This is a genomic window from Mycobacterium sp. NGS51 (genome assembly GCF_059812525.1).
The window spans coordinates 1-57038 of sequence record NZ_JCALCV010000023.1; the positions used below are offsets into that span (position 1 = coordinate 1).

At 65.8% G+C, this 57038-nt stretch carries 54 protein-coding genes and 1 tRNA gene (1 of these 55 running past the window's edge); 28 read left to right on the top strand and 27 right to left on the bottom strand.

All coding sequences use genetic code 11. From position 1 onward, the window contains the following. Positions 1 to 39: 39 nt before the first annotated feature. Positions 40 to 1338 (bottom strand): esterase/beta-lactamase LipL, encoded by a 1299-nt coding sequence (lipL, locus tag AC5Y5W_RS22170; RefSeq protein WP_500014035.1) that lies wholly within the window; start codon positions 1336 to 1338, stop codon positions 40 to 42. A gap of 71 nt (positions 1339 to 1409) precedes the next feature. After that, on the bottom strand, positions 1410 to 1874 hold the full coding sequence (locus AC5Y5W_RS22175) for a peroxiredoxin (RefSeq protein ID WP_499890137.1): 465 nt from the start codon (positions 1872 to 1874) through the stop codon (positions 1410 to 1412). Between the two features lie 62 nt (positions 1875 to 1936). Between AC5Y5W_RS22175 and AC5Y5W_RS22180 the strand changes: the two genes are divergently transcribed. From AC5Y5W_RS22180 to AC5Y5W_RS22230, 11 genes are all read left to right on the top strand, one after another. Beyond that, positions 1937 to 3472 carry an anthranilate synthase component I gene (locus AC5Y5W_RS22180; protein ID WP_500014037.1) on the top strand — a complete coding sequence of 512 codons (1536 nt, stop codon included), beginning with the start codon at positions 1937 to 1939 and terminating at the stop codon, positions 3470 to 3472. Continuing rightward, positions 3465 to 4079 carry a TIGR02234 family membrane protein gene (locus AC5Y5W_RS22185; protein ID WP_500014039.1) on the top strand — a complete coding sequence of 205 codons (615 nt, stop codon included), beginning with the start codon at positions 3465 to 3467 and terminating at the stop codon, positions 4077 to 4079. The genes AC5Y5W_RS22180 and AC5Y5W_RS22185 overlap by 8 nt, the downstream gene beginning before the upstream one ends. An 80-nt stretch (positions 4080 to 4159) precedes the next feature. Then, entirely contained in the window at positions 4160 to 4978 is an 819-nt protein-coding gene (gene trpC / locus AC5Y5W_RS22190; RefSeq protein WP_499898779.1) for an indole-3-glycerol phosphate synthase TrpC, read from the top strand. A 28-nt stretch (positions 4979 to 5006) separates the two neighbouring features. Continuing rightward, entirely contained in the window at positions 5007 to 6281 is a 1275-nt protein-coding gene (trpB, locus tag AC5Y5W_RS22195) for a tryptophan synthase subunit beta (protein WP_500014041.1), read from the top strand. After that, positions 6278 to 7087 (top strand): tryptophan synthase subunit alpha, encoded by an 810-nt coding sequence (gene trpA, locus AC5Y5W_RS22200; protein ID WP_500014043.1) that lies wholly within the window; start codon positions 6278 to 6280, stop codon positions 7085 to 7087. Before trpB ends, trpA begins: the two co-directional genes overlap by 4 nt. After that, positions 7087 to 8916: a prolipoprotein diacylglyceryl transferase gene (gene lgt / locus AC5Y5W_RS22205; protein WP_500022626.1), complete on the top strand. Its 1830-nt coding sequence runs from the start codon at positions 7087 to 7089 to the stop codon at positions 8914 to 8916. The genes trpA and lgt overlap by 1 nt, the downstream gene beginning before the upstream one ends. Positions 8917 to 8943: 27 nt before the next feature. Then, a complete protein-coding gene (locus AC5Y5W_RS22210) occupies positions 8944 to 9330 on the top strand; it encodes a TM2 domain-containing protein (protein WP_500013074.1) in 387 nt (128 codons plus the stop codon). Then, positions 9320 to 9706, top strand: coding sequence for a DUF2752 domain-containing protein (locus AC5Y5W_RS22215; protein ID WP_500013076.1), 387 nt, complete (start codon positions 9320 to 9322; stop codon positions 9704 to 9706). Before AC5Y5W_RS22210 ends, AC5Y5W_RS22215 begins: the two co-directional genes overlap by 11 nt. A gap of 29 nt (positions 9707 to 9735) precedes the next feature. Next, complete coding sequence (gene pyk, locus AC5Y5W_RS22220) at positions 9736 to 11154, top strand: pyruvate kinase (protein WP_499890110.1); 1419 nt, start codon at positions 9736 to 9738, stop codon at positions 11152 to 11154. A gap of 24 nt (positions 11155 to 11178) precedes the next feature. Continuing rightward, positions 11179 to 12021, top strand: a complete 843-nt coding sequence (locus tag AC5Y5W_RS22225) for an acyl-CoA thioesterase II (protein ID WP_500013173.1) — start codon at positions 11179 to 11181, stop codon at positions 12019 to 12021. Positions 12022 to 12155: 134 nt separating this feature from the next. Beyond that, positions 12156 to 13553: a bifunctional lysylphosphatidylglycerol flippase/synthetase MprF gene (locus tag AC5Y5W_RS22230; protein ID WP_500013078.1), complete on the top strand. Its 1398-nt coding sequence runs from the start codon at positions 12156 to 12158 to the stop codon at positions 13551 to 13553. A gap of 8 nt (positions 13554 to 13561) precedes the next feature. Here the strand turns inward: AC5Y5W_RS22230 and AC5Y5W_RS22235 are convergent, their stop codons facing one another. The 6 genes from AC5Y5W_RS22235 to AC5Y5W_RS22260 form a co-directional block, all read right to left on the bottom strand. After that, the gene (locus AC5Y5W_RS22235) at positions 13562 to 14113 is read right to left on the bottom strand and encodes a DUF4190 domain-containing protein (protein ID WP_500013080.1); all 552 of its coding nucleotides are present in this window, start codon (positions 14111 to 14113) and stop codon (positions 13562 to 13564) included. A 35-nt stretch (positions 14114 to 14148) separates the two neighbouring features. Continuing rightward, a complete protein-coding gene (gene cydC, locus AC5Y5W_RS22240) occupies positions 14149 to 15813 on the bottom strand; it encodes a thiol reductant ABC exporter subunit CydC (RefSeq protein WP_500013082.1) in 1665 nt (554 codons plus the stop codon). Next, positions 15800 to 17380, bottom strand: coding sequence for a thiol reductant ABC exporter subunit CydD (gene cydD, locus AC5Y5W_RS22245; RefSeq protein ID WP_500013174.1), 1581 nt, complete (start codon positions 17378 to 17380; stop codon positions 15800 to 15802). The genes cydC and cydD overlap by 14 nt, the downstream gene beginning before the upstream one ends. A gap of 77 nt (positions 17381 to 17457) precedes the next feature. Further along, positions 17458 to 18498, bottom strand: a complete 1041-nt coding sequence (gene cydB / locus AC5Y5W_RS22250) for a cytochrome d ubiquinol oxidase subunit II (RefSeq protein ID WP_500013084.1) — start codon at positions 18496 to 18498, stop codon at positions 17458 to 17460. A gap of 14 nt (positions 18499 to 18512) precedes the next feature. Further along, positions 18513 to 19970, bottom strand: coding sequence for a cytochrome ubiquinol oxidase subunit I (locus tag AC5Y5W_RS22255; RefSeq protein ID WP_500013086.1), 1458 nt, complete (start codon positions 19968 to 19970; stop codon positions 18513 to 18515). Positions 19971 to 20083: 113 nt separating this feature from the next. Next, a complete protein-coding gene (locus AC5Y5W_RS22260; protein ID WP_500013088.1) occupies positions 20084 to 20713 on the bottom strand; it encodes an HdeD family acid-resistance protein in 630 nt (209 codons plus the stop codon). Between the two features lie 144 nt (positions 20714 to 20857). Between AC5Y5W_RS22260 and AC5Y5W_RS22265 the strand changes: the two genes are divergently transcribed. From AC5Y5W_RS22265 to AC5Y5W_RS22275, 3 genes are all read left to right on the top strand, one after another. Continuing rightward, the gene (locus AC5Y5W_RS22265) at positions 20858 to 21145 is read left to right on the top strand and encodes a hypothetical protein (RefSeq protein ID WP_500013090.1); all 288 of its coding nucleotides are present in this window, start codon (positions 20858 to 20860) and stop codon (positions 21143 to 21145) included. Between the two features lie 69 nt (positions 21146 to 21214). Next, on the top strand, positions 21215 to 22516 hold the full coding sequence (locus AC5Y5W_RS22270; protein ID WP_500013092.1) for a WXG100 family type VII secretion target: 1302 nt from the start codon (positions 21215 to 21217) through the stop codon (positions 22514 to 22516). After that, on the top strand, positions 22513 to 23280 hold the full coding sequence (locus AC5Y5W_RS22275; protein WP_500013094.1) for a hypothetical protein: 768 nt from the start codon (positions 22513 to 22515) through the stop codon (positions 23278 to 23280). The genes AC5Y5W_RS22270 and AC5Y5W_RS22275 overlap by 4 nt, the downstream gene beginning before the upstream one ends. A gap of 10 nt (positions 23281 to 23290) precedes the next feature. Here AC5Y5W_RS22275 and AC5Y5W_RS22280 read toward each other — a convergent pair whose 3' ends face one another. The 3 genes from AC5Y5W_RS22280 to AC5Y5W_RS22290 are packed head-to-tail and all read right to left on the bottom strand — an operon-like array spanning position 23291 to position 25955. Next, positions 23291 to 24622: an adenylate/guanylate cyclase domain-containing protein gene (locus AC5Y5W_RS22280; RefSeq protein ID WP_500013096.1), complete on the bottom strand. Its 1332-nt coding sequence runs from the start codon at positions 24620 to 24622 to the stop codon at positions 23291 to 23293. Positions 24623 to 24645: 23 nt separating this feature from the next. Continuing rightward, entirely contained in the window at positions 24646 to 25152 is a 507-nt protein-coding gene (locus AC5Y5W_RS22285; protein WP_500013098.1) for a DUF488 domain-containing protein, read from the bottom strand. After that, a complete protein-coding gene (locus tag AC5Y5W_RS22290) occupies positions 25152 to 25955 on the bottom strand; it encodes a TetR/AcrR family transcriptional regulator (protein WP_500013099.1) in 804 nt (267 codons plus the stop codon). The genes AC5Y5W_RS22285 and AC5Y5W_RS22290 overlap by 1 nt, the downstream gene beginning before the upstream one ends. On the opposite strand from AC5Y5W_RS22290, the gene AC5Y5W_RS22295 reads away from it, so the two are divergent. Then, complete coding sequence (locus tag AC5Y5W_RS22295) at positions 25842 to 26681, top strand: alpha/beta fold hydrolase (protein WP_500013101.1); 840 nt, start codon at positions 25842 to 25844, stop codon at positions 26679 to 26681. The genes AC5Y5W_RS22290 and AC5Y5W_RS22295 overlap by 114 nt on opposite strands. Here the strand turns inward: AC5Y5W_RS22295 and AC5Y5W_RS22300 are convergent. Continuing rightward, positions 26682 to 26758: transfer RNA gene (locus AC5Y5W_RS22300), tRNA-Leu, on the bottom strand. Positions 26759 to 26868: 110 nt separating this feature from the next. Here AC5Y5W_RS22300 and AC5Y5W_RS22305 point away from each other — a divergent pair. Beyond that, positions 26869 to 27483 (top strand): ANTAR domain-containing response regulator, encoded by a 615-nt coding sequence (locus AC5Y5W_RS22305; RefSeq protein WP_499890069.1) that lies wholly within the window; start codon positions 26869 to 26871, stop codon positions 27481 to 27483. 87 nt (positions 27484 to 27570) lie between these two features. On the opposite strand, the gene AC5Y5W_RS22310 is transcribed toward AC5Y5W_RS22305, so the two are convergent. Next, complete coding sequence (locus AC5Y5W_RS22310) at positions 27571 to 28734, bottom strand: lipid-transfer protein (protein WP_500013176.1); 1164 nt, start codon at positions 28732 to 28734, stop codon at positions 27571 to 27573. Between the two features lie 35 nt (positions 28735 to 28769). After that, positions 28770 to 29210 carry a Zn-ribbon domain-containing OB-fold protein gene (locus tag AC5Y5W_RS22315; protein ID WP_500013103.1) on the bottom strand — a complete coding sequence of 147 codons (441 nt, stop codon included), beginning with the start codon at positions 29208 to 29210 and terminating at the stop codon, positions 28770 to 28772. 164 nt (positions 29211 to 29374) lie between these two features. Between AC5Y5W_RS22315 and polA the strand changes: the two genes are divergently transcribed. The 3 genes from polA (at position 29375) to coaE (ending at position 34875) form a co-directional block, all read left to right on the top strand. Then, on the top strand, positions 29375 to 32038 hold the full coding sequence (gene polA, locus AC5Y5W_RS22320) for a DNA polymerase I (protein ID WP_500013178.1): 2664 nt from the start codon (positions 29375 to 29377) through the stop codon (positions 32036 to 32038). A gap of 177 nt (positions 32039 to 32215) precedes the next feature. Further along, positions 32216 to 33652 carry a 30S ribosomal protein S1 gene (gene rpsA, locus AC5Y5W_RS22325; protein WP_500013105.1) on the top strand — a complete coding sequence of 479 codons (1437 nt, stop codon included), beginning with the start codon at positions 32216 to 32218 and terminating at the stop codon, positions 33650 to 33652. A 5-nt stretch (positions 33653 to 33657) separates the two neighbouring features. Then, a complete protein-coding gene (coaE, locus tag AC5Y5W_RS22330; protein WP_500013107.1) occupies positions 33658 to 34875 on the top strand; it encodes a dephospho-CoA kinase in 1218 nt (405 codons plus the stop codon). Here the strand turns inward: coaE and AC5Y5W_RS22335 are convergent. Genes AC5Y5W_RS22335 through ligD form a run of 3 tightly spaced genes read right to left on the bottom strand, consistent with a single transcriptional unit; the run spans position 34868 to position 36983 of the window. Further along, entirely contained in the window at positions 34868 to 35281 is a 414-nt protein-coding gene (locus AC5Y5W_RS22335) for a hypothetical protein (protein ID WP_500013109.1), read from the bottom strand. The two genes, coaE and AC5Y5W_RS22335, sit on opposite strands and share 8 nt — an antisense overlap. A 48-nt stretch (positions 35282 to 35329) precedes the next feature. Beyond that, positions 35330 to 36109 carry an Fpg/Nei family DNA glycosylase gene (locus AC5Y5W_RS22340; protein ID WP_500013111.1) on the bottom strand — a complete coding sequence of 260 codons (780 nt, stop codon included), beginning with the start codon at positions 36107 to 36109 and terminating at the stop codon, positions 35330 to 35332. Continuing rightward, positions 36102 to 36983, bottom strand: coding sequence for a non-homologous end-joining DNA ligase (gene ligD / locus AC5Y5W_RS22345; RefSeq protein ID WP_500013180.1), 882 nt, complete (start codon positions 36981 to 36983; stop codon positions 36102 to 36104). The genes AC5Y5W_RS22340 and ligD overlap by 8 nt, the downstream gene beginning before the upstream one ends. Positions 36984 to 37120: 137 nt before the next feature. On the opposite strand from ligD, the gene AC5Y5W_RS22350 reads away from it, so the two are divergent. Together AC5Y5W_RS22350 and AC5Y5W_RS22355 are read left to right on the top strand one after the other, a co-directional pair. After that, a complete protein-coding gene (locus AC5Y5W_RS22350; protein WP_500013112.1) occupies positions 37121 to 38188 on the top strand; it encodes an NAD-dependent epimerase/dehydratase family protein in 1068 nt (355 codons plus the stop codon). Between the two features lie 63 nt (positions 38189 to 38251). Continuing rightward, positions 38252 to 39172 (top strand): TIGR03619 family F420-dependent LLM class oxidoreductase, encoded by a 921-nt coding sequence (locus AC5Y5W_RS22355; RefSeq protein ID WP_499898743.1) that lies wholly within the window; start codon positions 38252 to 38254, stop codon positions 39170 to 39172. Between the two features lie 19 nt (positions 39173 to 39191). On the opposite strand, the gene AC5Y5W_RS22360 is transcribed toward AC5Y5W_RS22355, so the two are convergent. Beyond that, a complete protein-coding gene (locus AC5Y5W_RS22360) occupies positions 39192 to 39632 on the bottom strand; it encodes a ribonuclease FAU-1 family protein (RefSeq protein ID WP_499899012.1) in 441 nt (146 codons plus the stop codon). A gap of 181 nt (positions 39633 to 39813) precedes the next feature. Here AC5Y5W_RS22360 and uvrB point away from each other — a divergent pair, with 181 nt between their 5' ends. The 3 genes from uvrB to AC5Y5W_RS22375 are packed head-to-tail and all read left to right on the top strand — an operon-like array spanning position 39814 to position 44286. After that, positions 39814 to 41985, top strand: a complete 2172-nt coding sequence (uvrB, locus tag AC5Y5W_RS22365) for an excinuclease ABC subunit UvrB (protein WP_500013114.1) — start codon at positions 39814 to 39816, stop codon at positions 41983 to 41985. After that, positions 41982 to 43406, top strand: coding sequence for an MFS transporter (locus tag AC5Y5W_RS22370; RefSeq protein ID WP_500013115.1), 1425 nt, complete (start codon positions 41982 to 41984; stop codon positions 43404 to 43406). The genes uvrB and AC5Y5W_RS22370 overlap by 4 nt, the downstream gene beginning before the upstream one ends. A gap of 10 nt (positions 43407 to 43416) precedes the next feature. After that, on the top strand, positions 43417 to 44286 hold the full coding sequence (locus tag AC5Y5W_RS22375; protein ID WP_500013117.1) for an SCO6745 family protein: 870 nt from the start codon (positions 43417 to 43419) through the stop codon (positions 44284 to 44286). On the opposite strand, the gene AC5Y5W_RS22380 is transcribed toward AC5Y5W_RS22375, so the two are convergent. Together AC5Y5W_RS22380 and AC5Y5W_RS22385 are read right to left on the bottom strand one after the other, a co-directional pair. Next, on the bottom strand, positions 44283 to 44735 hold the full coding sequence (locus AC5Y5W_RS22380) for a hypothetical protein (protein ID WP_500013119.1): 453 nt from the start codon (positions 44733 to 44735) through the stop codon (positions 44283 to 44285). The genes AC5Y5W_RS22375 and AC5Y5W_RS22380 overlap by 4 nt on opposite strands. Further along, entirely contained in the window at positions 44716 to 45180 is a 465-nt protein-coding gene (locus AC5Y5W_RS22385) for a DUF2254 family protein (RefSeq protein WP_500013121.1), read from the bottom strand. Before AC5Y5W_RS22385 ends, AC5Y5W_RS22380 begins: the two co-directional genes overlap by 20 nt. Before the next feature lie 410 nt (positions 45181 to 45590). Here AC5Y5W_RS22385 and AC5Y5W_RS22390 point away from each other — a divergent pair, with 410 nt between their 5' ends. The 3 genes from AC5Y5W_RS22390 to AC5Y5W_RS22400 are packed head-to-tail and all read left to right on the top strand — an operon-like array spanning position 45591 to position 47315. Beyond that, complete coding sequence (locus AC5Y5W_RS22390) at positions 45591 to 46037, top strand: universal stress protein (RefSeq protein ID WP_499890030.1); 447 nt, start codon at positions 45591 to 45593, stop codon at positions 46035 to 46037. 16 nt (positions 46038 to 46053) lie between these two features. Next, a complete protein-coding gene (locus tag AC5Y5W_RS22395) occupies positions 46054 to 46842 on the top strand; it encodes an SDR family NAD(P)-dependent oxidoreductase (protein WP_500013123.1) in 789 nt (262 codons plus the stop codon). Next, positions 46839 to 47315 (top strand): nuclear transport factor 2 family protein, encoded by a 477-nt coding sequence (locus AC5Y5W_RS22400; RefSeq protein ID WP_500013125.1) that lies wholly within the window; start codon positions 46839 to 46841, stop codon positions 47313 to 47315. The genes AC5Y5W_RS22395 and AC5Y5W_RS22400 overlap by 4 nt, the downstream gene beginning before the upstream one ends. A gap of 6 nt (positions 47316 to 47321) precedes the next feature. On the opposite strand, the gene lnt is transcribed toward AC5Y5W_RS22400, so the two are convergent. From lnt to AC5Y5W_RS22415, 3 genes are read right to left on the bottom strand one after another with little or no spacing between them, the layout of a single operon-like run. Next, positions 47322 to 48785: an apolipoprotein N-acyltransferase gene (lnt, locus tag AC5Y5W_RS22405; RefSeq protein WP_500013127.1), complete on the bottom strand. Its 1464-nt coding sequence runs from the start codon at positions 48783 to 48785 to the stop codon at positions 47322 to 47324. Beyond that, on the bottom strand, positions 48782 to 50293 hold the full coding sequence (locus tag AC5Y5W_RS22410) for an Hsp70 family protein (protein ID WP_500013129.1): 1512 nt from the start codon (positions 50291 to 50293) through the stop codon (positions 48782 to 48784). Before AC5Y5W_RS22410 ends, lnt begins: the two co-directional genes overlap by 4 nt. A gap of 41 nt (positions 50294 to 50334) precedes the next feature. After that, positions 50335 to 51012, bottom strand: a complete 678-nt coding sequence (locus tag AC5Y5W_RS22415) for an MBL fold metallo-hydrolase (protein ID WP_500013130.1) — start codon at positions 51010 to 51012, stop codon at positions 50335 to 50337. A gap of 91 nt (positions 51013 to 51103) precedes the next feature. Between AC5Y5W_RS22415 and uvrA the strand changes: the two genes are divergently transcribed. After that, positions 51104 to 54004 (top strand): excinuclease ABC subunit UvrA, encoded by a 2901-nt coding sequence (gene uvrA / locus AC5Y5W_RS22420; RefSeq protein ID WP_500013132.1) that lies wholly within the window; start codon positions 51104 to 51106, stop codon positions 54002 to 54004. Here the strand turns inward: uvrA and AC5Y5W_RS22425 are convergent. The 4 genes in view from AC5Y5W_RS22425 to AC5Y5W_RS22440 are tightly spaced (at most 9 nt apart) and all read right to left on the bottom strand, a layout consistent with a single transcriptional unit that may run on beyond the window. After that, a complete protein-coding gene (locus AC5Y5W_RS22425; protein WP_500013134.1) occupies positions 54001 to 55185 on the bottom strand; it encodes a winged helix DNA-binding domain-containing protein in 1185 nt (394 codons plus the stop codon). The two genes, uvrA and AC5Y5W_RS22425, sit on opposite strands and share 4 nt — an antisense overlap. Then, positions 55186 to 55401 (bottom strand): hypothetical protein, encoded by a 216-nt coding sequence (locus tag AC5Y5W_RS22430; protein ID WP_500013136.1) that lies wholly within the window; start codon positions 55399 to 55401, stop codon positions 55186 to 55188. A gap of 9 nt (positions 55402 to 55410) precedes the next feature. Then, on the bottom strand, positions 55411 to 55827 hold the full coding sequence (locus AC5Y5W_RS22435; RefSeq protein ID WP_500013138.1) for a DUF6653 family protein: 417 nt from the start codon (positions 55825 to 55827) through the stop codon (positions 55411 to 55413). 9 nt (positions 55828 to 55836) lie between these two features. Beyond that, positions 55837 to 57038, bottom strand: the 3' portion of a protein-coding gene (locus AC5Y5W_RS22440; protein WP_500013182.1) for an alpha/beta hydrolase. Its footprint extends 172 nt past the window's final position; only the last 1202 of its 1374 coding nucleotides appear in the window; its start codon lies off the right edge, out of view — the gene reads right to left on this strand; the stop codon is at positions 55837 to 55839.

Consider the following 57038-nt stretch of genomic DNA (forward strand, 5'->3'; position numbering starts at 1 on the left):
CCCACATCGAAGAACGCAACCAGCCGCCACCCTTCTAGGTCAGCGCCGGCCCACCGCCGCCCTGCGCTTGCTGGCTCGCCGACGATCCGGTGCGGGGAAGGGCGCACCGTAGTGAGGCACCTCCATCGGTCCGGTATGGCGTGCCGCGGTGATTGCACTGCGCATCGGCCGCGCCAAGCCCGCGAACGAGGCCATGTCGAAGACCATCGGGGTCAGCAGTCGGTTGTGGACATAGCCGAACGCGCTGCCGGTTTCCGGATCAGCCCAGCCGAGGGTTCCGCCCAAACCGATGTGCCCGAATCCCTTGAGCAGTCCGGGGATCGGGGATTCGTGATAACCCAGATGGAATGGCATGGGCACGAACATATTCAGATCGGGCAGTACCTTGGGTCGACCGGCCAGGCCACGCGCCAACTCGCCGGAGAGGAGCTCGGCGGCGCCCTCGGCGCGTCCGTTGTTGGCAAGTGCGGCATACATCTTGGCCAGCCCACGACCGGTCACGACGCCGTTGGCTGCTGGGACTTCACCGTCGAGGAATGGGATGTCGCCTTGCACAAAGGATTTCATTCCCGGGAAATACATCGCGCCCAAAACCCCGGAAAACCGTAGCCCGGCGACTTTGGGTGCGACGAAGTTGACGATCGGATTGGCTTGCCCGCTTTGCGGCACCAGGATCTGTGCCACCTGGGTGGGTGCGTCGGCAGGTGGGCGGCCGAGATGGACACCGTCGGTGTCGAGCGGACGCGCCACCTCGGTGCGAAAAAGTTCGCGCATTCCCAGCCCGGTCACCGATCGGGCCAGTCCCGACAGCAGCCAGCCGTAGGTCAACGCGTGGTAGGCGGGGAGCCCGTGCAGATGATCGACCGGCGCGGCGGCCAGTCGTTCCTCCATCAGGTGGTGATCCATTAACTCGGTTTTGCTGACGCCGTTGAGATGTGACAGTCCGGTGCGATGCCGCAGCACGTCGCGGACGGTGATGCCGGATTTGCCGTTGGCGCCGAATTCCGGCCAGTACTCGGCGACGGGCGCGTCGTAGGACAGCAGTCCGCGGTCGACCAGCCGGTGGATGACGGTTGCGGCGACTCCCTTGGTCGCAGAGAACACCATCGACCCGGTGTCGGCCGTCCAGCGCACCTCGCCGGCTCGGTCGGACCACCCGGTCCACACGTCGACGACCGGCCGCCCGTCGATATACACCGACAGCGCGCCACCGCCGAAGCGGCGGCCCGGGAAGAGCTGCGCGAACAACCGGACCACCGCTCCGAAACGCGGATCTGCGGCACCCTGCACGCCGCGCGGCAGGCCGTCGTTGGCGCGCAGAAGCGATTGCTGCGTCATGGCATCAACGATGCTCCCGCGCTGACCGCCCTACCGGCGGAATCGAGATATTCGTCAGGCCGGCATCCGGGCTATGCCGACGACCGTGACCGCAGCGTCGCCAGCGCCTTGTCGGCATGCGAATTGAAGTTGAACTCGCTGCCAATCACGTCGAGCACTCTGCGATCGGTGTCGATGACAAACGTCGTGCGCTTCACCGGCATCAGCTTGCCGAGCAGCCCGCGCTTGACCCCGAACTGGGCAGCAACCGCGCCATCGGCATCCGACAGCAACGGGTAGTCGAAGCTGTGCGCGTCGGCGAACTTGGCCTGCTTGTCCACCGCGTCGGTGCTGATGCCGACCCGTTGCGCGCCGACGGCGGCGAACTCACCGGCCACGTCACGGAAGTGGCACGCCTCGCGGGTACAGCCCGGTGTCATCGCTGCGGGATAGAAGAACAGCACGACGGGCCCGTCGGCAAGCAGGGCACTCAACGTGCGCGGTGCTCCGGTCTGGTCGGGAAGCTCGAAGTCGGTCACGGTGTCACCGGTTTTCATGGCCGTCACGCTACGCCGGGGGTCGACGCGGTGTCGCCGAAGATGGCTTGGAAGATGTAGGGGTGCATGCCGACCTCGCCACCACCTCACGCGAGGACTTCCGCGCGCTCGCAGCCGAGCACCGGGTAGTCCCCGTGACACGCAAGGTGTTGGCCGACGCCGAGACGCCGCTGTCGGCCTACCGCAAACTGGCCGACAACCGGCCGGGAACCTTCCTGCTGGAATCGGCCGAGAACGGCCGGTCGTGGTCACGGTGGTCGTTCATCGGCGCCGGCGCGCCGTCGGCGTTGACCGTGCGCGATGGCGAAGCGGCCTGGCTGGGCACCGTGCCCCAGGACGCGCCCACCGGTGGTGATCCGCTAGCGGCTCTGGATGCCACGCTCGAGTTGTTGGCCACCGCGGCGCTGCCCGGACTTCCGCCGCTCTCGGGCGGCATGGTGGGCTTCTTCGCCTACGACCTGGTGCGACGGCTGGAACGCCTGCCCGCATTGGCCACCGACGACCTTCAGCTGCCCGACATGCTGCTGCTGCTGGCCACCGATCTGGCCGCCGTCGACCACCACGAGGGCACCATCACGCTGATCGCCAACGCGGTCAACTGGAACGGCACCGACGAGCGGGTGGACTGGGCTTACGACGACGCGATCGCCCGGCTCGACGTGATGACCGCGGCGCTGAGTCAGCCGCTGCCCTCGACCGTCGCCACCTTCACCAGACCCGAGCCGCGACACCGGGCCCAGCGCACCGTGGCGGAGTACGGCGGGATCGTCGAGCGTCTGGTCGGGGAAATCGAGCGCGGCGAAGCGTTTCAAGTGGTGCCGTCGCAGCGCTTCGAGATGGACACCGATGTCGCACCGATGGATGTCTACCGAATGCTGCGGGTATCCAACCCCAGCCCCTATATGTACCTGCTGCATGTGCCGAATGATGCTGGCGGAACGGCATTTTCGGTCGTGGGATCCAGCCCGGAGGCGTTAGTCACCGTGCAGGACCAGTGGGCGACAACCCATCCGATCGCCGGGACCCGGTGGCGCGGGCAGACCGAGGAAGAAGACCAGCTGCTGGAGAAGGAACTGCTCCACGACGACAAGGAGCGCGCCGAGCACCTGATGCTGGTGGATCTGGGTCGCAATGATCTCGGCCGGGTCTGCGTGCCCGGCACCGTGCGCGTCGAGGACTACAGCCACATCGAGCGCTACAGCCACGTCATGCACCTGGTCTCCACGGTGACCGGGCTGCTGGCCGAGGGCCGCACCGCGCTGGACGCGGTGACCGCCTGCTTCCCGGCGGGCACGCTGTCCGGCGCGCCGAAGGTGCGCGCGATGGAGCTGATCGAAGAGGTGGAGATGACGCGGCGCGGCCTGTACGGCGGCGTGATCGGCTACCTCGACTTCGCCGGTAACGCCGATTTCGCGATCGCGATCCGCACCGCGCTGATGCGCGACGGCACCGCCTATGTGCAGGCCGGCGGCGGAGTGGTGGCCGACTCCAACGGCCCCTACGAGCACACCGAGGCGACGAATAAGGCCCGTGCGGTGCTGAACGCGATCGCCGCCGCGGAGACGCTCTCCGCCCCGGACACCGGCCGCAATGGCTGACCCTGGACGGGGGCGGCTGGCGATCCGGATCGCCCAACTGCTGCTGGTGATTGCGGCAGCGGGGTTGTGGGCGGCCTCGCGGCTGCCGTGGGTCGCGGTCGAGTCGTTCGACGGGCTCGGACAACCCAAGGCCGTTACCCTCTCCGGCGGGTCGTGGTCGACGGCTCTGCTGCCGTTGGCGGTGTTGCTACTGGTCACAGCGGTGGCCACGGTGGCCGTGCGCGGCTGGCCGCTGCGCATGCTGGCGGTATTGGTGGCAGCAGCCAGCCTGGCGATCGGTTATCTCGCTGTCAGCCAGTGGGTGGTGCGGGACGTGGCGGTGCGAGCAGCTGACCTCGCGCACGTTTCGCTACTGACGCTGGTCGGAAGCCAGCGGTATCACACCGGTGCGGCGATAACCCTGGTGGCAGCGGTATGCACGCTGGTCGCGGCGGTATTGCTGATGCGGTCGGCCGCCCCGACGGGTGCCACGAAATATGTCGCGCCAGCGGTCCGACGAGCGCAGGCAGAGCAGCACGACGGGGACATGTCGGAGCGGATGATCTGGGATGCGCTCGACGAGGGCCGTGACCCGACGCGACACGACCCGGACTCCGAGGGTCGGTGACGGACCGCGCGCTGACGGCCGCTACCCTTTCGGTGAACGTCATCGAAATCTGCGGGGCCCGCGGGGAAGGACCGACAGGTATGAGTTCGGCAACCGTGCTCGACTCCATCATCGAGGGAGTCCGCGCCGACGTTGCCGCTCGCGAAGCCGTCGTGAGCCTGCCCGAGATCAAAGCCGCCGCCGAAGCGATGCCAGCGCCGCTGGATGTGATGGCAGCGCTTCGTGAGCCGGGAATCGCAGTTATCGCCGAAGTCAAACGTGCCAGTCCGTCGGCGGGTCAACTGGCGTCGATCGCCGACCCGGCCAAGCTGGCCCGCACCTACGAGGACGGCGGCGCGCGAATTATCAGCGTGCTGACCGAGCAGCGCCGGTTCCATGGTTCGCTGGCTGATCTCGATGCGGTGCGCGCGGCCGTGTCGGTGCCGGTGTTGCGTAAAGACTTTGTGGTGGGGCCCTATCAGATTCACGAGGCGCGTGCCCATGGCGCAGACATGCTGCTGCTCATCGTTGCCGCGCTTGAACAGTCGGCGTTGGTGTCAATGTTGGAGCGCACCGAGTCGCTCGGCATGACTGCGCTGGTCGAGGTCCACACCGAGGAAGAAGCCGACCGCGCGCTCAAAGCCGGCGCCCGGGTGATCGGGGTGAACGCCCGCGATCTGATGACGCTCAAAGTCGACCGGGATTGCTTCGCCCGCATCGCTCCTGGGCTACCGACCGACGTGATCAGAATTGCCGAATCCGGCGTGCGGGGCACTGCCGATCTGCTGGCCTATGCCGGCGCCGGTGCTGACGCGGTGTTGGTCGGCGAGGGTCTGGTCACCAGCGGCGATCCCCGCGCCGCCGTCGCCGACCTGGTCACCGCGGGCAGGCATCCCTCTTGCCCGAAGCCGGCCCGCTAGATCAGCTAGTCCGCATGGACATTGAGTGATGGCAGATTTTTCCGGTCCGGAACTCCCGCGTTCCAGCGCGGCCATCGCCGAACCGACTAGCCACGACCCCGATTCGCGAGGGCATTTCGGTGCGTACGGCGGCCGATTCGTCGCCGAGGCGTTGATGGCGGTGATCGAGGAGGTCACCGCGGCCTACGACAAGGCCCGTACCGATCAGGGGTTCCTGGACGCCCTCGATAAGTTGCAGGCGCACTACACCGGTCGGCCGTCCCCGCTGTACGAAGCCGCACGCCTGTCCGAGCACGCTGGCGGTGCGCGGATATTCCTCAAGCGAGAAGACCTGAACCACACCGGTTCTCACAAAATCAATAACGTGCTTGGGCAGGCCTTGCTGGCCCGCCAAATGGGTAAGACCCGGGTGATCGCCGAGACCGGCGCCGGCCAGCACGGGGTGGCGACCGCCACGGCGTGCGCGCTTCTCGGTCTGGAGTGCGTCATCTATATGGGCGCGGTCGACACGGCGCGCCAAGCGCTCAACGTAGCCCGCATGCGGTTACTGGGCGCCGAGGTGGTGTCGGTGGAATCCGGCTCGAAAACTCTCAAAGATGCGATCAACGAGGCTTTTCGAGATTGGGTCACCAACGCCGACAACACCTACTACTGCTTCGGCACTGCCGCGGGACCGCATCCGTTTCCGACCATGGTGCGCGATTTCCAGCGGGTCATCGGACTCGAAACGCGCGTGCAGATCCAGGATCAGGCCGGGCGATTGCCCGACGCCGTGACAGCGTGTGTCGGAGGCGGATCCAACGCCATCGGGATTTTCCACGCGTTCCTCGACGACCCCGGTGTTCGGCTGATCGGGTTCGAAGCCGCCGGCGACGGCGTCGAAACCGGGCGCCATGCCGCAACGTTCACCGGCGGGTCGCCGGGCGCGTTCCAGGGGTCGTTCTCCTATCTGTTGCAGGACGAGGACGGTCAAACCATTGAGTCACACTCGATTTCAGCAGGACTGGACTATCCCGGCGTCGGCCCAGAACACGCATGGCTTAAAGAAATCGGCCGCGCCGAGTACCGGCCGATCACCGATACCGAGGCAATGGACGCGTTCAGTCTGCTCTGCCGGACCGAGGGCATCATCCCTGCCATCGAATCTGCGCACGCCGTGGCAGGCGCGCTCAAGTTGGGCGTCGAGATGGGCAGGGGAGCGGTCATCGTGGTGAATTTGTCTGGCCGCGGTGACAAAGACGTTGAAACCGCAGCGAAGTGGTTCGGCCTGCTTACCGGTTCATCGGATGAGGGCCGTTCGTGATTGTCGAGCAGAGCGAAGCAAGCCGACTCGCCGAGCTGTTCAGTTCATGCCGTCGAGACAACCGGGCAGCGCTGATCGGTTATCTGCCCACGGGATACCCCGACGTTCCCGCGTCAATCAGCGCGATGACCGCGTTGGTCGAATCAGGGTGCGACTTGGTCGAAGTCGGCGTTCCGTATTCGGATCCCGGAATGGACGGGCCGACGATCGCGACGGCTTCCGAGGTCGCGCTTCGTGGCGGTGTTCGCGTGCGAGACACCTTGGCCGCTGTTGAGGCCATCAGCGCGGCCGGTGGCCGCGCGGTCGTGATGACCTATTGGAACCCGGTGCTGCGCTATGGGGTTGACGCGTTCGCGCGGGACCTCGCGGCGGCCGGCGGCCATGGCCTGATCACGCCGGACCTCATCCCCGACGAGGCCGACGAGTGGTTGGCTGCCTCCGAGGAGCACCGGTTGGATCGCATCTTCCTCGTCGCGCCGTCGTCGACGCCGCAGCGCTTGGCGGCGACGGCCGACGCATCACGGGGCTTCGTCTACGCTGCATCGATCATGGGTGTCACCGGTGCGCGTAACGCGGTGTCGCAGGCCGCCCCCGAGTTAGTGCGCCGGGTACGAGCGGTTTCCGATATACCCGTCGGCGTCGGCCTGGGTGTGCGGTCGGCTGAGCAGGCGGCGGAAATCGCCGGATACGCTGACGGGGTCATCGTCGGGTCGGCGCTGGTGTCAGCGCTGGCCGACGGCGTCACCGCGCTCCGCGCACTGACCGAAGAGCTTGCTGTGGGTGTGCGCCAAAGGATTTCCACATAATGACGACAACCGTTCTTGCCTATTTTCCCAGTCCGCCACGAGGAGTGTGGTATCTGGGACCCGTCCCGATCCGGGCCTACGCGGTGTTCATCATCATCGGCATCGTGGCCGCGCTGGTGATCGGTGATCGCCGGTGGGTTGCTCGGGGCGGGGAGCGCGGGGTCATCTACGACATCGCGCTGTGGGCCGTGCCTTTCGGGCTGATCGGCGGCCGGCTCTATCATGTGGCCACCGATTGGCGGACGTATTTCGGTGAGTTCGGCTTAGGTCCGCTCGCGACGTTGCGCATTTGGGATGGCGGGTTGGGCATTTGGGGCGCGGTGGCCCTGGGCGGGGTCGGTGCGTGGATAGGCTGCCGACATCGCGGTATCCCACTTCCCGCCTTTGCTGATGCGGTCGCGCCCGGAATTGTGTTGGCGCAGGCGATCGGTCGGCTCGGAAATTACTTCAACCAGGAGCTCTACGGCCGGGAAACCACGTTGCCGTGGGGCTTAGAGATCTTCAGCCGCGGCCCGTACGGATGTAGCGGCCAACAACCACTTGACGGCGTATCGACCGGCGAATTGTGCGTCGTCGTGCACCCGACGTTTCTCTACGAATTACTCTGGAACGTCCTGGTATTCGTCGCGCTGATTTATCTCGATCGACGATTCAGAATCGGGCATGGCCGACTGTTTGCGCTATACGTCGCCGGGTATTGCTTCGGAAGATTCTGTGTCGAGCTGCTACGCGACGACGCTGCGACCCACATCGCCGGGATCCGAGTCAACTCCTTCACAGCGACGTTCGTCTTCATCGGTGCCGTGGTCTATCTCATTCTGGCTCCCAAGGGCCGCGAGGATCTGGGGGCGCCCGCCGCGACGGCTGGCGAGAAACCGGAGTCGGGGCGGGCTGCGGAGCTTGCACCTGTGGCATCCGCCGCCGCGGGCGCGGGTACTGCGGAGTCGGTTGATTCCGGAGAACCGGCGACAGCGGCGGAAGCCGAAGCGGTCGAGCCCGAGGAGCTCGATACGGCGGCGACGCAGGCTGCCGATGACGAATCGGAGGCGGTCGCGGCAGCGGCCGAAGAAGCTGAAGCCGATGCGGCCGTGGCCGAGGTAGGGGCGGACGCCGAGCCTGAGGCTGACGCTGAGCCGCCAGAGGCAGAAGACGTAGCCGAGGAGCCCGAGCCCGAGGGTGAAGCGGAGGAGGCCGAGGAAGCGGAACCGGAGGCTGAGGCCGAAGCCGAGCCTGAGGCTGAAGGTGAGGAAGCTGACGCTGAAGCTGAGCCGCCAGAGGCAGAAGACGTAGCCGAGGAGCCCGAGCCCGAGGGTGAAGCGGAGGAAGCCGAGGAAGCGGAACCGGAGGCTGAGGCCGAAGCCGAGCCTGAGGCTGAAGGTGAGGAAGCTGACGCTGAAGCTGAGCCGCCAGAGGCAGAAGACGTAGCCGAGGAGCCCGAGCCCGAGGGTGAAGCGGAGGAAGCCGAGGAAGCGGAACCGGAGGCTGAGGCCGAAGCCGAGCCTGAGGCTGAAGGTGAGAAAGCTGACGCTGAAGCTGAGCCGCCAGAGGCAGAAGACGTAGCCGAGGAGCCCGAGCCCGAGGGTGAAGCGGAGGAGGCCGAGGAATCAGAAGCGGAGGTCGAGGCGCCCGAGTCTGAGGTTGAGGAAGTCGAGCCCGAAGAGGCTGAGGAAGAGCCCGAACCAGCCGACGTCATCGCCGGCGAAAGCGAACCACCCGCCGCCGAAGACGACGCCGAAGAATCGGCGCCGGATGTGGCTGCACCGATCAGTCCCGCCTCAACGGGGTGGAGGTCACGGCTGAGCAGGCTAAGGCGCAGGTCGACAAGGTAACGACCCGCGATCGCCAGCGGAACTGGCATGCTGAAGGACGTGACCGACTCTTCTGGTGAATCGCGTCCGCAGCAACCGGGCTATCCGCCGTATTCGCCGCCGCCACCGCAGCCGTATCCGCCGGGCAACGTTGCCGACCCGGCGGCGCCCTACGGTCGGCACCCCGTGACCGGCGAGCCGCTGTCGGACAAATCGAAGGTCGTGGCCGGCCTTCTGCAACTGCTCGGACTGGTCGGCATCGTTGGTGTCGGCCGCATCTACCTGGGTCAGACCGGGCTGGGCATCGCGCAGATGATTGTGGGCCTGGTGACCTTCACGGTTGGCGCCGTCATCTGGGGCATCGTCGACGCCGTGTTGATACTCACCGACAAGGTGCGCGACCCGCAGGGCCGGCCACTGCGCGATGGACCCTAGCCGAGGTGTAATCGGTTCTGGGGCGCTGCTGATTGGCGCCGTCGCATACGTCGGCCTGGTGGACCCCCATCAGCAGAATTCGATCTACCCCGCCTGCCCGTTCCGGCTGCTCACCGGCTGGAACTGCCCGTTGTGCGGGGGGCTTCGCGTGACGCACGACGTACTGCACGGCGATCTCGTCGCCGCAGTCGCCGACAACATGTTTGTGCTCATCGGCCTTCCGCTGCTGGCGGCGTGGATCCTGCTGCGCCGCCACCGCCACAAAGCGGTCCTGCCGTTGCCTGCGATCGTCACTGTTGCGATCGCCACAATCGCGTGGTCCGTGCTGCGCAACCTGCCTGGTTTCCCGCTGGTTCCGATGCTCGTTACCGGGTAGGTCGGCCACCGCGACTATGCTGTGTCGTCGTGACGCGGCGCGGCAAGATTGTCTGTACTCTCGGCCCGGCCAGCAACACCGACGAGTCGGTCAGAGCGCTGGTCGAGGCTGGAATGGACGTCGCCCGAATGAACTTCAGCCACGGCGACTACAGCGATCACAAGGCCGCTTACGAACGCGTTCGCGCGGCTTCGGACGCCACCGGTCGCGCTGTCGGGCTGCTGGCTGACCTACAGGGCCCGAAGATCCGATTGGGCCGGTTCGCAGACGGCCCGACTTACTGGGCGAACGGCGAAACGGTGCGGATCACCGTCGCTGATTGCCCGGGCAGCCACGATCGAGTGTCAACGGCCTACAAACAGTTGGCCCAAGATGCACTCCCCGGTGACCGGGTTCTGATCGACGACGGCAAGGTCGGCTTGGTGGTCGAAGACATCGACGGCGACGACGTGGTCTGCACCGTCACCGAAGGTGGGCCGGTCAGTAACAACAAGGGAATGTCGCTGCCCGGGATGAACGTGTCGGCTCCTGCCTTGTCGGAGAAGGACATTGAGGATCTGGAGTTCGCACTGGACCTGGGTGTCGACATGGTGGCGCTGTCGTTCGTGCGGTCGCCGTCCGATGTCGAGTTGGTGCATGAGGTGATGGACCGCGTCGGGCGCCGGGTACCGGTGATCGCCAAACTCGAGAAGCCAGAAGCCATCGACAATCTGGAAGCGGTGGTACTGGCCTTCGATGCCGTGATGGTGGCCCGAGGTGACTTAGGCGTAGAGCTGCCACTCGAAGAAGTCCCGCTGGTGCAGAAGCGGGCCATCCAAATGGCCCGGGAGAACGCGAAACCCGTCATCGTCGCCACCCAGATGCTCGACTCGATGATCGAGAACTCCCGCCCGACTCGCGCCGAGGCGTCCGACGTCGCCAACGCAGTGCTGGACGGCGCGGACGCGCTGATGCTGTCCGGAGAAACCGCCGTCGGCAAGCACCCGCTCGCCGCAGTGCAGACGATGGCACGGATTGTCTGCGCCGTCGAAGAGAATTCGACAGCCGCACCGCCGCTGACGCACGTGCCCCGCACCAAACGCGGCGTGATCTCCTACGCCGCGCGCGACATCGGCGAGCGGCTCGACGCCAAAGCCCTTGTCGCATTCACCCAGTCCGGGGATACTGTGCGGCGGCTGGCCCGATTGCACACCCCACTGCCGCTGCTGGCCTTCACGCCACTGCCCGAGGTGCGCAGCCAACTTGCGATGACATGGGGCACCGAGACTTTCATCGTTCCGACGATGCAGTCCACCGACGCGATGATCCGTTTAGTCGACAAAGCGTTGCTCGATCTTGGCCGCTACAAACGCGGTGATCTCGTCGTCATCGTCGCGGGCGCCCCGCCCGGCACCGTCGGCTCCACCAACTTGATCCACGTGCACCGCATCGGCGAGGACGACGTCTAGAACGTGTCCGACTTCGACGAGTTGATGGCGATACTGGATCTTCACTGCGTGGCCGACGACGTCTTCATCGGATCGCACGCGAGCAAGAATCCGCCTCGAACCTTCGGCGGCCAGCTCATGGCGCAATCGTTCGTGGCGGCCAGTCGCACACTGACCCGCGACCTGCCGGCCAACGCGTTCTCCGTTCACTTCGTCAACGGCGGCGACATCGACAAGGACATCGAATTCCGGGTGTTGCGGTTGCGCGACGAACGCCGCTTCGCCAACCGCCGCATCGATGTGACGCAGAACGGCACATTGCTGGCGACCGGAATGATCTCGTACCTGTCCGGCGGACGCGGCCTCGAGCACAACATCGAACCGCCCGATGTCGCCCAACCGGATGCTTTGACACCGGTCAAAGAGCAGCTGCGCGGCTACGAGGACAAAGTTCCGTTGTTCGTCAACGCACTGCAGCCGATCGAGTGGCGCTACACCAACGACCCATCCTGGGTGATGCGCGACAAGGGAGAGCGGCTCGACTACAACCGTGTCTGGGTGAAAGCCGACGGGAAGCTGCCCGACGACCCCACGCTGCACACCGCGACGATGCTGTACTGCTCGGACACCACGGTGCTGGACTCGATCATCACCACCCATGGGCTGTCGTGGGGATTCGACCGCATTTTTGCCGCCACCGTCAATCACTCGGTGTGGTTTCACCGCCAGGTCAATTTCGACGACTGGGTGCTGTACTCCACGTCGTCGCCGGTGGCGACGGATTCGCGTGGGTTGGGCACCGGCTATTTCTTCGATCGTTCCGGACAGCCAGTAGCCACGGTGGTGCAGGAAGGCGTCGTCAAATATTTTCCCAGTTCACGGGGATAACGACCGAGCGGCGGCATACGGCAACGATCTGATTGCGACGCGCGCCACACCAGTACAGCAATCAGGGTCGAGGCGTAGCGTTCTGGGTATTACACCTAGACCGGAATGGCCACGTAGAGCAACCGGAGGAGCGTGTGAACCAGTCGTCGGTCGGCGTCGCGCCCAGCGTCCGCGCAGGCGAGCGGGTCGTCGTTCACGTCGATTCGCCCGCGGCGCGCTGGATTGGCGCATTTGCCCTGCTCGGCGCGACGTGCTGGCTGATCGCGATCGTTGTCCGCGAACACTTGCAGGCCGACTGGGAGCCCGCGGGCCGGTTGGCATGGTCGCTGACGGTGCTGGCCGCGGTCGCGCTGATCGCCCGTGGCATCTTCCTGGGTCGTCCGGTGACGGCCAAGCACGCGGCGGTTGCGGTCTTCATGTTGTTCGCCGGCATCGCCGCGCACGTGCTGTCCTTCGATCTGCTGGGCCATCTACTGGTCGCCGGGACGGGGCTGGCGCTGATGTGGCCAACAGCGGCGCGCCCGCAACCGGCGGATCTGCCCAAGGTGTGGGCGTTGATCCAAGCAACCGCCGGGGATCCGCTGGCACCGTTCGCCATGCAGGTGGGCAAGTGTTACCACTTCAGTTCCGACGGTAGGGCGGCCCTGGCATACTGCACCCGCATCGGGTATGCCGTCGTCAGCGGTGACCCGATCGGCGACGAAGCGCAATTTCCGCAACTGGTCGCCGATTTCGCGGGTATGTGCCACACCCGCGGTTGGCGGATTGTGGTGTTGTGTTGCAGCGAGCGAAAACTCGAGCTGTGGAGCGACGCAGCCGCGCTGGGACAGCCGTTGCGGGCGGTGCCGATCGGTCGAGATGTCGTTATCGACGTGCGCGACTTCGAAATGGTCGGCCGTAAGTTCCGCAATCTACGTCAGGCCGTCAAGCGCACCCACAATTGCGGTATCACCACCGAGATCCTGTGCGAACAGAACCTCGACCCGCAGCAACTTGCCGAACTGACCGAAGTGCTGAAAGCGTCGCCCAGCGGCGCCCACACCGAACGCGGATTTTCGATGGCGCTCGACGGCGCGTTGGAAGGCCGCTACCCAGGGGTGCAATTGATCGTGGCCAGGGACGCCGCGGGACGAGTACAGGGCTTCCACCGCTACGCGGTTGCCGGCGGTGGAAGCGATCTGTCTCTCGACGTGCCGTGGCGCCGACGCGGGTCGCCCAACGGAATCGACGAGCGGCTCAGTGTCGACATGGTTAACGCTGCTAAAGAGGCTGGGGCACAACGGCTATCGTTGGCATTCGCTGCGTTCCCGGAGATCTTCGACGAAAAGCAGCGCTCACGGACGCAGAGCATTTTCTACCGGCTGATTCACCTTGGCGACCCGCTGATCGCGCTCGAATCGCTGTACCGCTATCTGCGCAAGTTCCGTTCGCTGGGTGACCGGCGGTATGCGCTGGTGAGATTGACCCAGGTGGTTCCGCTGCTCTACGTGCTGATGTCGCTGGAGTTCATCCCGCGACGACGGCGGCTTTGAACTGGCGCCTACGGCGTGGGCGGGGGAGTTGTCAGCGTGCCGCTGATGCGGTTCTGGACCTTTTCCCGGAACTGATCCGCGCACTGCTGTTGGCGGGTTCGGTTCGAGCCGGCGTTCTCCAGGCAGTCAAAGTAGGTGTCACCGCCGACGTCTTTCCAAAGCGCAAACCAGATCGGAATGAAGGCCAAGCCGACGACGATCGCCACGATGCCCAGTGCGATACCGGCGATGGCGACTCCGCCATTGTTGGCGCGGCCGCGTTTGGCCCGCGACCATCCGAAAAATCCGACCGCCACGGCAGCGATTCCGAGGATGACGCCGCCGAAGACCGACCACACCATCGCCAGTCCAACAATGGCCACCACCAGCGCGACAACGCCGAGTCCGTTCCGTGGCGCAACAGGGGGCGTCGGATAACCGAAATACGTTTGGCGTGGCGTCAGATAGTCGCCGGGCGGATATGGATATTGGTACGGATACTGCTGGTACGGCGTTCCGGTTTCCGTACTCTTCTCAGGCGTTCCGGGCTTCTCCGACGGTCCGTCGGGGAATTCGGTCATGGCTCGCTCTCCGGATCGGGCGGCGTGGACGACTGTCAGCCAGGGTACCTGCCATCACCTATGGCTAGTTCGGCACAGTGGATGGAATGGGGCAACTGGTGGGTGGCCACCACGACGGATCGTTGTTCGTCGATGACCCCACTGGCCGGGTCGAGGAGAGCACGCAGAAGCGGTTCGGCGTCAGCGGCATCGAGATGTTCGGTCGGTTCATCGAGCAGTACGATTCGCGCCGGCGAGATCATCGCCCGGGCCAGCAACAGTCGCCTGCGTTGGCCCGCCGACAGCGCCTGCGCTCCGCCCTCCAACACCGTCCCCAAACCATCGGGGAGGCCGGTCGCCCACCCGTCGAGGCCGACCCGCCGCAGGATCGCGGCCAGCTCGTCATCTCGGCAGTCGCCTCGTGCTACCAACAAGTTGTCCCGCACAGTGGTCGCGAAGATATGCGCATCTTCGGCGAAAAAGCCGATAGCAGAGCGTAATTCAGGCTCAGCAATGCTGTCGAGGCACACGCCGTCGAGAGTGACGTCCCCGTGCAACGGGGGGAGCAACCCGGCAAGCGTCATCAGCAGTGTGGTTTTGCCCGAGCCGCTGGCACCGGTGACGGCCAGCCTGGCGCCTGGGGCCAGATCAATGGTCCAGGGGTGCAGCGCGCGCGACCCGGGATGACCACTACGCACATCCACCGCACGGAGTCGGCCCGCTGTCCAAGCCGGTGGCGTGACCCGGGTGGTCCGGTTAGGCGGCGGCGCTGCGGGAAGCAGGTCGAGCAGGCGTCGCGCGGCCAGCCGTGACCGCGTCAATTGGACGGCGGCGGCCGGTAGCGCCAGCGTGGCCTCGAAGGCCGACAGTGGCAACAACATCAAAATCGCCAGTGTCGTCGGAGCGACGGTACCGGCCATGGCGATGCCCGCCACCGCGGCGCCCAGCACGCTGACTCCGATCGCGGCGGTCGGCATCGCCTCGGCGACCGCGGCCGGTTTTGCAACGGAGTCGATGGCGGCGCCCCAATTACACTGGCGCTGCTGAGACTCAGTGATAACGCCGGGCAGAGTGCCGCCGACGCGTAGCTCAGACCCGTGGTCCAGCGCCAGCATCGCCGAGACGTTTCGGTCCGAGTGATGCTGCTGCGCCAGGACTTCCTGGGCAGTTGCCGCGCGCGCGGCCAGCCAGGGCGCGACGACACCAACAGCTAGCAGGCAGAGCGCCATGATCACTGCGGCCGGTACGGAGATGACCGCGACGACGGCCGTCGCCGCCACGGCCAGTACCGCCGCAACGCTGATGGGCAACACGGCGCGGACCAGCGCGTCGGCCAACTGGTCGACATCAGTGCCAACCCGGGCAACTAGTTCGCCGCTGTGCAGCCGGGCCGCGATTTCGGCCGGTCCGTGCGCCAGGCGATGATAGATCTCGGTGCGGGCGGCTCCCGCAGCGCACAGTGCGGTGTCATGGCTGGCCAGCCGCTCGCAATAGTGCAGTACCCCACGGGAAATCGCGAATGTCCGTACCGCCACCACGGCGACCGATAGATCCAGCACCGGCGGCATCTGCCACGCACGGGTAATCAGCCAGGCCGATACTCCGGCCAGCGCCAACCCGCTGGTCAACGAGAGCGCGCCGAGTGTGATGGCCAGCAGCAGTCGCGGCAGGCGCGGGCGTAGTAACCGCAGCGCGGTCGGCAAAGGATCAGACGTGGGCATGATCCTCCGCACAGACCTCGACGACTTGATCGCCGATCCCGACGACTTGCTGACGATGTCCGACAACCACCACGGTCGCACCGGCGCGGGCTCGTTCGATGATCGCCTGTAACACCCCGGCTTCGGTTTCCGCGTCGAGGTGGGCGGTGGGCTCGTCGAGCAGCAGCACCGGCGCCGCCGAACCGAGCGCGCGAGCCAGGCCGAGGCGCTGCCGCTGACCCACCGACAGGCCGACACCGCCACGGCCGATCACGGTGCGCGGTCCGTCCGGCAGGTCCGCCAGCACCGCATCAAATCCAGATGCGGCGCAGGCGCTTTCACCATCGGGCAGTTGGCCGAACAGAACCAGGTTGTCGGCGATGGTGCCAGGCACTATTACCGGCCGCTGTGCCAGCCAGGACACTTCACGCCACCACGCCGACGGGTCCAAGTCGGTGACGTCGATACCGACCACGGTGACCCGGCCCGACGTGGGCATGGTGATACCCGCGATCACCTGCAAGGTGGTACTTTTGCCGACCCCGTTGGCCCCGGTGAGCACGGTCACCTGACCGGGCTCGAGCACGGCGCTGAGTTCACGCGGTGACCAGCCGTCACGGCCCGCAACACTGAGCTCCTCGATCCTGATCGTCGCGCCGCGGGCGGTCACCGTGCGCGATCCGCGCACCGCGCCCGCTGAGCCCTCGATCAACGCGAACGCCTTGTCCGCCGCGGTGCGACCGTCCTGGGCGGCGTGGAACTCCACGCCAATGCGCCGCAGCGGCCAGTACGCGTCGGGAACCAGTAGCAAGACCGTCAACGCTGCGGTGAGGCTGATTTCACCGAACACCAGCCGTAGACCGATGCTGACCGCGACGACGGCGACACCCAGCATGGCCAGCAGCTCAAGCACCAACGCGGAGAGGAAGGCGATCCGCAGCGTCGCCATTGCCGAACGCCGGTGAGCTGCGCCGAGTTCGGCGATGCGATGCTCGGGGCCGCTGGCACGCCCGAGAGCACGCAGGGTGGGAATCCCGGCGATCAAATCCAGCAGCCGGGCCTGCAGCGTGGTCATCGCGGCGAGTGCCGCTGCCGAGCGGTCGGCGGTCGCCATGCCGATCAACACCATGAAGACCGGAATGAGCGGCAGGGTGATCAGCACTATCACCGCCGATTTGAGATCGTAGGCACCCAGCACGATCACGCTGGCGGGGGTCAGGATCGCCGCCAGCAGCAACGCGGGCAGGTATGCGGTGAGGTACGGGCGCAACCCGTCCAGTCCGCGCGTGACCACTACCGCGGCGGCGTCATGCTGTTCTGCTTGTCGCCGGGGTTCTCGCATCGTCACCGCCGTGAGTACCTGACCGCTGAGATCGGCGATCACCGCGCTGGCCCCGCGTTGGCCTAATCGTGCCTGAAACCATTGCGTCACAGTCCGAACCGCCCACAACGCCGACAGGGTCGACAGCACCGGCGCCCACTGCAGGAGATTGCGTCCGGCGGGATCGGTGATTACCCGAGCGACAATGTGCGCCAGCATGATCGCCGAGCCGATCGCGCAGGCGGAGATCACTACACCGCAGCACACGGTCGCCGCCAAGAAGCTACGCAGTGGGGCAGACCTCCGCCACAATCGCGGGTCCAGCGGTGCCCGACTGCTCGCGTTCAGGATGCTCGCCTCACCAGACCGATCGCCGGCGGTATCCGATCAGCCGAAATACGCTGACGGAAAACCCAATACGTCCACCCTTGGTACACCATGGCCAACGGTGCGAAGATCGCCGCCGCCCACGTCATGATCTTCAATGTGTACGGGGTGGAGGACGCGTTCTCGATCGTCACGCTCCATTGCGGGTTCAGCGTCGATGGCACCAGGTTCGGATACAACGCGCCGAACAACAACACCACCACCGCGGCGACGACCAGGCCGGCGCAGAAGAACGCCCAACCTTCGCGCTTGCGGCCGGCCACCAACACCACCGCTGCCAACTGCGCGATAACCGCGGTGGCCAAAACCAGCCAGGTCCAGGTTTTGCCGTGAGCCAGTTGCGTCCAAATCCCGAAGCCGCCAACCAGTGCCGTCACCGGCAGTGACAGCCACCCGGAGATCCGCAACGCGTCGTCGCGGATCGAGCCCGATGTTTTCAGCGCGATGAACAGCGCGCCGTAGAACAAGAACAGGCCCGCCATAGCCAAACCGCCCAGCACCGTATAGGTGTTGAGCACATCGGTGATCGACAGGTGGACATGGTGGTCGGCGTCCACCGGGAGGCCGCGGACCAGAATCGCGAACGCTACGCCCCACAGCACTGCCGGCAGCCAGGAGCCGGCCGCGATCCCGAAGTCAGCCCAGCCGCGCCACTGCGTGTCGTCGATCTTGCCGCGCCACTCGATGGCTACCGCACGCAGGATCATGCCGAAGAGGATCGCCAGCAGCGGCAGGTAGAGCGTGGAGAATACGGTGGCGTACCAGCCGGGGAATGCGGCGAACATCGCTCCGCCGGCAGTAATCAGCCACACCTCGTTGCCATCCCATACCGGGCCAATGGTGTTGAGTGCGGTTCGCCGATTCATCTCCGGGTCGCCGCTGCCCAGCCGGGCCAGGGGCTCCATGAGCATGCCAACCCCGAAGTCGAAACCCTCGAGGATGAAGAATCCGAGGAACAATGCCGCGAGCAAGCCGAACCACAGCTGGTGAAGTGCCACAGGTCAACTCCTCTCTAGTAAGCGAACGACAGCGGTGCCACCTCGTCGGCGTCGGGTGGGCTCGGTGGCGCCGGTTCGGCGTCGTGTTCCTGCGGTCCTTCCACGACATAGCGCTTCAGCAAAAAGAACCAGATCACCGCCAGCACCGCATACACCAGCGTGAATGTCACCAGTGAGGTGACGACCATGCCCGGCGCATGGTTTGACACGCCTTCGGTGACGGTGAGGCGGACCTGCTGGTCGCCGGTGGGGTTAGGCACGACGATCCAGGGCTGGCGGCCCATCTCGGTGAATACCCAACCGGCGCTGTTGGCCAAAAACGGTGCGGGAATGGTCAATAACGCTAGCCACGAGAACCACCGCTGATCGGGAATCCGGCCGCGGCGAGTCAGCCACAAGGCGGTGAGTGCGAACAGCAGCGGGATCGCCAGGAATCCGATCATCGCGCGGAAGGACCAGTAGGTGACGAACAGGTTGGGTCGGTAGTCGCCTGCGCCGAACCGGTCTTGGTAGTCGCGCTGGATATCGCGTACGCCGTGCAGCGTCACGTCGTTGAATCGGCCCTCGGCCAAAAACGGCAGAACATAGGGCACCTCGATGACGCGGGTCAGCGCATCGCAGTTGTTCTGCCGGCCGACGGTCAGGATAGAGAAGTCGGGGTCGGTGGCGGTGTCGCACAGTGATTCTGCCGACGCCATTTTCATCGGCTGCTGGGCGAACATCAACTTGCCCTGCGCGTCACCGGTGAAGAACAACCCGACTGCCGCCGCAAGCGCGACCCAGCATCCCATAATCGTCGCTGGGCGGTACATGGTGCGCGCATCGTCGCTGGCGGTTCCGTTGTGCGAGCGCACCATCCACCACGCGCATACCGCTGCGACGAATGTTCCGCCGGTCAGCAACGCGCCGGTGACGGCATGTGAGACCGCGGCCTGGGCAGTGTTATTCGTGAAGAGGGCCATAATGCTGTCCAGTTCGGCACGTTTGGTTTCCGGGTTGTAGTGCGCGCCGACCGGGTGCTGCATGAACGAGTTGGCCGCAATGATGAAGAACGCGGATACGTTGACCGAGATCGCAACAATCCAGATGCATGCCAGGTGCACCAGCCTGGGTAGCCTGCTCCAACCGAAGATCCACAACCCGATGAAGGTGGACTCAAAGAAGAATGCGGCCAGGCCTTCCATGGCCAATGGCGCGCCGAAGACGTCGCCGACGAACCGGGAATACTCACTCCAATTCATCCCGAACTGGAATTCCTGCACGATCCCGGTTGCCACGCCGAGGGCGAAGTTGATCAAAAACAACTTGCCGAAGAACTTGGTGAGCCGATACCAGGCGACGTTGTCGGTGAACACCCATACCGTCTGCATGACAGCGACCAGCGGTGCCAGACCGATCGTGAGTGGCACGAATATGAAGTGGTAGACGGTGGTGATCCCGAACTGCCACCGCGATACGTCGACGACGTCCATCTCACATCTCCCCAAACTGCGGAGCGCGTATTGCTACGCCCAACTACGACGCAGTGTAGTAGCTGTGCCCGTGATGATCCACCACGATGTCGTGAAGGTCACGGTCGTACCCGTCAGATCGCTCCGGGAGGCTCGCTGGATATGGGTTGGCCAATTCCGCGGTTGAGCGCTTTGGATGCGCTGCGGATACCGAACGACGAGACGATCTCGAACACTCCGATAACGATCAGCCAGATGCCGACGACAATGGCCAGCACACCGATGGATTCGAACGGAGATGCAATCAGCACGATCCCGGCGAGCAGGCTGATCACACCAAGGAAAATCTGCCAGCCGCGGCCCGGAAGGGCCGGGTCGCTGATCGCGGAGATCGCGGTGGCCACACCACGGAAGATGAAACCGATACCGATCCAGATAGCCAGCAGCAGAATCGAATTCGCAAGGCTACGGAAGCACAGCAGTGCCAGGATCAGCGAGGCTGCCCCGCTGATAAATAGCAGCACCCGTCCGCCGGCCGAGACGTGCAGGCTGAACGCGAAGATCACCTGCGCAATCCCGGTCACCAGCAGGTAGGCGCCGAACACAATGGCCGCGACCAGGATGCTGATACCTGGCCAGACCAAGGTCAAAATGCCAAGGGACAGTGCCAGAATGCCCGAGACCAAAGTGGACTTCCACAAATGCGGCAACAAGTTTGGGACAGCGGTGGGTTGCATGTGCGGATTCTCCCACATGGCCGCCATTCCAGTGCTGAGTTTGCCGGGCGTCAGACGCCGGCTCGTTGGGTAGCTCCGAACGACGGAAATTCGCGGCAGAGCCGACCTCGAACCGCGGTTAGTATCAGGCGGACGCTTGAGAGAGAAAGTCAATCCGAGGCAGGGGTAGGGATGCTGGTCGATCCGGAGGTATTGCGCGCATTTGCCGGTGAGGTAAGCACTGCGTCAGAACTCATCAAGTCTGCCGATGTCGGCCACAAGGCGTCTGCCGCGGCAGATCAGCTCGACGGCTCCACGACGCAGTGGGCGGCGCAGCTAGTCGGCGGTCATGTGACTGAAGCCGCCAACAAGATTGCCGAGGCCGTGAGTGCCATGGGCGTGGCAGTGCGTGGGGCAGGCGATCGCTACGAAGTCACCGACGGCGCCTTGGCGGGCAATTTCAATAAGCTCTTCGCCTGATCGATGCTCCCGTCGCGTCCACGGCTTGAACGCTGGAACCCCAGTTCACTGTCTTCCACCGGTCCTGCCGTGGGTACGGCTGGCCACTCGGTGGAGGAGGCGGTCGATCGGATCAACAACAATCTCAAGATCATGCCCGAAACCAAGGCTTGGTCCGGTTCGGCACATGATGCGGCGTCGCAGATGTTCGACCGTGGCCACAAGCAGGCTCAAGGCTTTTCGGACTATGCCGCTGCGATCGGCAAAGCGCTAGCGGATGGTGCCGGCCCGATTGGTAGCGCCCGTGCCGCGTTGCTGAGTAAGGCGGATGAGATTGATCGGGATCCTGACCTGCATATCACCGACCAATGGGTCGTCTTGATCAAACCCGCGGCGCTGACCGCTGAGCAAATGACGACACTGAACGCGCGGGTGGTAACCGAGCAGGGCGCCGTCAACACGTTACTTACGGCCGTCGGCAGCGCCGACGAAACCACGGCATCAAATGTCACGGCAGTAGCTCAACGGTTCGGATTCGTCGTTCCGACTGGGATGGCTGGAATGATGACGCCCGGTGGTCACCGTCCGCAGGACGAGGTTCCCAATCCGGCAACCGGCCCCGGCCTGTACCAACAGTCACTGGTGCGCGGCGAGGACATGGCCGTGACCGTTCGGGACACCACTCAGGGCTACGACAAGGAGGGCCATTACGTCAAAACGCTCACCATGCAGGACGGCAGCAAACATGTCATGACCGAATACCACTACGACTACGCGCACGGTGTCCCAGAAATGACGACTGACGAACACTGGGACGCCAACGGCAACTGGATTTCGAAAACCAGCTCCACCAAGACACCCAATGGCTCGACTCAGACAATCATCAGCTGGGCCGATGGAACACAGTTCGTCGGGTCAATGACGCCCGACGGTCAGCGCACCGCCGCCTTTACGCTGCCCGACGGTCGCCACGGCGTCTTACCGCCGAACAACCCGTTCTTCACCGGACCAGCTCCCAAGGTCGTTGGCGGCGCGCTGACCGGATTAGAGGATTATGCCGAGCGCGGCGGGCGGATCCCGGGATTGTCGATGGATGCCGTTGAGAATATCGGCAAGGGTGCGCGGTATGCGGGACCAGCGCTGGGCGTACTCACCACCATCTATGGGGTGGGCTCAGCGCCGACATTGCACGATGCGTGTGTAGCAGGTATTGCCGGAACATTCGGCGTCGCAGGGGATTATGCAGGTGGCGTAGCGGGTGGCGCGTTCGGTGGTGCTTTTCCCGGCATCGATGTCGTCACCGGTCCAGCGGGAGCCGTTGCCGGGGCTTATTACGCTGGCAAATGGATGGAGTCGCTCGGTCATAAAGTCGGCGAGGCGTTCTGCTCATGACCCAGCTACCCCAACCACCGCATTGGCGCGACAAACGCGTCACGTTGATGCTCGGAGCGGTTCTCTTTGGAGTCATCGCAATAGCTACCGCGGTGCTGGGCATCCAGAAGCTTCAGCATGGCCAGGTCTTGACCGCCGTCATGGTTCTCGGTGGCGTGATCGTTCCCGCGTGCCTAGCAGCACTCGGAGTTCGGGTCAGTTTCTCCACGTCGCCGTTGCGTGCAACAAGCGATTCGCGGGGAACTACGCTGCATCCCGATCGGATACTTATTGGGCTGGGCTTCGTCATGCTGATCGCCATAGTGGCTATCGGCACGTTGTACCTCATTAATCTGCCCCGCGGTGTTGTCGACCTACCGTCGGGGCACTTCGGGCGAGTCGGCAGTCCAATCCTCGTCGCTCTCGCGGTGGCCATCTCTGGCGGGGGCCTGATCGCCTTCGCCCGTCGCCGCACGGCAGGCTATGTGAGGCTTGGTCCGTCCGGATTCGAACTGGTCAACCTTGTGCTGACCCAAGATGGGTCCTGGGTCGATGTCGTCGACATCATCGACGAATACGCGGATAAGCAAGCTCGCCATCCCACCGTCTTCGTGATGAAAGACGGAAAGCGCCGCGTTCTCAAGAACACCGGCGGCTTTGCGCCCAGCGGCGCCGCGCTGTACTGGATGATTCGCCATTACTGGAAGCACCCGGAGAACCGCGCCGAACTCACGGACGGCCGCGCCCTCGAACGCCTCCGGACAGAACGATTCGTCCCGGAGTGAGCGGTAGGTCTCAGACTTTTGCGGTCTGAGACGCCACAGCATGAGCGCCGTCCAAACCGGTAGCTGGCTTACGGCCGACGAGATACCAGGTTCGCATCACGCCTTTGCCTTTAACCTCGACGTCGCCGCGCTTCTCAAGCACGAAGTCATCTTTCAACCGCTGGTAAACCGCCTCGGGCACTTGGATGCGTCCTTCGGTATCAGTGGACTCCATCCGAGATGCGACATTGACCGCGTCGCCCCACACGTCGTAAAAGAACCGGCGGGACCCCACGACACCGGCGACCACCGGACCGCTGGCGAGGCCGATACGCAGCGGAACCGGGCTACCATCACGATCGGTCAGTCTGGACGCGACGTCGCCCATGTCCAGCGCCAGGTCTGCCAGCGCCTCGACGTGGTCTCGTCGCGGCCACGGTACGCCACTGACAACCATGTACGAGTCACCGCTGACCTTGATCTTCTCCAGCCCGTGTTTGTCAACCAGTTCGTCGAAGTCGCTGTACAGCCGATCCAGGAATCGGATCAACTTATCCGGCGGGACATCGCTGGCTCGCTCGGTGAAACCGGCGATGTCGGCGAACAAGACCGAGGCGTCGTCGTATTTGTCGGCGATGACATCCCGCGCCGGATCTTTGAGCCGAGCCGCGATACTTGCGGGCAGCATGTTCGCCAGCAGGGTTTCCGACCGTTCATGTTCCATCTCCATGGCCGCTTCCGCTCGCGCGGTATCACGAAGCGCGTACCACATAGACACCACCACCATCACGCACGCTGAAACGGTGGTGATGACGAAGCCGAGTGACTGAGCCCCGGGCGGCTGAATTCCGGTGTCGCGCGGGACGAGGAACTCAAGCGCGATCACCAGCCCGGCGGCGGCAGCCGCCAGGCCGGCCGCTAGGGCGATGTGTTCGATGCCGAGCTGCAGCACCACTAGACAGGCCGCAACCAAGAAGAAGAACTGCAAACCCGTGCCGGTGCCCAGGATCCAGCAGATGGTAAAAATCGATACATATGCGGTGCACAGAAATGTCAGCGGCGCAACGAGTTCCCCGAAGCGATGGAGTAACGGGACAATCGCGAAGATCGCGGCAGCGGCGATACTGATGAGTCCGGTGCGCCACCATTCGGGCCCGGTCAGAAACCCGACAATCTCGAAGGCCACGCTTACGATCACGGCGATCCAGGCGTTGACGTTGAGCACCCGGCGGCGTCGCGAGATGCTGTCGACGTAGTGCTGGACACGGGCGCGAGATTGAGCCCGCGCTGCTGCCACGCAGTCCGGCGATCGCGACGCACCTGCGGTCCTTGCCGGTGGCACGCCGCATTTCTTAGCCGCCACCCCAAAAGCCTAACAATCTCCGGTCAGAACTCCTCGGGTAATTCCTTGGTCAACCACTCCGAGGTGTGGTGTTCGGAAAGTGACCCATTGGGCATGATGTGCTGGACCAGCCGTCCATCGCGGGTGGCCAGGTCGGCGATCATCCGCCGGTGACAACGCCACCACATCGGCTCCCCGCACATGATCGCAACATTGCGGGTGTCGGCGTCTCGCAGCAGTTGCTGATATGCGGCGCGAAACGCCGGTGTGCGGGTGTGGGCGGCGTAGTTGGCAAACGACTGGTTCTCCCACCACCGGTCTCGCGGTATCGGCGTGGTCGGGGGCTTGCGGCGCCCACCCAGATCGGCTTCATGGCGGTACTCGATCCCCGCCTCACCCAGCCAGCCCGGCATGACCTGCTTGGACACGTCGGGATTGCGGCGCGAACCCGGGAAGCTGCGCACGTCGACGAGCAGCCCGATGTCGTGCTGGCGCAGCACCGCGGCCAGCTCCTCAGCGGTTTTGGCGCCATGGCCGATGGTGAACAGCACTAGTCCTGGGTGCCCTGGTCCGTGGCACAGATAACGTGCACGGTCGCGTCGATGATCGCGTTGATGACGTCCGGTTGCGCGCCGGTCCGGGTCCGCAGCGCCAGCGTGTTGAGCGTGCCGGTGGCCAGCTGGGCCAGCGCGGCGGGGGCGAGCGGTGCCAGCTCGCCGTCGCGCTCGGCCTGCTCGAAGCGGTCGGTGAAGAGCTGGGTGAACGCATCGAAGGTCGATTCGACGACAGCACGTACTTTCTCGTTGCGGCGTGCCTCGGTGACTGCAGTGCCGATCAGAAAACACCCTCGGGGTCTGTCATCGCCGGCCAGATACCAGCGCGTCGCGCCGTGATAGACCGCACGCAGCACGTGGGCGAGCGGGCGTGGTTGAGCGAGCTGATGCGCCAGCGCGGCGCGGCTGTCGTCCGCATAGCGTTCGACCGCTTTGAGATACAGCGCTTCCTTGTCGCCAAACGCCGCGTAGATGCTCGGGCGGTTCATGCCCATCCTGCTCGCGAGCTCGTCTAGCGAGGTACCGGCATACCCGGGCCCCCAGAAGGCGTCGCGTGCGCCCGCGAGCGCCCGGTCAGGGTCGTAGGCACGCGGGCGGCCTCGTGGTTTGGGTTCCGATGTCGGCATTTTGTACCTATCCGCGAGTGATGCTGGCAGCGCCGCTAATTTTATACTACTTTGTACAAAATGAGCTCGGTCTGCGAAATCGACGGTCGGCGCGTGCACTTCATCGACCAGGGCAGCGGAGAACCCGTTCTGCTGCTGCACGGCTATCCGCAAAGTTCGTCCTGTTGGCGCCATCAGATTCCGGATCTGGCGATGAACCACCGAGTCATTGCGCCGGACTGGCCCGGCTTCGGCCGCTCCGAACCGCCCGCGACACCGCCCAGCTACGACGCCGAAGTAGCAAGGATCGAACAGTTAGTGCAGGCGTTGGGCCTGCGGCAATTCAATCTTGTCGCGCACGACTACGGCGGGTTCCTCGGACTGGGCTATGCCATGCGATATCCAGCGCGGGTGCAGCGCTTGGCGCTGTTGAATACCCGCGGGCACAGCGTTTTTCAGCCATGGTTCTACCGGTTCTCCGTCGCACAGTGCTGGGCGGCCGCCCACTCACCCGGTCTGTTGCAGCGGCTGCCGCTTCGTCGCATTCATCACTATGCGCTGCGCCGCTACCGGCAACTGGGCTGCTTCGACGCGATGTTGGAAAACGAATATCTCGGTTGGATGGACGACGCCCGCGGCAGAAGGACATTCGTCGAGTTCTTCGCGCACTATCACCTGCCGCGGATACCTCGGCTTGCGGACGGGCTCGCTGAAATCGATTGTCCGACTGCGGTCATCTGGGGCGACCGCGATCCATACATTCCGTTGGATACCGCGCTTGAGTTAGCCGAGCGTATCCCGGGCGCGACCCTGACGCGGCTTGCCGGCGCTGATCACTACGTCATGGAAGAACGGCCGGACGAGGTGACCTCGGCGCTGCTCGGTCTGTTGGAAAGAAAACCGGCTGCGCATCCGACGTGATGGTGCCCTCGGTGAGATTCGAACTCACACTGTACGGGTTTTGAATCCGTTTCCTCTGCCAGTTGGGATACGAGGGCATCTGCGGCAGGCAACCCCGCCGGCATCCCACCTTAAAGGATTCGGGCAGCTGCCTCTGCTCACAACCCCGCGGTCGTCTCTCACAGCGACCCACGACACAATGTCCGTCATGACCGGCTCAACGACAGATGTTGATGCTCCAGCCCCGCGCCGGGTGCTGATTGCCGAGGACGAGGCGCTCATCCGGCTCGACCTGGCCGAGATGCTGCGTGAAGAGGGCTATGACATCGTTGGTGAGGCCGGTGACGGCCAGGAAGCCGTCGAACTGGCCGAACAGCTCCAACCCGACCTGGTGATCATGGATGTGAAGATGCCGCGACGCGACGGCATCGACGCCGCTTCGGAGATCGCCACGAAACGCATTGCGCCGATCGTGGTGCTGACTGCGTTCAGCCAGCGCGACCTGGTCGAGCGAGCCCGCGACGCGGGGGCAATGGCCTACCTGGTGAAACCGTTTACGGCCAGCGACCTGGTTCCGGCGATCGAGTTAGCGCTGAGCCGATTCAGCGAGATCAGCGCGCTCGAACGCGAAGTGGCGACGCTGTCCGACCGGCTGGAAACCCGCAAGCTTGTCGAACGAGCCAAAGGCCTGCTGCAAGCCAAGCAGGGCATGAGCGAGCCGGAGGCGTTCAAGTGGATTCAGCGGGCCGCGATGGACCGGCGGACGACCATGAAGCGGGTGGCCGAAGTCGTGCTGGAGACCCTCGATACTGATACCGCTTAGCCAGGCCGCCCAGCGTGCACGCTTGTACGCGACACGCCGGGAATCGCCGTACAACTCCGCACCCTCGCGCAAGGGGGAGGGTAGCGGCTAGCGCGCGACGATCACCGACGAGCCGTGGCCGAACAGGCCCTGATTCGCGGTGATGCCGACCGTCGCGCCCTCGACCTGGCGGCCGGTGGCCTGGCCCCGCAGCTGCCAAGTGAGCTCGCAGACCTGAGCGATCGCTTGCGCGGGGATGGCTTCGCCGAAGCAGGCTAGTCCGCCCGACGGGTTGACCGGCACCCTGCCGCCGATCGTCGTCGCGCCGCTGCGCAGCAGCGCCTCCGCCTCACCCTTGGCGCACAGGCCGAGATGCTCATACCAGTCCAGCTCCAGCGCCGTGGACAGGTCATACACCTCGGCCAGGCTCACGTCTTCGGGTCCGACGCTGGCTTCGGCATAGGCGGCGTCGAGGATCTGATCCTTGAACACCCGCTCCGGCGCCGGCACCACCGCGGTGGAATCGGTTGCGATATCAGGCAATTCGGGCAGATGCTGTGGGTAGCGCGGCGTGACTGTGCTGACCGCTCGCACCGACGGCACGCCGTCGAGCGAGCCCAGGTGCTCGCGGGCGAACTTGGCGCTGGCCACGATCACCGCCGCCGCACCGTCGGAAGTGGCGCAGATGTCGAGCTGACGCAGCGGGTCGGCAACGACCGGGCTGGCCAGCACATCCTCGACCGCGGATTCCTTGCGGTAGCGGGCATTCGGATTTTGCAGCCCGTGCCGTGAGTTCTTGACCTTCACCTGCGCGAAATCTTCGGCCGTCGCGCCGTAGAGGTCCATTCGGCGGCGGGCCAGCAGCGCGAAGTACACCGGGTTCATCGCCCCGATGAGGTGGAACCGCTGCCAATCCGGGTCATTCTTTCGTTCGCCACCGACCGGCGCGAACGCGCCCTTCGGCGTGGTGTCGGCACCGATCACCAGCGCCACGTCGCAGAACCCGGCCAGAATCTGCGCCCGAGCGCTCTGCAGGGCCTGCGATCCGCTGGCGCAGGCGGCGTAGCTGGAGGACACCGGCACGCCATTCCAGCCCAGCTTCTGGGCAAACGTCGATCCCGCGATGAAACCGGGATAGCCGTTGCGGATGGTGTCCGCGCCGGCCACCAACTGGATCTGCCGCCAATCGAGCCCCGCCTCGGCTAGGGCGGCCCGGGCGGCGACCACGCCGTATTCGGTGAAGTCGTTGCCCCATTTGCCCCAGGGATGCATGCCCGCACCCAGGATGTACACCGGGTCGGGCGTGTTCACGGAATCCTCCAGGCGTAGGTCAGGCGCGGCACGCCGTCGTCGTCGGTGAACAGCGGCATCGTGGTCAGCTCCAGCTCCATGCCGACCTTCAGGTCGGCGGCCAGCGTGCCCTCGACGACCTTGGCCAGAACGATCAGACCCTCGTCGGCCAATTCCACCGCGGCGATCGCGAAGGGCTCGAACGGGTCAGTCGCCGGATAGGGAGGCGGCGGCGGATAGCGGTTTTCGGTGTAGCTCCACACTTTGCCGCGCCGCGACAGCGGGACGGATTCGAGGACGTCGCTGTCACACGCCGGATTGGGGCAGTTGTTGGCCCGGGGCGGGAACACGTAGGTACCGCACTGTGGGCACTTGGCGCCGATCAGATGGGGCGCCCCGGACTCGTCGGTGGCGAACCAGCCCTCGATTGCCGGCTCTTGGTGGGTAGCTGTTGGCACTGAGCCAGCGTACCGACAACCACTGCAAAACTGAAACGTGTTGCAGTTTTACGGCGGCGGGCGCAGCGTCGGACCCGGTGCCTAGAGTTGAGGCCGTGAGCCCAGCGAAGACCGCGAGCAGGAAGGCGCCGGCCGCCCCGGCCGCGGACGACAAGCCGACGTTGATGCTGCTGGACGGCAATTCGCTGGCGTTCCGGGCCTTCTATGCGCTGCCGGCGGAGAACTTCAAGACCGCTGGTGGGCTGACTACCAACGCGGTCTACGGGTTCACCGCCATGCTGATCAACCTGTTGCGCGACGAGTCGCCGACACATGTCGCCGCCGCGTTCGACGTGTCGCGGCAGACCTTTCGCTCCGAGCGCTACCCGGAATACAAGGCCAACCGCTCGACGACTCCCGACGAGTTCCACGGCCAAATTGATGTCACCAAGGAAGTCCTTGCCGCACTTGGTATTACCGTGCTCGCCGAGGCGGGCTTCGAAGCCGACGATTTGATCGCGACGTTGGCCACCCGGGCCGAAAACGAGGGCTACCGCGTTCTGGTGGTCACCGGCGACCGCGACTCGCTGCAACTGGTCAGCGACGACGTCACGGTGCTCTACCCACGCAAGGGCGTCAGCGAGCTGACCCGCTTCACCCCCGAGGCCGTGGTCGAGAAATACGGGCTGACGCCCAAGCAGTATCCCGACTTCGCCGCGCTGCGCGGGGACCCCAGCGACAACCTGCCGGGGATCCCGGGGGTGGGGGAGAAGACGGCGTCGAAGTGGATCGTCGAATACGGGTCGCTGCAATCACTGGTCGACAACGTCGACAGTGTCAGAGGCAAGGTCGGCGACGCGCTACGTGCACATCTGGCCGGCGTGGTGCGCAATCGCGAGCTCACCGACCTGGTGAAAGACGTGCCGCTGGCGCAGACCCCCGACACGCTGCGGATGCAGCCGTGGGACCGCGACCAGATCCACCAGCTCTTCGACCAGCTGGAATTTCGGGTGTTGCGCGACCGGCTCTTCGAAACCCTGGCCGCCGTCGAACCCGAGGTGGACGAGGGATTCGACGTTCGCGGCGGTGCCCTGGAACCTGGCGCAGTCGGCCAGTGGCTGGCCGAGCACGCCGGTGACGGGCGCCGGGCCGGTCTTACCGTGGTCGGCTCACACGTCGCCTATGACGGCGACGCCACCGCGCTGGCCATCGCCGCCGCCGACGGCGACGGCGGCTACATCGACACCGCCACCCTGACACCCGACGACGAGGCTGCGCTGGCCGCCTGGCTCGCCGACCACGACAAGCCCAAGGCGCTGCACGAGGCCAAGCTGGCCATCCACGATCTGGCCGGGCGCGGCTGGACACTCAACGGCGTCACCTCCGACACCGCGCTGGCCGCTTATCTGGTCCGGCCGGGGCAGCGCAGCTTCACCCTCGACGATCTGTCACTGCGTTACCTGCGTCGCGAATTGCGTGCAGAAGCCCCTGAGCAGCAGCAACTTTCGTTGCTAGACGATACCGACGGCGTCGACGGCCAGGCTATCCAGACCGCCATCCTGCGGGCCCGCGCTGTTATCGATCTGGCTGATGCGCTCGATGCCGAGTTGGACCGCATCGACTCCACGTCGCTGCTGGGTCAAATGGAGTTGCCGGTTCAAGGGGTGCTGGCGGGCATGGAAGCCGCCGGAATCGCCGTCGACCTCGACCAATTGAGCGCGCTGCAAAGCCAATTCGGCGATCAGATTCGCGATGCCGCCGAAGCGGCATACGCGGTGATCGGCAAGCAGATCAACCTTGGCTCACCAAAGCAGCTGCAAGTGGTGCTGTTCGACGAGCTGGAAATGCCGAAAACCAAGCGCACCAAGACCGGATACACCACCGATGCCGACGCCCTGCAGTCGCTGTTCGACAAGACCGGACACCCGTTCCTGCAGCATCTGCTCACCCACCGCGACGTGACCCGGTTGAAGGTCACCGTCGACGGGCTGCTGAATTCGGTTGCCGCCGACGGCCGTATCCACACCACGTTCAACCAAACCATCGCCGCAACGGGCCGTCTTTCGTCGACCGAGCCCAACCTGCAGAACATTCCGATCCGCACCGATGCCGGGCGCCAAATCCGCGACGCATTCATCGTCGGCGACGGCTACGGCGAACTGATGACCGCCGACTATAGCCAGATCGAGATGCGAATCATGGCGCACCTCTCGCAGGACACCGGGCTCATCGAGGCCTTCCGTACCGGTGAGGATCTGCACTCTTTCGTCGCATCCCGGGCCTTCGGAGTTCCGATCGAAGAGGTCACCGGCGAGTTGCGCCGGCGGGTCAAGGCGATGTCCTACGGGTTGGCCTACGGGCTGAGCGCCTACGGCCTATCCCAGCAGCTGAAGATCTCCACCGAAGAGGCCAAGGACCAGATGGACGCCTACTTCGCCCGGTTCGGCGGCGTGCGCGACTACTTGATGGCGGTTGTCGAACAGGCCCGCAAAGACGGCTATACCTCCACGGTGCTCGGTCGCCGGCGCTACCTGCCTGAACTGGACAGCAGCAATCGTCAGGTGCGCGAGGCCGCCGAGCGCGCCGCGCTCAACGCGCCGATCCAGGGCAGCGCCGCCGACATCATCAAGGTGGCAATGATCCAGGTCGATAAAGCGCTCGCCGACGCCGGCCTGGCATCACGGATGTTGCTGCAGGTACACGACGAATTGCTCTTCGAAATCGCGCCCGGTGAACGTGCGCAGCTGGAAGCCTTGGTGCGCGAGCAAATGTGCGGCGCCTACCCGCTTGATGTACCGCTCGAGGTGTCGCTGGGGTATGGCCGCAGCTGGGACGCGGCCGCGCACTGACCTGCGTAAAACGCCGAGTGTGAAGCTGCTGCGAGATTTCGGCGATTTTTTCGCAACCCGTTCACACTCGGCGCGCGCCGAACGCCAGTTTGGCCAGCATGTGGCATGTCGAGTAGCCTCGACGGGTACTACCAAGCACTGTCCCTACGACCAAACCTGTCCGGAGCAACCCCCCATATGCCGAGTCCCACCGTCACCTCGCCCCAAGTAGCCGTCAACGACATCGGTTCGAGCGAGGACTTCCTAGCCGCCATCGATAAAACAATCAAGTACTTCAACGATGGCGACATCGTCGAAGGGACCATCGTCAAGGTCGACCGGGACGAGGTCCTGCTCGACATCGGGTACAAGACCGAAGGCGTCATCCCGTCCCGCGAACTGTCCATCAAGCACGACGTCGACCCCAATGAGGTGGTGTCCGTCGGCGACGAGGTTGAGGCTCTGGTCCTCACCAAAGAGGACAAAGAGGGCCGGCTGATCCTGTCCAAGAAGCGCGCGCAGTACGAGCGCGCCTGGGGCACGATCGAGGCGCTCAAAGAGAAGGACGAGGCCGTCAAGGGCACCGTCATCGAGGTCGTCAAGGGTGGCCTGATCCTCGACATCGGGTTGCGCGGCTTCCTGCCGGCGTCGTTGGTCGAGATGCGCCGGGTGCGTGATTTGCAGCCGTACATCGGCAAGGAGATCGAAGCCAAGATCATTGAGCTGGACAAGAACCGCAACAACGTGGTGCTGTCCCGTCGGGCCTGGCTGGAACAGACCCAATCAGAGGTGCGCAGCGAGTTCCTCAACCAGTTGCAGAAGGGTGCCATCCGCAAGGGCGTGGTGTCCTCGATCGTCAACTTCGGTGCATTCGTCGACCTCGGCGGGGTAGACGGTCTGGTGCACGTCTCCGAGCTGTCCTGGAAGCACATCGACCACCCCTCCGAGGTGGTGCAGGTCGGCGACGAGGTTACCGTCGAGGTGCTCGACGTCGACATGGACCGCGAGCGGGTTTCGTTGTCGCTCAAGGCAACTCAGGAAGACCCGTGGCGGCACTTCGCCCGCACCCACGCCATCGGTCAGATCGTGCCGGGCAAGGTCACCAAGCTGGTGCCGTTCGGGGCGTTCGTCCGCGTCGAAGAGGGCATCGAAGGTCTGGTGCACATCTCCGAGCTGGCCGAGCGCCATGTCGAGGTGCCCGACCAGGTGGTCGCGGTCGGCGACGACGCGATGGTCAAGGTCATCGACATCGATCTGGAGCGGCGCCGTATTTCGCTGTCGCTCAAGCAGGCCAACGAGGACTACACCGAAGAGTTCGACCCGGCCAAGTACGGCATGGCGGACAGCTACGACGAGCAGGGCAACTACATCTTCCCCGAGGGCTTCGATTCCGAGACGAACGAGTGGCTCGAGGGCTTCGACGCGCAGCGTCAGGAGTGGGAGGCCCGCTACGCCGAGGCCGAGCGCCGGCACAAGATGCACACCGCGCAGATGGAGAAGTTCGCCGCTGCCGAGCACGCCGAGGCCGAGCATGCACCTGCCAACGGTGCGCCGTCCGACGAACAGCAGGGCGGCTCATTGGCCAGCGACGCGCAGCTTGCGGCGCTGCGGGAGAAGCTCGCCGGCAGCGCCTAGCCCGAATGCTTCGGATCGGGCTGACCGGAGGGATCGGCGCCGGTAAATCTGCGGTCACTGCGACTTTCGGAGAATGCGGCGGAGTCATCGTCGATGCCGACGTCATCGCCCGTGAGGTGGTGGAGCCGGGCACCGAAGGGCTTTCGGCGCTCGTCGATGCGTTCGGTGGGGACATTCTGCTGCCCGACGGTGCACTGGACCGGCCAGCATTGGCGGCCAAGGCATTCCAGGACGACGCGTCCCGCTCGGTTCTTAACGGCATAGTGCACCCGCTCGTGGGCCGGCGCCGCGAGGAGATCATCGCGGCCGTTCCCGAGGACTCGGTCATCGTCGAAGACATTCCGTTGCTGGTGGAGTCCGGGATGGCGCCGTTGTTCCCGCTGGTCGTTGTCGTCTACGCCGACGCCGAACTGCGGCTTCAGCGACTAGTCGAACAACGCGGCATGGCCGAGTCCGACGCGCGCGCCCGCATCGCCGCCCAGGCCACCGACGAGCAGCGGCGCGCGGTCGCCGACGTCTGGCTGGACAACTCGGGTACGCCAGAGGAACTGGCCGAGGGCGCGCGTGAAGTGTGGAATCACCGAATCGTGCCGTTCGCACGCAATCTGAGCGCAGGAGAAGTTGTCCTTGCACCGGCGCGCCTCACGCCGGCCGACCCGACCTGGCCCGCCCAGGCCCGGCGCATCATCGCCCGCATCGAAGCGGCGTGCGGCGCAAAGGCGTTGCGCGTCGACCACATCGGCTCGACCGCGGTGCCGGGGCTCGACGCCAAGGACGTTGTCGACATTCAGGTCACCGTCGAATCGTTAGCAATCGCCGATGAACTCGCGCAGGCCCTGCTCCCGATGGGATACCCGCGAATCAACAACACCGTCGGCGACATCGTCAAACCCGACGCTCGAAGCACCGTCGAAAGCTACGACCACAGCGATGATGCGGTTTTGTGGCACAAGCGGATTCACGGCTCGGCAGATCCCGGCGTGCCCACCTACCTGCATCTGCGGGTCGACGGCTGGCCCAACCAACAATTCGCGCTGCTATTCGTCGACTGGCTGAAGGCCAATCCCGACGAGCAAGCCAGCTATCTGGCCGCCAAGCGCCACATCGCCGCCCAAGAGCATCCGACCAGTGCGTCCTACGCCGACGCGAAGGAGCCCTGGTTCGCCGAGGGCTACCGGCGGGCCTGGCAGTGGGCCGATGCGGTTAAGTGGCGGCCTAGCTGAGCGGCGCGCCGCAGGCCAGCACTCCGTTCATCGGGTCGGCATTGCCCGGCGTGGGACGGACGAACTGGTCGACCTGCGCGGCGACGTTGTCGTCGACGTCCACCTCGCAGTGCACATTCGCCGAATACGGCCAGCGGATCGACACCTGCATGCCAGCCTTGGCGGGATCGGCCAGCACCGTATTGGCCTCGAATGCGTTGCCGGGCATCGACCCCAGGCCGGAGCTGCTGGTCTCGTTGTCGTGGATCCGGAAGGTGGCCTGCGCGCCGGGCGCGACCCCGTCGACCCGTGCTATGTAGGTGACGTTGTGCAGATCGGCCATGGCGGCGGGGGGAGTTAACTGCGATGCGGCCGCTGCGGCTGCCAGAATGACGATCGTCATCCCGTGCCGCGTGGTGGAGCTCATGACTGCAGAGATTACCCGCAATATCGGATGGTAGACACCCGTTGCCAGCTACCGTGGCTGGCAACGCGGGCACCACAGTGACGTTCGGCCGCCGACCTTACCGCGAACCAGCCGCGTGCCGCAGCGCGGACAGCTTGGATCCGGTTCGTCGCGCACACCGGTCAGCCACCGCGGCAATCCGGGAACACAGCCGTGCCGTATCGCGGTTCGCAGCACCCGCCGCATGGCGGTGTGCAGCTGCTTGATCTCGTCAGCGTCAAGCGTAGCAACCGGTCGAGAGGGATGCAGCCTTGTACGCCAGCAGATTTCGTCGACGAGCAGATTGCCGAGACCGGCGATCACGGACTGATCCAACAGTGTCGCTTTCAACCCGCCACGCCGGCCCGATAATGTGGCGCGAAATTCCGGCAGGTTGATGTTCATGGCGTCTGGACCCAGGGGGCCCAACACGTCGGCGGCGTCGTCCTCGCAATCGGCCAACCAGACTCCGCGCAGCTTGCGCTGGTCGAGGTACCGCAGCTCGCCGCGGTCCAACGAGACCACCAGTCGCTCTTGGCCTTCCGTCGCCGCGCCGTCGGGCGCATAGTACGGATGGCCGGTCATACCGCTGTGAATTAGCAGCGTCGGGCCGTCGGTGGGCAGGATCAGCCACTTGCCGTGCCGGCGCGGCGCTGCGAAGCGACGGTCTTTCAGTGCCCGCTGCAGTGCCTGGGCGGTGGTGTTGCGCAGGACGCCCGAATCGCGTACCTCGACGTGTTGCACCCGACGGCCGGGCAGCGTGCCGGCCAGTTCGCGGCGAAAGCCCTCCACATCGGGCAGTTCAGGCACGGCGTTTCGCCAAGCGCCGCATCGGGCCGGTCAGCGAACGGGCATGCCGGCGCATATCGGTCCACGGATCACGTTGCCCTGCCAGCCGTTTGGGAACGTCGCGCAGCGTGAACCGGTCCGGTCGCATGCCCCGAGCACCCAATTCGTCCCACTCCACCGGGGTCGCCACTGGCGCACCCGCACGGGACCGCACCGAGTACGGCGCGACCGCGGTCTGTGCGTAGGCATTTCGCATGATATCGAGGTAGACCCGCTCGCCGCGCTTACTCTTGCGGGCCTCGATGGTGCGGTGCGCCGGATCGTCGGCCACGACGATGTTGGCGACGACGCGAGCGAATTGCCGGACCGCATCGAAGTCGGCGTCTGCACGCAATGGCACGACGACATGTAGACCGCGCGATCCGGTGGTTTGCACGTAGGTTGCCAGACCGAGGTCGGCCAGCACATCGGCGGTCGCCCGCGCGGTGGCCCGCACCACCGCGAAATCATTGCCGGACGGGTCGAAGTCGAATACCAGTCGGTCCGGCCTATCCAGGTGGTCCCGCCGCGACTGCCACGCGTGCAAGGTGATGCAGTTCTGGTTGGCCAGCCATGCCAGTGCTTCTGGTCGGTCGGCCACCGGGTGCACCACGCTGCCGCCCTCCTTGGCGACTTCTGCCGAGCTCATCCACGCTGGCATCGAGTCAGCGAAGTCTTGCTGGACAAACCCGCTTTCGTCGATGCCCCGGGGGAAGCGCTGCAACGTCAACGGTCTGTCTCTCAAGTGCGGCAGCATCACGTCGGCCACCTGGCAGTAGTAGTCGACGAGATCGCGCTTGGTGATCCCGTCGGCTGGAAACAGCACCCGGTCCGGGTGGGTGATCTCGACGTCCATGCCGGGGAAGTACCCGTTTTCGTCACCGGCGCATCCGGTCGAGTAGCGCACTACGCTAGCGAGCTCATCGGTGCGGCACCACCATCGTGATCAAGCGGCGATTCGACCGAGTCGGCGCGGGTGAGATTGGTGGCGGAATGAAGATCTTCTGCACCGGTGCGACCGGCTTTGTTGGCGCCCACACCGCTCTGGCCCTGATCCAGGCGGGCCACGAGTTACGGCTCCTGGTGCGCAATGAACCGGCGGCGCGGGGATGGTTCGAGCCCCGCGGACACCGAATCGAACGCTACGTCACCGTCGACCTCCGCGACCAGCCGGCGGTGCACCACGCGATGGCCGGGTGCGACGCCGTGTTTCACGCCGCGGCAACCGTGGCGCTCGGCCCCCGCAAAGCCCGGGAGACCTACGACAACAACGTCGGCGCGACGAAGGCGGTGCTCGGCGCCGCATACGCACTGGGCATCGGCAACCTCGTATACGTCTCCAGCCTGGCCGCGCTGTTCCATCCGGGTCTGCCACGTATCGACGAGTCCATGCCGTTGGCCGATGTCTGCGAGGCGTACTCGCGATCCAAGCGGGACAGCGACGAGTACGTGCGCGGGTTGCAGCAGCGGGGCGTACCGGTGCAGATCAGCTATCCGTCCGCCGTACTCGGGCCGGACGACCCCAAGCTCAGTGCGGCCAATCGTGCGGTGGCCAGCTGGATTTGTCGGATGCTGCCACGAACCACGACGGGCTTCCAGGCCGTCGACGTGCGCGACCTGGCGCAGGCGCACCGCTGGCTGTTGGAGCATCCGGCCACGCGCGATTTCGAAAACGGCCGCTACATCGTGGGAGGCCACTTCTATCCGTGGGACCAGCTGCACCAGCGCCTCGAAGTGCTGCTGGGCCGGCCCGTCTTCAGCCCGCATGTTTCACCGCGGCTGCTGCGCGCGACCGGTGCGACAGCGGATTGGGTCAGGATGCTGATGCCGTTCGAAACGCAAGTCTCCGCCGAAGCCATGGCGATCACTACCCAGTGGTCGCCCGCGTCCTCGAGCCACTTTCTGGCGCAGTCGGGTCTGCGCTTCCGTCCGGGTGAGGAGACGTTCGGCGACGCCATTCGTTGGCTGGCTGAGGCAGGGCACATCCCATCCAACAAAGCCGGTCGGCTGGCTCCGGCATCCAGGGCATCGCTAGCGGAGACGTTCAACGTCGGTGCGTAAAGCCATGGTCCTCAACGCAATTCATGGCCTGCAGGCCGCTGATATCGAAAGGTACGGTGCATCATGAGATTTGGATTCCTGATGCCGAACGCCATGCAGATCAAAGCTCTAACGCAGCCCTTCGAGCACGACGTGACCGGGGCGGATCAGACAATGATGGCCAAACGCGCCGAAGAGCTCGGCTACGATCTGATCGTCATTCCGGAGCACTTCGTCGTTCCTCACACACATGTGGACTTGTCCGGCGCGCACTACTTTCACTCGACCGTTGCGCAGGCCTATCTGGCCGGCGCCACGCAACGCATTCGGCTGAGCTCGTCGGTCACGGTACTGCCACTGCAGCATCCCATCATCATGGCGAAGGCGTTGTCGACGGCGGACTGGATGAGCAGCGGTCGAATCACCGCCGCATTCGGCGTTGGTTGGGATGCTGAAGAATTCAAGGCCCTCGGGGTGCCGTTCCACGAGCGGGGACGCATGGCAGACGAATACCTTGCGGCCATCGTCGAATTGTGGACGAGCGATTCGCCGAAGTTCGAGGGCAAGTACGTTTCCTTCAAGGATGTGGCCTTCGAGCCGAAGCCGTATCAGAAGCCGCATCCACCGATCTGGATCGGCGGGGACGCGAAACCGGCACTCCAGCGTGCGGCACGCTACGCCGCCGGCTGGTTCCCGTGGCTGACGAAACCCGAAGACATTCCTGCCAGCCTCGACTTCATCAAGTCCCAGCCCACGTACGACGGGCGTCCGTTTGACGTGATCTACGGCCTGGGCACTTCGCGAATCGGCGAAGGGCACGCGGTCGTCGACGATCCCACTCAACTTCCCGGCATGCGCGCCGCGGAGATCATCGACCAACTCGGCTGGTTCGCCGAACTGGGTGTGACGACGACGTCGGTGCCGATCCCCCCGGTGAAGGACGTCAACGCCTGCCTCGACTACGCGCAGTGGGTGATGGAGGACATCAAGCCAAAGGTGCCGTAGCCGGAATCGACAGCCTGCGCTACGGTCCGTGCCAGGTGAGCTCCATACCCTCGGCGGAAAGCCAGCGCTGCAGGTCGTAGCCATGGCGGGACAGACCGTCGACGGCGTCCACGGCGCGTCGCACCGCCTGTTCGGCGGCGTCGGGACTCAATAGATTGTGTCGTACGGCAACCAGCAGCTCATCGACGTCGGCGAGCTGCACCGCGACGCCGGTACGGATCTCCAGGTCGAGATAGCGATCTTCGGACCGCCAGATGACCGGTCCGGGCGAGTATTCGCCGATATCCAGGTAGTAGTCGTGGTCGCGTTCGTGGCCCGGATTGAAATGGAAGACACTGGCACGCACGCCCAGTGACGGCAGCAGCCACGATTCGAGGTAATGGAATTGGACGCGGCCAGGGGTGGGCCGCGCCATATACAGGCCCCACGGGCACACGGTGTACCGATCGACGGCCCGCACGATGCCCTTTGGGTCGGTGTTGGTGCGGGCCACCAGGTCGAACGTCTCGTGCTTGGGCGGATGGATAGCAGTCAGCGTAGCCCGCCGCCGATGCAGAGCGCGTAGCGCGATGAGGAGAAGGCGGGCAGTGGCTGTAGCGGCGGGAACGATCGCTGTCGGCATCTCGTTCTAGGCTTTTGATATGGCTTTTGCTACCGAACACCCGGTGGTCGCGCACTCGGAGTACCGCCCAGCCGAAGAGGCGGTGGAAGGGCTGGTGCGTGTCGGCGGCCACTTCGAGGTGGTCAGCCCGCACGCGCCGGCGGGAGACCAGCCGGCCGCCATCGACGAACTCGAGCGACGGATCCAGTCGGGGGAGCGCGACGTGGTACTGCTCGGCGCCACCGGCACCGGCAAGTCGGCCACCACCGCGTGGCTGATCGCACGGCTGCAGCGGCCCACCCTGGTGATGGCACCCAACAAGACGCTGGCCGCGCAGTTGGCCAATGAGCTTCGAGAGATGTTGCCGCACAACGCTGTTGAGTACTTCGTGTCGTACTACGATTATTACCAGCCCGAGGCCTACATCGCGCAGACCGACACCTACATTGAGAAGGACAGCTCGATCAACGACGACGTGGAGCGGCTGCGCCACTCCGCCACCTCGGCGCTGCTGTCGCGGCGCGACGTGGTGGTGGTGGCTTCGGTGTCGTGCATCTACGGTCTGGGCACACCGCAGTCCTACCTCGACCGCTCCGTCGAACTGCAGGTGGGCAGCGAGGTTCCCCGGGACGGTCTGCTGCGGCTGCTGGTGGACGTGCAGTACACCCGCAACGATCTGTCCTTCACCCGCGGCTCGTTCCGGGTGCGCGGCGACACCGTCGAAATCATTCCGTCCTACGAGGAGCTGGCGGTCCGCATCGAGTTCTTCGGTGACGAGATCGAGGCGCTCTACTACCTGCACCCGCTGACCGGTGAGGTGATTCGCCAGGTCGACTCGCTGCGGATCTTCCCGGCCACCCACTATGTCGCCGGCCCGGAGCGGATGGCGCACGCGATCTCCACCATCGAGGAGGAGCTGGCCGAGCGGCTGGCCGAACTGGAAGGTCAGGGCAAGCTGCTGGAGGCTCAGCGGCTGCGGATGCGCACTAACTACGACGTCGAGATGATGCGCCAAGTCGGGTTCTGCTCCGGCATCGAGAACTATTCGCGGCATATCGATGCCCGTCCCGCCGGCTCGGCCCCGGCGACGTTGCTCGACTACTTCCCCGAGGACTTCTTGCTGGTCATCGACGAGTCGCACGTGACCGTGCCGCAGATCGGCGGCATGTACGAGGGCGACATTTCGCGGAAACGCAATCTGGTCGATTACGGTTTCCGGTTGCCGTCGGCCGTCGACAACCGCCCGCTGACCTGGGAAGAGTTCGCATCGCGGATAGGGCAAACGGTGTATTTGTCGGCTACCCCGGGCCCCTATGAGCTCAGCCAGTCCGGCGGGGAGTTCGTCGAACAGGTGATCCGGCCCACCGGTCTGGTCGACCCGAAGGTCGTGGTCAAACCGACCAAGGGTCAGATCGACGACCTGATCGGCGAGATCCGCAAGCGCACCGAGGCCGACCAGCGGGTGCTGGTGACGACGCTGACCAAGAAGATGGCCGAAGACCTCACCGACTATCTGCTGGAGATGGGCATCCGGGTGCGCTACCTGCACTCCGAGGTCGACACGCTGCGCCGAGTCGAGTTGCTGCGCCAGCTGCGGCTGGGCGACTACGACGTGCTGGTCGGCATCAACCTGCTGCGTGAGGGTCTCGACCTGCCGGAGGTGTCGCTGGTGTCGATCCTCGACGCCGACAAGGAGGGCTTCCTGCGTTCGTCGCGAAGCCTGATCCAGACCATCGGCCGCGCCGCCCGCAACGTGTCCGGCGAGGTGCACATGTACGCCGACACGATGACCGATTCGATGAAAGAGGCCATCGACGAGACCGAACGGCGGCGCGCCAAGCAGATCGCCTACAACGAGGCCAACGGCATTGATCCGCAGCCGCTGCGCAAGAAGATCGCCGACATTCTCGACCAGGTCTACCGCGAGGCCGACGACTCTGACACCGTCGAGATCGGCGGCTCGGGCCGCAATGCGTCGCGAGGGCGGCGCGCCCAGGGCGCACCGGGGCGGGCGGTCAGCGGCGGCGTGTTCGAAGGCCGCGACACGACCAACATGCCGCGCGCCGAGCTGGCCGACCTGATCAAAGACCTCACCGCACAGATGATGGCCGCAGCCCGCGACCTGCAGTTCGAGCTGGCCGCGCGGTTCCGCGACGAGATTGCCGACCTGAAGAAAGAACTGCGCGGTATGGATGCTGCCGGTCTGAAGTGAGCTCACCCGTCATCGAGACCGCCGGCAGCTGGCGGGCGCTACTCGGCCGCAGATATCTGGGGACCTCGACGCTGCTGGCCGGTGGAGTGGCGCTGTGCGCCACCAACGAGTTCCTGACGATCAGCCTGCTGCCCAGCACGGTCGCCGACATCGGCGGCGAACGGCTGTACGCCTGGGTGACCACGCTGTACCTGGTGGGTTCGGTGGTCGCCGCCACCACGGTCTACGCCTCGCTGCAGCGGTTCGGCGCCCGCACGTCGTATCTGTTGGGCGTGGTGGTTTTCGGGATCGGCAGCCTGATGTGCGCGACGGCGCCGACCATGGAAATTCTGCTGGCGGGGCGCACCGTGCAGGGCGCGGCGGGCGGGCTGCTGGCCGGACTGGGTTATGCGGTCATCAACTCGGCACTGCCGCGGGTGCTGTGGACCCGCGCTTCGGCGCTGGTCTCCGCGATGTGGGGAGTCGCGACGGTAGTCGGCCCGGCGGTGGGCGGCATCTTCGCCCAATTCGGCCAGTGGCGCTGGGCATTCGGCACGGTGGCGGTGTTGACCGCGGCGATGGGTGTGCTGGTCCCCGTCGTGTTATCAGCGCGCCGGGTCGACCAGAGCGAGCGCTCCCCGGCGCTCAGGGTGCCGGTGTGGTCGCTGCTGCTGCTCGGTGCGGCGGCGCTGGCGATCAGCGTCGCGGAAGTCCCGCACAACAACAACGTCGCCACCGTCGCGTTGCTCACGATCAGCGTGCTGCTGGTCGCGGGGTTCGTGGTGGTCGACCGGCGGATGGCCGCCGCGGTGTTGCCCCGCAGCGCGTTCGGATCGGGTCCGCTGAAATGGATCTACGTGACCATGGCGCTGCTGATGGGGGCGGCGATGGTCGACATGTACGTGCCGTTGTTCGGTCAACGACTGGCCCACCTGATTCCGGTGGTGGCCGGATTTCTGGGCGCGGCGCTGGCCGTCGGCTGGACGGTCAGCGAGATCGTCAGCGCCTCGCTGAAAGGCGCCCGGGTGATTGCCCGCGTGGTTGCGGCTGCCCCCCTGATCACGGCCATCGGCTTGGCGTTGGGCGCGATCAGCCAGGTCGACAACGCCCCGGTCGGCGTCGTCGCGCTGTGGGCGTTAGCGCTGCTGATCACCGGAAGCGGAATCGGGGTGGCGTGGCCGCACTTGTCGGCCTGGGCAATGGACTGCGTCGACGACCCGGCCGAGGGTCCCGCCGCAGCCGCGGCCATCAACACCGTTCAGCTGATTTCCGGGGCATTCGGTGCGGGGCTGGCCGGCGTGGTGGTCAACAGCACCGAAGGCGGCGCCGTCATGGCGGCGCGCTGGCTGTTCGCCGTGTTTGCGGTGCTGGCCGCGGTCGGTGTACTGGCCGCCTATCGGGCCACCCGGGGACACCGCTGCACCGCGGCGGCGCCGGGCTAGTCTCAGCAGCGTGGACGCCTTCGCCGCCGGACGGCTGACCCGCTCGCTGGACGCATTGCACTCTGTCGTCTACTTCCTGCCCGAGGCCAACGAGAAGTTCGGCGAGCTGGGCATGGATTTCCGGACGCACTATTTCGCCGGCCGGTCTGCGCCGATGGGCGCGGTTTCGGCGAATGTCGTTGCGGCCACGTTCTATAACTTCAACCCACAATTGGTCTCCAGCGCCATTCCGGCCGCCTGGGAACTGGCGTCGCCGGCGACGGTGACCCGGGTGCGCTACGAGATCGTCGCGACGGCACTGCCGCGGGTGCTCGGTGAGAAGCTCACGCAGTCTGCGGAATTGGGGCGTGCGGCGGCATTGCTGCGAGGCGTCGCGGAAGCGATCCCCAACGCCGACGGCCGGCCGCTGTACGCCGGCCACGCCGAGCTGCCGTGGCCCGAGAGCCCGGTCGCCCAGTTGTGGCACGCGATCACATTGTTGCGTGAATACCGCGGCGACGGGCATATCGCCGCGTTGGTGTCCAACGGCCTCAGTGGCTTGGAAGCGTTGATCACCCACACTGCAACGGGAATCGGCTTCAACGCCGACTACGCGCGGCGGATGCGCGGGTGGAGCATGGATCAATGGAACGCCGCGGCGCAGGACCTGACGTCACGAGGCATCCTGGGCAGTACCGGCGAACTGGCGCCGGACGGCACCGAGCTGCGGTCCCGCATCGAAGATCTCACCGACGAGTTGGGGTACGCGCCGTGGCGGACGATGACCGCCGACCAGGCTGACCAACTGGTCAGCTTCGCCACAGTGATCCGTGCGGCAGTCCAAGCCGCCGACGTGTTTCCCGCCGGACTGTTCGGGCCCCGTCACGGCGAGCATCGCTAAGGCGTTAAGCGCCGGTGGCTGTGATCGGCCGGGTCGGTGGTGTCGGCACCAATGGCATGTAATCGAGCCAGGTCGTCGGGATGAAGCCCCGGAGTTTTCTCCAGCGACCCAAGCAGCATGTCGATTTGCTTGTGCAATGCCGGCACCAGTTCCGGTCGGCCGGCATGTTCGACGTGCACGATCAGCATCCGCAATACGCGAAGGATCGTCGCTGCGACCAGCGGCTGCGTCGGGGCGACGTGGCGCAGTTGGTCGAAACCGTGGGCGATGTACTCCTCGGGGTCAAGTTCCCACGGCCGCAACAGAATTCGGTCCCCCGGCCCGGATATCGCCCGAGCTAACGGAGGGGCGACGAGCAGTCGGCGAAGCAGACTACCGACCGTGTCGAGCCGCACCGTCGTCCGCTCGGGCACCGCGGCCAGCAGCCGGTCAGTGTCGATTCGGCTCACCCAACCGTCGACGCGCGAGGTGACTCGCAACGACCCCGACGGCGACGGTCACCGACACCCGCGGTGCCAGCTCCATCGCATGACCGTTGATGCGCGGCAGGGTGAGAACGCAGTACACGAACGTCGCCACCAGCAGTCCGATGACGACCTGGCTGAGCCGGTCCCGGATGAACGACCGCATCACTCGGGGCGACAGCTGTGAACTCGCCAGCTGCAGGCTCACGATGGTCAGCGAGAAGATGACGCCCGCGGTGGTAATCGTCGCGCCGGCGATAGTGCTCAACAGCCAGGTGGCGACGTCGATGTCCATTGCGATCGTCCACGGAACGCGCGTCTCTGCGCCCAGGGCGTTGTCGACCGCCCCGGTGACGAGGGCCAGGCCGATTCCGCCGATCACCAGGACGACGGGCAACAGGAATAGGCTCTCCCGGAACCGGTAGGCCACCGCGGATCCACGCAGTCCCAGATCAGTGCGGATACGAAAACGCTTACGGTGCAACGGCTTACTTATCAGGGCACTGACATGATGAGCTGGGCGAAGCGGAATTGCCGGCGCTCGGCCGGCCCGTGCAGGCGATCGCGGTCGCAGGCTCGTCGAGTAGCGGTACAGCCATGATGTCTGTCACTGTAAGGCTCCTTTGGAGAAGGGGATTACCCCGGCTGGAGCGCCTCGACAACCGCATTGCCGGGCAAGGAATTTCATCCGCACTGGGCGTCCGTCGATTACAGTGACGCTCACAGCGTCGACCGCACGCCCGTGGCGCTGCCTATTCGGTGTGTCGCAAATCAACCATCTGCATCCGGCGAAGCGATACTGTCTTGGGTTGGCGTAGCAACCGACACCTGGGAGGGTAAATGAGCGCCTATCGGACCGTGGTGGTAGGAACCGACGGCTCGGACTCGTCGCTGCGCGCGGTCGACCGGGCGGGCACCATCGCCGCCGGGGCGAACGCGCAATTGATCATCGCGACGGCCTACCTGCCCCAGCACGACGACCCGCGTGCCGCCGACGTCTTGAAGGACGAAAGCTACAAGGTGTCGGGCAGCGCCCCGATCTATTCGATCCTGCGCGAGGCCAAGGATCGGGCGAGCGCCGCGGGCGCGCAGAATATCGAGGAGCGGTCTGTGGTCGGCGCCCCGGTCGACGCGCTGGTCGGCCTCGCCGAGGAGGTCCAAGCCGACCTGTTGGTGGTCGGCAACGTCGGCTTGAACACGATTGCCGGTCGGCTGCTGGGCTCGGTGCCGGCCAACGTCTCGCGTCGGGCCAAGGTCGACGTCTTGATCGTGCACACCACCACGTGAGTTGCATCCTGCGTTCGTGATCGATTCCGCCAAGTACGGGCCGTGGGCGGTCATCGCGGGTGGTTCGGAAGGCGTCGGCGCCGAATTCGCCCGGCTGCTTGCCGAAGCGGGTCTGAACCTGGTGTTGGTTGCCCGCAAGCCCGATCCGTTGACCGAGACCGCCGAGCGCTGTCGGCAGTACGGCCACGAGGTCCGCACCGTCTCGGCCGACCTCAGTGACACCGCCGCCAGCGCCCGCGTCGCCGAGGCAACCGCGGGACTCGACGTCGGGTTGTTGATCCTCAACGCCGGCGCCAACACGCACAGCCGCGAGTTTCTCGACGGCGACCTGGCGGAGTTCCAGCGCGTCATCGATCTCAATCTCTCCATGCCGCTAGCGCTCATTCACCACTACGGGCAGCCCATGCGGGCCCGCCGTCGGGGCGGCATCGTGTTGATCGGATCGCTCGCCGGCTACCTGGGATCGATACGGCATACCGTCTATGGCGGCGTCAAGGCATTCGGACGCGTTTTCGCCGAAGGGCTCTGGCTGGAGCTTCGCGACCACGGTGTCGACGTGCTGGAGCTGGTGCTGGGTGTGACCCGAACGCCGGCGATGGAACGGGTGGGCCTGAATTTCGATGTTCCCGGCATGGCCGTTGCCGACCCGGCCGACGTCGCGCGCGAGGGGCTGGAGTGGCTGGCGCGCGGACCGGTGCACGTGGTCAGCGGAAACGAGGAGATCGTGGTCATGCGCAATGATCCCGACCGGGCCGCGGCGGTGCTCGGCGCGCACCGAACGATGCAGCGGCTGATGCGGAAATGACCGGTCCGGAAGAGCGGCTCGCCGCGCTGGAGCAACGGCTGCGCCGGGTCGAAGACGAGCTGGCGATCAGCCGTCTGCTGGCGTCCTACGGGCCATTGGTCGATGCCGGTGATGCCGATGCGGTGGCCGGCTTATGGGCCGAGGACGGCGAATACGACGTCGAAGGCTGGCACATGCGCAGCCGCGCCGACGTCGCCGACATGGTGCGCTCGTCGGCGCACCAAGGACTGATTCGTGGGGGTTCGGCACACTTCCTGGGCCCGGTCCACGTCGACGTCGACGGCGATGACGCCGTCGCGGTGTGTGAGTCGATTCTGATTCGTCGCAGCGATGACGGCAGCGGCTACCGGGTGTGGCGGGCCGGAGCCAACCGCATCACGCTGCGACGGGCGGTGTCGGGCTGGCAGATCGTCAAGCGCACGACGCGGGCGCTGGACGGGTCGGCGGAGGCGCGCGCATTGCTGCGCCACTGAACCGGCTCAGTGCCGGCGAGACCGCACCACAGCCAGCACGCCGGTGCCGGCGACGACGCCGAAGGCCAGCACCAGAACCCAATCACCCAGCCGCTGGTAGGCGGTGTTGCGCGAGCCGAGCGGAACACTGACAACCACCGCGCCGCGGTAGCTCGAGGGGCACCAGGCAAGTTTGCGCCCGCGCGCGTCGAATGCGGCGCTGTCGCCCGACAATCCGGCGTGTACCGCCGGGCGGCCGACTTCGGCGGCGCGTACCGCGACCATCGCGGCCAACTGCGGTTGGGCCCAACTCCCTTGAAACGTCGAGGTCGCAGTCTGGTAGACCAACAACTGCGCTCCGAGCTGTACCTCGCGGCGGGGTAGATCCGGAAACGCTGCCTCGTAACTGATCAGCGGCCCGAGTGCCAGCCCACCGGTGCGCAGCACCACCTGGTCGCTGCCGCGGCGCCGGTCCTCGCCCGCGGCCTTGGTGTGCCCGGTGATCTTCCCCAGCAGCGGACGCAGCGGCACGTATTCGCCGAACGGCACCAGCCGGGTTTTGCGGTAGACGCCCAGCGTCCCGTGCGGCCCGATCAGCACCGACGACTTGTAGATGCCGCCGGCCGGCGCGCGGGCGTCGACGTTGACGAGCAGGTCCGCCCCCACCTGCCGGGACAGGTCCGTCAGCTCGTGCATGGTGTCCGGGTGGTTGGCGGGATCGGATCCGACGCTGCTTTCGCCCCAAACGACCACATCCGGCCGTTGACCTACCAGCGTGCGAGTGAGCGCCACACTGGCTGCCGCACGGGCGGTCGAGTCGTCGATGACGCCCGGCTGCACCAGCGCCACCCGGGCCGTCGGGCTGGCCGCTGTCGGCGCTTCGAGCACGAAGCTGGCCGGCCCAACACCCGCACACACCAGCGCCGCTGCGACCACTGGGATGGCGCGCCGCGGGCACACAATCGCCGCGGCGATGCCGGTATTGACCGCGACCACCAAAAAGCCGGTCAGCCACATCCCGCCGAGCGAGGCCGACGCCAACGTGACGGGCTGGTTCCACTGCGACGCACCCAGCGCGGCCCACGGGCCGCCCAGAGCGGGCCACGACCGCACCGCCTCGGCCGCCACCCAGGCGCTGGGCAATACGACCATGGCCGCCAGCAGTCGAGGCATCGTGGCCGCCGTTGACAAGAGCCGGTGGGCGGCCCAGCCCCACGGCAGCCACAACGCACCGAGCCCGGCGGCCAGCAGCACCAGCAGCGGACCGGTGCTCGGCAGCAGCCAGTACTGCGTGGCCAGCACATACCCGGCCAGGCCGCACCACGCCCGTACCGCGCCGCCGGCCGGAGTCGGTGCGGCCCGCACGACGAGCAGCAACGGAACCACCCCGAACCAGGCCAGCCACCACCAGGACGGCGCCGGAAACGCGAGCGCCGGCAGTGCGCCGAGAAGAAACGCCGCCGCGCACCCCCGCAGGCGACGGAAGCTCACGCGCTGGCGAGGGCGTGCCGCGCCAGCCGGAAGGTTCGTGTCAGCCGGCCCGGTTGCGTCGTCAGGGTGACCTCGACAGCTCCGCCCGGGGTGACGATGTAGCGCTCCTCGACGTCGGGCCCGTCATCGCGCCGGCGCACCGGCCGGTGTCCAAGGTCCTGATCGTCGTGCAGGTCCGGGTCGAACGGGAAGAAGACCGAGTCGTAGGGCATCACGTCGCCGTCCGGACGGCCGTCGCGTAGCCGACTGCATTCCACGAACCGGAAATGCCCGATGTTGTGCGCTGCCCGGTAGCTTCGCGTGACGACCAGGGGAGGCTGGCCGTCGGTGGGCAGTTGCACGCCCTTGGGCACGATCGGGTCGAAGCTGACGTCCGCACCCGCATGTGCCTCCCGGAAGACGCCGAAATGTCGCGAAAGCCGTTCGGAGAGCGCGAATCCCGCTTCCCTGTCAAGGAAGACCGCCAGCCCGATCGCCGTCGCGGCGAAGGGGTGCGGTGAGCGTTTGACGCGTTTCTCGTCGAACTTCTCATTACGGTCGGCGCGCAGCATCCGGGCGATCAGCGGGAAGCTGCCGGCTCCGCCCACCACGTAGATGCCCGCCACCTCGGACCACTCCGCGTCGTGCAGCACGTGCCCGAGGACGTCGAGGGTCTTCGCGACAAGCGGTGAACAGGCCGTATAGACATCGTCGATCGGACACGAGAACGGCGGCTCGCCGAGCGCGTCGAGGTCGACCAAAAAGCGGCGGGTGTTGGGGCCGACGGCTTCCTTGCGAGCCGCGCACTCCTCGAGCAGCAGACCCTGCGCGGCGGCGTCGAGTTTGGGGAGTTTCGCGCCGTGACGAACCAGCTTGAGAATCGCCTCGTCGAAGTCGTCGCCGCCTAGGCGCTGGATGCCTTCGCTGGTGACGACCTCGTTGAGCCGACCGGTCAACCTCAACAGCGACGCGTCGAACGTGCCGCCGCCCAAGTCGTAGATCAGCACATACTCGCGTTTGGCGCTGATCGTGGAGCGATACCGGTGCGCATACTCGAACCCCGCCGCCGATGGCTCGTTGAGCAGAGCGATGACCTCGAAACCGGCTTGCGCGAAGGCGTCCAAGGTCAAAAACCGTTGGGCGCTCGACGCGTTGGCCGGCACGCTGACCGCGGCCTCGATTCGCTCACCGGGGGCCAGGTCGACGTTGGAGCGTTGTTGCAGATCGCTCTTGAACTGGGCGAGCAATCCCGCGAACAGGTCGGCCAGCCGGTGACTGTGACCGGCCAGTTGCACCGTTGTCCCCGGCCCGGCGTCGTTGAGCAGCCGTTTGAACGACCGCAGCAGCGACCAGCCCGGTTCGTGGCGCACCGCGGCGGCGTCCAGGCCGAAGCGCAGTTCGCCCGACTCGTTGGCGGCGATGACCGACGGCCAGGTGTCCACGCCGTCGAAGGACGCCACGGGGTAGTTCCCCCGGTCGACGACCGCCGCGACCGTGTGCGTTGTGCCGAAGTCGATGCCCACCCTCATCTCGCCAGAGTGTAGGCGGTGCAGCGCGTTTCGCGGTGCTTTTACCAGCCGCGCTCGCGCCACTCGGCGAGGTTGGGCCGCTCGGCGCCGAGCGTCGTGTCATCGCCATGGCCGGGATAGACGACCGTCGCGTCGTCGTAGACGTCGAACACCCGGGTAGTCACGTCGTCGAGCAGCTGGCTGAAGTCGCCGGGCTGCCAGGTCTTGCCGACTCCGCCCGGAAACAGGCAGTCGCCGGTGAACAGCTGGGTGGCATCGCCGGCCGCGGGTCCGCCGAGCGCCAACGCGATCGAGCCCGGGGTGTGGCCACGCAGATGGATGACGTCGAAGCTCAGCTTGCCGATCTGCACGGTGTCGCCGCCGTCGAGGAGACGGTCCGGCTTGACCGGCAGCGGATCGGCGTCGATCTGGTGTGCGGCGGTCGCGGCGCCGGTGGCTTCGGCCAGGGCAGTCAGCGCCTGCCAGTGGTCGAAGTGCTGGTGGCTGGTCACGATCAGCGACACCTTCGGGGCGTAGCGTCGCACCAGGTCGATCAGGATCTCGGCGTCGTTGGCAGCGTCGATCAGCAGCGTTTCCCCGGTCTCGGAACACGTCACCAGGTAAGCGTTGTTGTCCATGGGGCCGACTGACGCCTTGACGATCGTCGCGCCCGGCAGGGTGCGGCGGGCGGCGGAGCCCGGCTCGACGTGCCCGGTGTAGTTGTCGTCGAGGGTGGTCATACCGGTCACGGTACTGGTCGGGAGTTGCTTGTCGGTACCGGCACATAGCATGGAAACGACGTGTGTGATGACTCGTTTGGAAAGGAATGCGTTGGCTGACCGCCTGATCGTCAAGGGTGCGCGTGAACACAATCTGCGCAGTGTTGATCTTGATTTGCCGCGCGACGCATTGATCGTCTTCACCGGCCTGTCCGGTTCGGGAAAGTCTTCGCTGGCGTTCGACACGATCTTCGCCGAGGGGCAGCGGCGCTATGTGGAGTCGCTGTCGGCCTATGCGCGTCAGTTCCTGGGCCAGATGGACAAACCCGACGTCGACTTCATCGAAGGCCTGTCACCGGCGGTGTCCATCGACCAGAAGTCGACCAACCGCAACCCGCGGTCGACAGTCGGCACGATCACCGAGGTGTACGACTACCTGCGGCTGCTCTACGCCCGCGCCGGCACCCCGCACTGCCCGGTCTGCGGCGAGCGGATCGCCCGCCAAACCCCGCAGCAAATCGTCGACCAGGTGCTGGCGATGCCCGAGGGCACGCGCTTTCAGGTGCTGGCCCCGGTGGTGCGCACCCGCAAGGGCGAGTTCGTCGACCTGTTCGAAAAGCTCAACTCCCAGGGCTACAGCCGGGTCCGAGTCGACGGTGTGGTGCACCCGCTGACCGAGCCACCGAAGCTGAAGAAGCAGGAGAAGCACGACATCGAGGTGGTGGTGGACCGCCTCACCGTCAAAGCCAGCGCCAAGCAGCGGCTCACCGATTCGGTGGAGACCGCGCTGAACCTGGCCGACGGCATCGTGGTACTGGAGTTTGTCGATCACGAACACGACGCCCACAACCGCGAGCAGCGGTTCTCCGAGAAGCTGGCGTGCCCCAACGGGCATTCGCTGGCCGTCGACGACCTGGAGCCGCGGTCGTTCTCGTTCAACTCGCCCTACGGCGCCTGCCCGGAGTGCAGCGGGCTGGGCATCCGCAAGGAGGTCGACCCCGACCTGGTGGTGCCCGACCCCGAACTCACGCTGGCCGAGGGCGCAGTGGCGCCGTGGTCGATGGGCCACACCGCGGAGTACTTCACCCGGATGATGGCCGGCCTCGGCGACACCATGGGCTTCGACGTCGACACCCCGTGGCGAAAGCTACCGGCCAAGGCGCGCAAGGCGATTCTGGAAGGCTGCGACGAGCAGGTGCACGTGCGCTACCGCAACCGCTACGGTCGCACCCGCTCCTATTACGCCGACTTCGAAGGCGTGCTCGCGTTCCTGCAGCGGAAGATGGACCAGACCGAGTCCGAGATGATGAAGGAGCGCTACGAGGGCTTCATGCGCGACATCCCGTGCCCGGAGTGCGACGGCACGCGGCTGAAGCCGGAAATTCTGGCGGTCACGCTGGCGGCGGGGGGTCGCGGCAAGAAATCCATCGCCGAGGTCTGCGAACTGTCCATCTCCGACTGCGCGGACTTCTTGAACGCGCTCACGCTGGGTCAGCGTGAGCAAGCCATCGCGGGGCAGGTGCTCAAGGAGATCCAGTCGCGGCTGGGCTTTCTGCTCGACGTCGGTTTGGAATACCTGTCGCTGTCGCGGGCGGCGGCGACGCTGTCCGGCGGTGAGGCGCAACGCATCCGGCTGGCCACCCAGATCGGCTCCGGGCTGGTGGGGGTGCTGTACGTGCTCGACGAGCCGTCGATCGGGCTGCATCAGCGCGACAACCGCCGGCTCATCGAAACCCTCACCCGGTTACGGGCTTTGGGTAACACGCTGATCGTGGTCGAACACGACCAGGACACCATCGCGCATGCCGACTGGATCGTCGACATCGGACCGGCGGCCGGTGAGCACGGCGGCCAGATTGTGCACAGCGGGACCTACGACCAGCTGCTGCGCAACAAGAAGTCGATCACCGGCGCCTACTTGTCCGGAGCGGAAAGCATTGAGGCGCCGGCGATCCGGCGTCCCGTAGACAAGCGGCGGCGGCTGACGGTCGTCGGTGCGCGCGAGCACAACTTGCGCGAGATCGACGTGGCCTTCCCACTCGGCGTGCTCACTTCGGTGACCGGAGTTTCCGGTTCCGGGAAGTCGACGCTGGTGAACGACATCCTGGCCGCGGTGCTGGCCAACAAGCTCAACGGCGCACGGCAGGTTCCGGGCCGGCACACTCGGGTCACCGGGCTCGACCACGTCGACAAGCTGGTGCGCGTCGACCAGTCGCCGATCGGGCGCACACCGCGCTCCAATCCGGCGACCTACACCGGGGTCTTCGACAAGATCCGCACCCTGTTCGCCGCCACCACCGAAGCCAAAGTCCGCGGCTACCAACCCGGGCGGTTCTCGTTCAACGTCAAAGGCGGCCGCTGCGAAGCGTGTTCGGGCGACGGCACCATCAAGATCGAGATGAACTTCCTGCCCGACGTCTACGTGCCGTGCGAGGTGTGCCAGGGTGCCCGCTACAACCGGGAAACACTCGAAGTGCATTACAAGGGCAAGACCATCTCCGAAGTGCTGGACATGTCCATCGAGGAGGCGTGCGGCTTCTTCGAGCCGATCACCGGCATTCACCGTTACCTGCGCACGCTGGTCGACGTCGGTCTCGGCTATGTGCGCTTGGGCCAACCCGCACCGACCTTGTCCGGCGGCGAGGCGCAGCGGGTGAAGCTAGCCTCCGAGTTGCAGAAGCGCTCCACCGGGCGCACCGTCTACATCCTCGACGAGCCCACCACCGGTCTGCACTTCGACGACATCCGCAAACTGCTGGGCGTGATCAACGGCCTTGTCGACAAAGGCAATACGGTCATCGTCATCGAGCACAACCTTGACGTGATCAAGACGTCGGACTGGATCATCGACATGGGGCCGGAGGGCGGCGCCGAGGGTGGCACCGTCGTGGCCGAGGGAACGCCCGAGGACATCGCCGCGGTGCCGGAGAGCTATACCGGCAAGTTTTTGGCCGAGACACTCGGTGTGCCGGCCACTCCAGCGCCACGACGGCGGCGCCGGGTCAGCGCCTAGCGGCCAGTCCCGTTAGCCGCCTTGGACAATGGCGACGGGAACCGCGGGCTGACCCGCACCCCGTTGAGCCATCCGGTGAGCTCATCGGCCCGTTGCTGCAGGGCGCGCCGCCCATCAGCACCGGGGTCTTCGAGCAGTTGCAGCCGGACGCGGGCGTCGGCGTCCTGGCACCAGCCCCCGACCACACGTCCGTTCCACCACGCGGTGGGGCCGGCGTTGCCATTCGTGTCGAACACCTGGCCGCGGTGGTCGCCCAGATACCAACCGCGTTGATACCAACCCATGGTGGTGGCGTCGAGCCCGGGCAGCAGCGCACCCCACGGTTCGACATCGGGTTCCGGCTCGAGATCGTCGGCCAGCCCGTATCCCGGCGTGCCATCCAAGTCGACAGCCACCGCACCAATCTCGCCCAGCGACTTGCGCACCGCGGTCAATGTGATGCCGAACCACCACTTGATGTCCTCGACGGTAGCGGGCCCGAATGTGCGCAGCCACCGTCGGGTCAGTTCGGCGCGCGCAGCATCAACGGGTACCGGCTGGCCCGGCTCGCCGACCCAACGGGCGGTGCTTGTCCATCGCGGACGCGACGTGGTCCACGTGCCGTCGTTGGGACCGCGCACGATATCGCCACGGGCGGACAGCACCGTCAGCACCCGAGGAGCCAGCGGAACCGGCCCGCCCCAACGCTTTCCGGGTGCTGGATCATGGGTTCCGGCCAGCTCTGGCAGCGCTGCCCGCAGTTCGGCGCTACTGGCGTGTTGGTGCTCGTCCAGATAACGCAGCACCGCAGCGCCCGCCCTATCCAGCCAGCGTTCGCCGTCGGTTGCGACACCGGCCTTTTGCACATCTGCGATCAGTCGACGACGTTCGTTGGCCGCGACCCGCTCACTGGCTGCCGGCTGGACCGTCGCCAGGTCCCCGGCGTTCACCAGCCACAGCGTGCGACGCATCGCCAGATGTTTGACCATAGAACGCTTCCGGTACAGCTGCGCGTCGAGCTCGTCGATGATGAAGCCCGGCTTTCGGGCCCACAGCGACAGATACGGCGTCGCGGGGTCGGTGGCATGCAGTCCCACCAGTCCGGCGGCGATCGCGGTAATCGATGCGGAATCGGTGCTCGACAGAAAATGTCTGCGCGCTAAGCGGTTCCGCCGCTCACCGCTGGTGAATGACCGGACCACTCAGTGGGTATCCTTGCGCATCGATGCGCGGATTTCGGCCAGTCGGTCAGCAGCCGCCTGCTGCCGTTCCCGGTACTGTTCGTCGACGGTGCGGCCTGCTGCGCTTTCCGCGTCGAGTTCGGCTGCGCCGAGGGACGTTTGGTAGCGAGCTTCGATCTTCTCGCGGACCGAATCGAACGTCGGCGCACCGGCGTCATCGTATTCCGGGTCGGGCATGGCGCCAGGTTACCTGCCGCGATCGAGGTAGCGCACCATCTGCTGCCAGTACACCATCGTCAGCGCCATCGCGACCACGGTTGCCGCTGCCATTGCGGCGATCCGGCGGCGACGCGCGGCGACGATCGCAACGACGGTGGCAGCAGACGTCGCGGCGCTCACGACGGCGGCGCTGTCGTTGGGCCGCCGGGTGATCCACAGCTCCTCGCCCAGCATGGCGCGGGTGGCCCAATTGCTCTTGTCGACCGGTTCCGGGAACACCACCGGGTTGATTGCGAACCACAGCCCGACCGCTGCGGCGTGGCTCCACTTGCGTGTCCAGACCGGCAGCAAGAGCAGCGGTGTGCTTGCCCAGCGGGTCCATGCGCTCCACGGATTGGAGTGCCGCGCGAATATCGCGCGGCGGGTGCGCGCGATCGATGGCATCAAGCGAGGTTATCTGCCGCCAGTGGGTGGCCCCGGCGGGGCCGGCAACGCGCTGCGCGGCACCCCCGGCGTGCCGAGTTGGCCGGCCAGCCATGGCAGGGCCGCAGTGAATACCCGGCCGGCGAACGGCCAATCGTGCTTGCCCGGCTGAGCGACGACCGCGCAGTCGATGCCGTGGGCCCGCCCGAGCGTGCAGAGCGAATCAGCGGCCGCAGCGGTGTCGCTGAGTTTGGCCGTGCCGCCTCGGTGGTCGGTGCCTGTGGTGCCGGTGTCGGCCACCGTGACGGTGTGCGACGTCTGCGGACCGGCCGAGTTGATCGCGAACCAGCCCGAGACCCCGCTGTAGCGTCCATGTCTGGTGATCACGGTGGTCGGGTCGAAGGCGGCCCAGGCCTGGGCGCTGCCGCCGAACAGTCTGGCAATCGTTTGCGCCTTGGTGCCCGAGTTCGGGGCGAGGTCCCCGGCGATATCGACGAAGGCGCTGAACATGTCCGGGTGCATCACCGTCAGGTCCACCGCGCACGTGCCGCCCATCGACCAGCCCACGACGCCCCAGTTGGACCGCTCAGGGCTGACTCCGAAGCGTGAAACCATGTATGGCACAACATCTTTAGTGAGATGATCAGCGGCATTGCCGCGGCTGCCGTTGACGCATTCGGTGTCGTTGTTGAATGCCCCGCCGGAGTCGACGAACACCAGCACCGGCGCGTTGCCGTCGTGGGCGGCGGCGAAGTCGTCGATCGTCTTGACCGCATTGCCGGCTCGTAGCCAATCGGCCGGAGTGTTGAATTCGCCGCCGACCATCATCACGGCCGGCAATCGCGGGGGAGGGTTGGAAGCGAACCAGGCCGGCGGCAGATACACCAGCTCGCCGCGATGCTTGAAATGTGACGCGTCGGCGGGAATTGTCACTTGGACCACGCTGCCGCGCGGCGGCCGGACGCCCTTGCCGGCCATCGCGGTAACGGTGGCAGCGTCGGTCTGGTCTGGCAGCGGACCGGCGGTGAGCTGGTTCCAGGCCGTCTGCACCGTGGGGAAATACCCGACCCACTCGTTGAGCGCCAGTGCGGAGCTGGCCAGGCACAGCGGCACGGCCACTACCGACGCGGCTCGTCGCCACCAGCGCGCGCCCGGCCAGCCCAATAGCAGCACGGCGGCGGCGACACCGGTCAACGCAATCCACATCCACAGCGTGCGGGGCGCCGGTTCGC

Coding starts and splice junctions, on each gene's coding strand:
- lipL (WP_500014035.1), bottom strand. CDS start 1,338: ATGACGCAGCAATCGCTTCTGCGCGCCAACGACGGCCTGCCGCGCGGC.
- AC5Y5W_RS22175 (WP_499890137.1), bottom strand. CDS start 1,874: ATGAAAACCGGTGACACCGTGACCGACTTCGAGCTTCCCGACCAGACC.
- AC5Y5W_RS22185 (WP_500014039.1), top strand. CDS start 3,465: ATGGCTGACCCTGGACGGGGGCGGCTGGCGATCCGGATCGCCCAACTG.
- trpC (WP_499898779.1), top strand. CDS start 4,160: ATGAGTTCGGCAACCGTGCTCGACTCCATCATCGAGGGAGTCCGCGCC.
- trpB (WP_500014041.1), top strand. CDS start 5,007: ATGGCAGATTTTTCCGGTCCGGAACTCCCGCGTTCCAGCGCGGCCATC.
- lgt (WP_500022626.1), top strand. CDS start 7,087: ATGACGACAACCGTTCTTGCCTATTTTCCCAGTCCGCCACGAGGAGTG.
- AC5Y5W_RS22210 (WP_500013074.1), top strand. CDS start 8,944: ATGCTGAAGGACGTGACCGACTCTTCTGGTGAATCGCGTCCGCAGCAA.
- AC5Y5W_RS22215 (WP_500013076.1), top strand. CDS start 9,320: ATGGACCCTAGCCGAGGTGTAATCGGTTCTGGGGCGCTGCTGATTGGC.
- AC5Y5W_RS22225 (WP_500013173.1), top strand. CDS start 11,179: ATGGCGATACTGGATCTTCACTGCGTGGCCGACGACGTCTTCATCGGA.
- AC5Y5W_RS22235 (WP_500013080.1), bottom strand. CDS start 14,113: ATGACCGAATTCCCCGACGGACCGTCGGAGAAGCCCGGAACGCCTGAG.
- cydC (WP_500013082.1), bottom strand. CDS start 15,813: ATGCCCACGTCTGATCCTTTGCCGACCGCGCTGCGGTTACTACGCCCG.
- AC5Y5W_RS22255 (WP_500013086.1), bottom strand. CDS start 19,970: ATGGACGTCGTCGACGTATCGCGGTGGCAGTTCGGGATCACCACCGTC.
- AC5Y5W_RS22260 (WP_500013088.1), bottom strand. CDS start 20,713: ATGGCGGCCATGTGGGAGAATCCGCACATGCAACCCACCGCTGTCCCA.
- AC5Y5W_RS22265 (WP_500013090.1), top strand. CDS start 20,858: ATGCTGGTCGATCCGGAGGTATTGCGCGCATTTGCCGGTGAGGTAAGC.
- AC5Y5W_RS22275 (WP_500013094.1), top strand. CDS start 22,513: ATGACCCAGCTACCCCAACCACCGCATTGGCGCGACAAACGCGTCACG.
- AC5Y5W_RS22295 (WP_500013101.1), top strand. CDS start 25,842: ATGAGCTCGGTCTGCGAAATCGACGGTCGGCGCGTGCACTTCATCGAC.
- AC5Y5W_RS22290 (WP_500013099.1), bottom strand. CDS start 25,955: ATGGCGCCAACAGGACGAACTTTGCGGATAGCCGTGCAGCAGCAGAAC.
- AC5Y5W_RS22305 (WP_499890069.1), top strand. CDS start 26,869: ATGACCGGCTCAACGACAGATGTTGATGCTCCAGCCCCGCGCCGGGTG.
- AC5Y5W_RS22310 (WP_500013176.1), bottom strand. CDS start 28,734: ATGCATCCCTGGGGCAAATGGGGCAACGACTTCACCGAATACGGCGTG.
- polA (WP_500013178.1), top strand. CDS start 29,375: ATGCTGCTGGACGGCAATTCGCTGGCGTTCCGGGCCTTCTATGCGCTG.
- rpsA (WP_500013105.1), top strand. CDS start 32,216: ATGCCGAGTCCCACCGTCACCTCGCCCCAAGTAGCCGTCAACGACATC.
- coaE (WP_500013107.1), top strand. CDS start 33,658: ATGCTTCGGATCGGGCTGACCGGAGGGATCGGCGCCGGTAAATCTGCG.
- AC5Y5W_RS22335 (WP_500013109.1), bottom strand. CDS start 35,281: ATGAGCTCCACCACGCGGCACGGGATGACGATCGTCATTCTGGCAGCC.
- ligD (WP_500013180.1), bottom strand. CDS start 36,983: ATGGACGTCGAGATCACCCACCCGGACCGGGTGCTGTTTCCAGCCGAC.
- AC5Y5W_RS22350 (WP_500013112.1), top strand. CDS start 37,121: ATGAAGATCTTCTGCACCGGTGCGACCGGCTTTGTTGGCGCCCACACC.
- AC5Y5W_RS22355 (WP_499898743.1), top strand. CDS start 38,252: ATGAGATTTGGATTCCTGATGCCGAACGCCATGCAGATCAAAGCTCTA.
- uvrB (WP_500013114.1), top strand. CDS start 39,814: ATGGCTTTTGCTACCGAACACCCGGTGGTCGCGCACTCGGAGTACCGC.
- AC5Y5W_RS22390 (WP_499890030.1), top strand. CDS start 45,591: ATGAGCGCCTATCGGACCGTGGTGGTAGGAACCGACGGCTCGGACTCG.
- AC5Y5W_RS22400 (WP_500013125.1), top strand. CDS start 46,839: ATGACCGGTCCGGAAGAGCGGCTCGCCGCGCTGGAGCAACGGCTGCGC.
- AC5Y5W_RS22410 (WP_500013129.1), bottom strand. CDS start 50,293: ATGAGGGTGGGCATCGACTTCGGCACAACGCACACGGTCGCGGCGGTC.
- AC5Y5W_RS22415 (WP_500013130.1), bottom strand. CDS start 51,012: ATGACCACCCTCGACGACAACTACACCGGGCACGTCGAGCCGGGCTCC.
- AC5Y5W_RS22430 (WP_500013136.1), bottom strand. CDS start 55,401: ATGCCCGACCCGGAATACGATGACGCCGGTGCGCCGACGTTCGATTCG.
- AC5Y5W_RS22435 (WP_500013138.1), bottom strand. CDS start 55,827: ATGCCATCGATCGCGCGCACCCGCCGCGCGATATTCGCGCGGCACTCC.